Origin of the sequence: Streptomyces sp. NPDC056479 (assembly GCF_042795335.1) — a bacterium.
Classification (GTDB): domain Bacteria; phylum Actinomycetota; class Actinomycetes; order Streptomycetales; family Streptomycetaceae; genus Streptomyces.
The window spans coordinates 1,150,618-1,205,962 of sequence record NZ_JBHTRZ010000001.1 but is presented as its reverse complement, the minus strand read 5'-3'; the positions used below and the strand labels follow the sequence as shown (position 1 = coordinate 1,205,962).

The 55,345-nt window shown below is 71.3% G+C and carries 40 protein-coding genes; 25 read left to right on the top strand and 15 right to left on the bottom strand.

Annotation, left to right across the window (positions count from 1 at the left end):
• Window positions 1–247: 247 nt before the first annotated feature.
• Window positions 248–5,383, bottom strand: coding sequence for an SDR family NAD(P)-dependent oxidoreductase (locus tag ACFQ6S_RS05285; protein ID WP_383403764.1), 5,136 nt, complete (start codon window positions 5,381–5,383; stop codon window positions 248–250).
• 131 nt (window positions 5,384–5,514) lie between these two features.
• Entirely contained in the window at window positions 5,515–6,825 is a 1,311-nt protein-coding gene (locus ACFQ6S_RS05280) for a phenylacetate--CoA ligase family protein (protein WP_383403761.1), read from the bottom strand.
• A 585-nt stretch (window positions 6,826–7,410) separates the two neighbouring features.
• On the opposite strand from ACFQ6S_RS05280, the gene ACFQ6S_RS05275 reads away from it, so the two are divergent.
• The 14 genes from ACFQ6S_RS05275 to ACFQ6S_RS05210 all read left to right on the top strand — a co-directional run bounded on the left by ACFQ6S_RS05275 (window position 7,411) and on the right by ACFQ6S_RS05210 (window position 28,593).
• Complete coding sequence (locus tag ACFQ6S_RS05275; protein ID WP_383403758.1) at window positions 7,411–8,508, top strand: ketoacyl-ACP synthase III family protein; 1,098 nt, start codon at window positions 7,411–7,413, stop codon at window positions 8,506–8,508.
• A 10-nt stretch (window positions 8,509–8,518) separates the two neighbouring features.
• Window positions 8,519–10,138, top strand: a complete 1,620-nt coding sequence (locus ACFQ6S_RS05270) for a (2,3-dihydroxybenzoyl)adenylate synthase (protein WP_383403755.1) — start codon at window positions 8,519–8,521, stop codon at window positions 10,136–10,138.
• A 1-nt stretch (window position 10,139) separates the two neighbouring features.
• Window positions 10,140–10,409 carry a phosphopantetheine-binding protein gene (locus ACFQ6S_RS05265; protein ID WP_383403751.1) on the top strand — a complete coding sequence of 90 codons (270 nt, stop codon included), beginning with the start codon at window positions 10,140–10,142 and terminating at the stop codon, window positions 10,407–10,409.
• Window positions 10,409–11,893 carry an amidohydrolase family protein gene (locus ACFQ6S_RS05260; RefSeq protein ID WP_383403748.1) on the top strand — a complete coding sequence of 495 codons (1,485 nt, stop codon included), beginning with the start codon at window positions 10,409–10,411 and terminating at the stop codon, window positions 11,891–11,893. Before ACFQ6S_RS05265 ends, ACFQ6S_RS05260 begins: the two co-directional genes overlap by 1 nt.
• The gene (locus tag ACFQ6S_RS05255) at window positions 11,890–12,696 is read left to right on the top strand and encodes a 2,3-dihydro-2,3-dihydroxybenzoate dehydrogenase (RefSeq protein WP_383403745.1); all 807 of its coding nucleotides are present in this window, start codon (window positions 11,890–11,892) and stop codon (window positions 12,694–12,696) included. Before ACFQ6S_RS05260 ends, ACFQ6S_RS05255 begins: the two co-directional genes overlap by 4 nt.
• 228 nt (window positions 12,697–12,924) lie before the next feature.
• Entirely contained in the window at window positions 12,925–13,593 is a 669-nt protein-coding gene (locus tag ACFQ6S_RS05250) for an isochorismatase family protein (protein WP_383403742.1), read from the top strand.
• Complete coding sequence (locus ACFQ6S_RS05245) at window positions 13,590–15,470, top strand: anthranilate synthase family protein (protein WP_383403739.1); 1,881 nt, start codon at window positions 13,590–13,592, stop codon at window positions 15,468–15,470. Before ACFQ6S_RS05250 ends, ACFQ6S_RS05245 begins: the two co-directional genes overlap by 4 nt.
• Complete coding sequence (locus ACFQ6S_RS05240; protein ID WP_383403736.1) at window positions 15,467–16,849, top strand: 3-deoxy-7-phosphoheptulonate synthase class II; 1,383 nt, start codon at window positions 15,467–15,469, stop codon at window positions 16,847–16,849. Before ACFQ6S_RS05245 ends, ACFQ6S_RS05240 begins: the two co-directional genes overlap by 4 nt.
• Complete coding sequence (locus ACFQ6S_RS05235; protein WP_383403733.1) at window positions 16,846–17,574, top strand: 4'-phosphopantetheinyl transferase family protein; 729 nt, start codon at window positions 16,846–16,848, stop codon at window positions 17,572–17,574. The genes ACFQ6S_RS05240 and ACFQ6S_RS05235 overlap by 4 nt, the downstream gene beginning before the upstream one ends.
• 19 nt (window positions 17,575–17,593) lie before the next feature.
• Window positions 17,594–19,006: an acyltransferase domain-containing protein gene (locus ACFQ6S_RS05230; protein WP_383403730.1), complete on the top strand. Its 1,413-nt coding sequence runs from the start codon at window positions 17,594–17,596 to the stop codon at window positions 19,004–19,006.
• Window positions 19,007–19,020: 14 nt separating this feature from the next.
• Window positions 19,021–22,050 carry an SDR family oxidoreductase gene (locus ACFQ6S_RS05225; RefSeq protein ID WP_383403727.1) on the top strand — a complete coding sequence of 1,010 codons (3,030 nt, stop codon included), beginning with the start codon at window positions 19,021–19,023 and terminating at the stop codon, window positions 22,048–22,050.
• Window positions 22,047–24,767, top strand: coding sequence for an SDR family NAD(P)-dependent oxidoreductase (locus tag ACFQ6S_RS05220; RefSeq protein ID WP_383403724.1), 2,721 nt, complete (start codon window positions 22,047–22,049; stop codon window positions 24,765–24,767). Before ACFQ6S_RS05225 ends, ACFQ6S_RS05220 begins: the two co-directional genes overlap by 4 nt.
• Complete coding sequence (locus ACFQ6S_RS05215; protein WP_383403721.1) at window positions 24,764–26,185, top strand: cytochrome P450; 1,422 nt, start codon at window positions 24,764–24,766, stop codon at window positions 26,183–26,185. The genes ACFQ6S_RS05220 and ACFQ6S_RS05215 overlap by 4 nt, the downstream gene beginning before the upstream one ends.
• Window positions 26,182–28,593 carry an SDR family NAD(P)-dependent oxidoreductase gene (locus ACFQ6S_RS05210; protein ID WP_383403718.1) on the top strand — a complete coding sequence of 804 codons (2,412 nt, stop codon included), beginning with the start codon at window positions 26,182–26,184 and terminating at the stop codon, window positions 28,591–28,593. The genes ACFQ6S_RS05215 and ACFQ6S_RS05210 overlap by 4 nt, the downstream gene beginning before the upstream one ends.
• Window positions 28,594–28,668: 75 nt before the next feature.
• Here the strand turns inward: ACFQ6S_RS05210 and ACFQ6S_RS05205 are convergent, their stop codons facing one another.
• Entirely contained in the window at window positions 28,669–29,265 is a 597-nt protein-coding gene (locus ACFQ6S_RS05205; RefSeq protein ID WP_383403715.1) for a TetR/AcrR family transcriptional regulator, read from the bottom strand.
• Window positions 29,266–29,528: 263 nt separating this feature from the next.
• On the opposite strand from ACFQ6S_RS05205, the gene ACFQ6S_RS05200 reads away from it, so the two are divergent.
• From ACFQ6S_RS05200 to ACFQ6S_RS05185, 4 genes are all read left to right on the top strand, one after another.
• Window positions 29,529–31,697 carry an MMPL family transporter gene (locus ACFQ6S_RS05200; RefSeq protein WP_383403713.1) on the top strand — a complete coding sequence of 723 codons (2,169 nt, stop codon included), beginning with the start codon at window positions 29,529–29,531 and terminating at the stop codon, window positions 31,695–31,697.
• 171 nt (window positions 31,698–31,868) lie between these two features.
• Window positions 31,869–33,653 carry an ABC transporter ATP-binding protein gene (locus tag ACFQ6S_RS05195; RefSeq protein WP_383403709.1) on the top strand — a complete coding sequence of 595 codons (1,785 nt, stop codon included), beginning with the start codon at window positions 31,869–31,871 and terminating at the stop codon, window positions 33,651–33,653.
• A complete protein-coding gene (locus ACFQ6S_RS05190) occupies window positions 33,653–35,389 on the top strand; it encodes an ABC transporter ATP-binding protein (protein ID WP_383403706.1) in 1,737 nt (578 codons plus the stop codon). Before ACFQ6S_RS05195 ends, ACFQ6S_RS05190 begins: the two co-directional genes overlap by 1 nt.
• Window positions 35,390–37,030: 1,641 nt before the next feature.
• Window positions 37,031–38,680, top strand: coding sequence for a LuxR C-terminal-related transcriptional regulator (locus tag ACFQ6S_RS05185; RefSeq protein ID WP_383404334.1), 1,650 nt, complete (start codon window positions 37,031–37,033; stop codon window positions 38,678–38,680).
• Between the two features lie 83 nt (window positions 38,681–38,763).
• Here ACFQ6S_RS05185 and ACFQ6S_RS05180 read toward each other — a convergent pair whose 3' ends face one another.
• The 4 genes from ACFQ6S_RS05180 to ACFQ6S_RS05165 form a co-directional block, all read right to left on the bottom strand.
• Window positions 38,764–39,939, bottom strand: coding sequence for a thioester reductase domain-containing protein (locus ACFQ6S_RS05180; RefSeq protein WP_383403703.1), 1,176 nt, complete (start codon window positions 39,937–39,939; stop codon window positions 38,764–38,766).
• Between the two features lie 7 nt (window positions 39,940–39,946).
• On the bottom strand, window positions 39,947–41,230 hold the full coding sequence (locus tag ACFQ6S_RS05175) for an aspartate aminotransferase family protein (protein WP_383403700.1): 1,284 nt from the start codon (window positions 41,228–41,230) through the stop codon (window positions 39,947–39,949).
• Window positions 41,231–41,251: 21 nt separating this feature from the next.
• Window positions 41,252–41,671: a type II toxin-antitoxin system RatA family toxin gene (locus ACFQ6S_RS05170; protein ID WP_383403697.1), complete on the bottom strand. Its 420-nt coding sequence runs from the start codon at window positions 41,669–41,671 to the stop codon at window positions 41,252–41,254.
• Between the two features lie 97 nt (window positions 41,672–41,768).
• A complete protein-coding gene (locus ACFQ6S_RS05165) occupies window positions 41,769–42,731 on the bottom strand; it encodes a BTAD domain-containing putative transcriptional regulator (protein ID WP_383403694.1) in 963 nt (320 codons plus the stop codon).
• Between the two features lie 247 nt (window positions 42,732–42,978).
• Here ACFQ6S_RS05165 and solA point away from each other — a divergent pair, with 247 nt between their 5' ends.
• Window positions 42,979–44,139, top strand: coding sequence for an N-methyl-L-tryptophan oxidase (solA, locus tag ACFQ6S_RS05160; RefSeq protein ID WP_383403691.1), 1,161 nt, complete (start codon window positions 42,979–42,981; stop codon window positions 44,137–44,139).
• A 139-nt stretch (window positions 44,140–44,278) separates the two neighbouring features.
• Here solA and ACFQ6S_RS05155 read toward each other — a convergent pair whose 3' ends face one another.
• Together ACFQ6S_RS05155 and ACFQ6S_RS05150 are read right to left on the bottom strand one after the other, a co-directional pair.
• Window positions 44,279–45,121, bottom strand: coding sequence for an SDR family NAD(P)-dependent oxidoreductase (locus ACFQ6S_RS05155; RefSeq protein WP_383403688.1), 843 nt, complete (start codon window positions 45,119–45,121; stop codon window positions 44,279–44,281).
• Between the two features lie 312 nt (window positions 45,122–45,433).
• Window positions 45,434–46,333: an XRE family transcriptional regulator gene (locus ACFQ6S_RS05150; RefSeq protein ID WP_383403686.1), complete on the bottom strand. Its 900-nt coding sequence runs from the start codon at window positions 46,331–46,333 to the stop codon at window positions 45,434–45,436.
• A gap of 253 nt (window positions 46,334–46,586) precedes the next feature.
• On the opposite strand from ACFQ6S_RS05150, the gene ACFQ6S_RS05145 reads away from it, so the two are divergent.
• Both ACFQ6S_RS05145 and ACFQ6S_RS05140 read left to right on the top strand, forming a co-directional pair.
• Complete coding sequence (locus ACFQ6S_RS05145) at window positions 46,587–47,015, top strand: hypothetical protein (protein ID WP_383403683.1); 429 nt, start codon at window positions 46,587–46,589, stop codon at window positions 47,013–47,015.
• Between the two features lie 132 nt (window positions 47,016–47,147).
• Complete coding sequence (locus tag ACFQ6S_RS05140; protein WP_383403680.1) at window positions 47,148–47,450, top strand: hypothetical protein; 303 nt, start codon at window positions 47,148–47,150, stop codon at window positions 47,448–47,450.
• 322 nt (window positions 47,451–47,772) lie between these two features.
• Here the strand turns inward: ACFQ6S_RS05140 and ACFQ6S_RS05135 are convergent, their stop codons facing one another.
• Entirely contained in the window at window positions 47,773–48,168 is a 396-nt protein-coding gene (locus ACFQ6S_RS05135; protein ID WP_383404332.1) for a RidA family protein, read from the bottom strand.
• A gap of 137 nt (window positions 48,169–48,305) precedes the next feature.
• On the opposite strand from ACFQ6S_RS05135, the gene ACFQ6S_RS05130 reads away from it, so the two are divergent.
• Window positions 48,306–49,280 carry a helix-turn-helix transcriptional regulator gene (locus tag ACFQ6S_RS05130; protein ID WP_383403678.1) on the top strand — a complete coding sequence of 325 codons (975 nt, stop codon included), beginning with the start codon at window positions 48,306–48,308 and terminating at the stop codon, window positions 49,278–49,280.
• Window positions 49,281–49,338: 58 nt separating this feature from the next.
• Here ACFQ6S_RS05130 and ACFQ6S_RS05125 read toward each other — a convergent pair whose 3' ends face one another.
• The 3 genes from ACFQ6S_RS05125 to ACFQ6S_RS05115 form a co-directional block, all read right to left on the bottom strand.
• Window positions 49,339–49,914 (bottom strand): transcriptional regulator, encoded by a 576-nt coding sequence (locus ACFQ6S_RS05125; protein WP_383403675.1) that lies wholly within the window; start codon window positions 49,912–49,914, stop codon window positions 49,339–49,341.
• 190 nt (window positions 49,915–50,104) lie between these two features.
• The gene (locus ACFQ6S_RS05120) at window positions 50,105–51,655 is read right to left on the bottom strand and encodes a helix-turn-helix domain-containing protein (protein ID WP_383403673.1); all 1,551 of its coding nucleotides are present in this window, start codon (window positions 51,653–51,655) and stop codon (window positions 50,105–50,107) included.
• A complete protein-coding gene (locus tag ACFQ6S_RS05115; RefSeq protein WP_383403670.1) occupies window positions 51,652–51,963 on the bottom strand; it encodes a helix-turn-helix domain-containing protein in 312 nt (103 codons plus the stop codon). The genes ACFQ6S_RS05120 and ACFQ6S_RS05115 overlap by 4 nt, the downstream gene beginning before the upstream one ends.
• A 287-nt stretch (window positions 51,964–52,250) precedes the next feature.
• On the opposite strand from ACFQ6S_RS05115, the gene ACFQ6S_RS05110 reads away from it, so the two are divergent.
• On the top strand, window positions 52,251–52,622 hold the full coding sequence (locus ACFQ6S_RS05110) for an STAS domain-containing protein (protein WP_383403667.1): 372 nt from the start codon (window positions 52,251–52,253) through the stop codon (window positions 52,620–52,622).
• Between the two features lie 58 nt (window positions 52,623–52,680).
• Here the strand turns inward: ACFQ6S_RS05110 and ACFQ6S_RS05105 are convergent, their stop codons facing one another.
• Window positions 52,681–53,613, bottom strand: a complete 933-nt coding sequence (locus ACFQ6S_RS05105; protein ID WP_383403664.1) for an anti-sigma factor RsbA family regulatory protein — start codon at window positions 53,611–53,613, stop codon at window positions 52,681–52,683.
• Window positions 53,610–53,906, bottom strand: a complete 297-nt coding sequence (locus ACFQ6S_RS05100) for an STAS domain-containing protein (protein WP_383403661.1) — start codon at window positions 53,904–53,906, stop codon at window positions 53,610–53,612. The genes ACFQ6S_RS05105 and ACFQ6S_RS05100 overlap by 4 nt, the downstream gene beginning before the upstream one ends.
• A 244-nt stretch (window positions 53,907–54,150) precedes the next feature.
• Between ACFQ6S_RS05100 and ACFQ6S_RS05095 the strand changes: the two genes are divergently transcribed.
• Complete coding sequence (locus ACFQ6S_RS05095; RefSeq protein WP_383403658.1) at window positions 54,151–54,852, top strand: 2-phosphosulfolactate phosphatase; 702 nt, start codon at window positions 54,151–54,153, stop codon at window positions 54,850–54,852.
• 1 nt (window position 54,853) lies between these two features.
• The coding region (locus ACFQ6S_RS05090; RefSeq protein WP_383404330.1) for a PepSY-associated TM helix domain-containing protein at window positions 54,854–55,345 on the top strand (492 nt) is incomplete at its 3' end.

Genomic DNA, 55,345 nt, shown 5'->3' with positions numbered 1-55,345 from the left:
TTGCAGTAGGGACGCAGACCCGGCTACGTCCTAGGGAACACCACTCACCAGGGCGTGGTGGTTTTCCCCCACCCCTCCACCCCCCCCACCCCCCCAATCCGTTGTCGACGGTCGTGCACGACGGCCGGCGCGCGTGCGCCGCCCCCGGACACACGTCGGCCGCCGTCCTCGCCCGGACCGGCCGCACCCGGTCGACGGTGGCGAGGACGGCGGCAGCTGCGCGCCGTGCTCCGCGAGGCCCGTACGGCTATGCCGTGGGCTGCTCCTGCTCGGCGTGGTCGTCGGCGAGCGCGGAGGTCAGGTAGCCCACGATCTCGCTCACCGTGGGGTAGTTCCACAGCAGGGTCGCCGGCAGGGCGATGCCCAGGTCGCGTTCGAGCGCGACGCGCACCGCCGTGGCGAGCAGCGAGTCGACCCCGGCCTCGGTGAGGGGCCGGTGCAGACCGACGGCAGCGGGCTGGACGCCCAGTACGGAGGCGACCCGGGCCCGGACCTCATCGAGCAGGTAGGTGACCAGCTCGTCACCGGACAGGCCGACCCAGTCCGGCACTTCGGCCGGCTCCGCGGCGTCGCCGCGGGCGAGTTCGGCCAGCAGCGCGGGCCGCGGACCGGTGTGCCCGTGCCGCAGGCCGAGCACGGCCACCAGTCCGCTCGACGGGTGCGCGACCGTCTGGTCGAAGGCGCGCAGCGCGTGCTCGGGCGCGATGTCGGTGGTGCCGCGGGCGGCGAGTTCGACGTCGGTCGCCTCGGCCGAGGTCGCCATGCCGAGGCCGCGCCAGCTGGTCCAGGCGAGGGAAACCGTCTCCCGGTGCCCGGTGCTGCGCCGGTGCGCGGCCAGCACGTCGAGGAACGTGTTCGCGGCGGCGTACGCGCCCTGGCCGGGCAGTCCGAGCAGCGGCCCCGCGGACGAGAACAGCACGAAGAAGTCCGTGGAGCCTGGCGGGAACAGCTCGTGCAGGACCAGCGCGCCGTCGGCCTTGGGACGCATCACCGCACGCAGGTCGTCGGCGGCCAGCCGGTGCATCAGGGCGCTGTGCACGGTGCCGGCGGCGTGCACGACGCCCCGGACGGGCGGCAGGTCGAGCGCGTCGAGCGCCGCCCTGGTCGCCACCGGGTCGGTGATGTCGGCCGCGACGGTGCGGACGGTGACGCCGGCCGCCTCCAGACGCCGTAGCGCCTCCACCCGCGGGTCGTCGTCCGACCACTGGGCCCGCGGCGGCACGGGCGTGCGGCCCAGCAGCACGATGCGGCGCGCGCCGCGCTCGGCCAGGTGCCCGGCGAGCTCCAGTCCGAGCACACCGAGACCACCGGTGATCAGGTACGTGCCCTCGGGCCGGCAGGTGAACGGCTCGCCGTCCAGGGCGAGTTCGGCGGGCATGAGCCGCGGCACGCGGACGCCCTCCTCGGCGACGGCGACCACCGGCTCCGCGGGCCTGAGGTGCAGCAGGTTGAGCAGCAGCCGGGCGCTGCGCTCGCCGAGCGGTCCCGTCGAGAGGTCGACGACACCGCCCCAGAACTCGGGGTGTTCGCTCGCGGCGACGCGGCCCATGCCCCACAGCGGCGCCTGCGCGAGCGCGCCGGCCGAGACCGCCTCGCGCACCCCGCTCGTCAGGCACCACAACAGCGGCTTGCGGCCCGGCAGCGCTCCGACCTCGGCGACGAGCCGGGCGAACTCGACCGCCACGTCGGCCGGTTGGGCCACCTCTGCGCCGTTCGTAACGCCCGGTGCGAACAGGACGTGCTCGGCGTCGGCGAGTGACGTCCGGTCGACGCTCACGGTCGCACCGTGCGCCGCGGCCTCGGGCACCAGGGAACGGGCCAGTTCGGTCGGCCCGAGCACCAGCACCGTGCGGCCGGTCAGCGTGGTCTGCGCCTCCGCGTCCACCGGGAAGTCCTGCCAGGCCACTTCGAAGCGCCCGGCGCCCAGGTCCTCGTCCGACAGATCGCCGTCCAGCTCGCCGTAGTGCAGCCCGCGCAGGCACAGCAGCGAGCCGGCGTCGTCGCCCTCGCCGCGGATGTCGACGTGCACGGTCGTGGGACGGTCCGCGTCCAGCCGTACGGCGATGGCCGCCCGGCGCGGTGGCGCCCCGGCACGCGTGACCTGGTCGATGTGCGCGGGCATGCGCAGCATGGCAGGCCCGGGGAAGATCACCGACGCCATGGACAGCGCGGCGTCCAGGATTGCCGCCCAGCTGCGGTCGAGGGGGGCGCTCGCGACGGCGGTCAAGGTGCCCTCGCCGCGCCGGAGTTCGTCGATCGTCCAGGGGTATCCCATGTCCGCCACGCCGAGTTCGGCGAGCCGGTCGACGACGTGTCCGGTGTCGAGCACCTCGGAGCCCTCCGCGGTGACGGGCTCCACCGCTTCCGCCGCGCCGACGGCGGCCAGGGTGTGCGTGGCCCATGCCGTGTCCGGTGCGCCGAGGCGGCGCGAGACGAGCCGCAGCGCCGTGCCCTCGCGCACGATCTGCACCTCGCGCGTCTCCGTCTGCGGCACCACGACCGGCTGGCGCAGCCGTACGTCGTTCAGTTCGTCGGTGTGACCAGCGGTGAGGAAGGTGTTGATCAGCACCGCGGCCGGCACGATCTCCGTGCCGAGGACGGGGTGCCGGCGTGGATAGGGACGGGTGCGCAGGTCGAGCGTGGTCTGCCAGACACGGGTGTTCGAGCCGTGCACCGCCGTCTCGGAGCCGAGCAGCGTGTCCACCGGCGGCTGGACGCCGACGGGTGCCTCGACCCAGTGCCGGTCGTGCTGCCACCCGGTCGTCGGCAGATCGGCACGGCGGCCGACCGGCTGCAGGACCGACCACTCGACCGGGACGCCGTTGCAGTGCAGCCGCGCCAACGAGGTCAGCAGCGTGGACCGTTCGGGCCGGCGGCGGCGCAGGCTGGGGGTGACGAGGGCGCCGGGCACGTGGGAGACGACCTCGTTGATGGAGTGCCCGACCACCGGGTGCGCGGAGATCTCCAGGAACAGCCGGTGGCCGTCCTCGACGGCGGCCTGGACGGCCTGGTGGAAGCGGACCGGGTTGCGCAGGTTGGCCGCCCAGTAGCTCGCGTCCTGGCGGCGGCCGCAGCGCGGGTCGTCGACGGCGGTGAGGTAGACCGGCACGTCCGGCGTGCGCGGCTCCAGTTCGGCGACGGCGACCGCGAGGTCGGCCGCGGCCTCGTCCATGTGCGGGCTGTGGAAGGCCACGTCGGAGTCGATCCGGCGGACGGTCCAGCCCAGTTCGGCCCACTGCTCGGCGGCCTCGTCGACGGCCGGGATGTCACCGGCGACGACCGTGGACGAAGGGGCGGCGGCGATGGCCGCGCACAGCGTGTCGGTCGCGCCGATGCGGTCGCGCACCTCGTCGAACGGCCGGTCCACCATGATCATGGCGCCCTTGCCTGCGACCTTGCGCAGCAGCACGGAGCGGCGGCAGATGAGCCGCGCGCCGTCCTCCTCGCTCAGCACCCCCGCGGTGACCGCGGCGGCGATCTCGCCGACGGAGTGCCCGATGATCGCGCCCGGCCGCACGCCGTAGCGGCGCCAGACCGCGGCCAGACCGATCTGCACGGCGAAGAGCATGGACTGGATGACGTCCACCGAGTCGAGCTCGCCGCTGGTGAGCACCTGGCGCGGCGTGATGCCCATCTCCTCGGTGTAGATGGGCCCGAGCCGGTCGATCGCCGCGGCGAACACCGGCTCCTGGTCGAGCAGTTCGCGGCCCATGCCCGCCCACTGCGCGCCATGGCCGGAGAACACCCACACGGGGCCGGCGACCGGGCCCGCGGCCTCGCCGGTGACGACGTTCGGGTGCGGCTCGTCCGCGGCCAGTGCGGCGAGTCCTTCGGCGAGTTCGTGCCGGCCGGAGGCGATGACCGCGGCGCGGGCGCCGAGGTGGGCGCGACGGTGGGCGAGGGTGTGTCCGACGTCGGCGAGCGCGTGCCCCTCGAGCGTCTCGGCGAGGCGCCCGGCCTGTCCGACGATGCCGGCGCCGGTGGCCGAGGACAGAGGGTAGAGGGTCGGGCCGTCGGGCTCGGCGCTCGCGGATCCGGCGGTGTCCGGCGCGGGAGGTGCCTGCTCCAGTACGACGTGCGCGATGGTGCCGCCGTACCCGTAGCTGGCCACACCCGCGAGGCGCGGGCGGCCGGACGCGGGCCACTCGGTGGGCTCGGTGACCAGGCTCAGCCCGGACGTGTCCCAGGGGATGTCGCGGCGCGGGCCGCTGACGGACAGGGTCGGCGGGATGACACCGTGCTCCATGGCGAGCGCGGTCTTGATGAGGCCGGCGATGCCGGCGGCCGCCTCGCAGTGCCCGATGTTGGTCTTCACGGAGCCGATCAGGCACGGCCGGCCGCCCTCGGGACGGTCGCCGACGACCTCGGCGAGGGCCGTCGCCTCGATGGGGTCGCCGACCCGGGTGCCGGTGCCGTGCGCCTCGACGTAGTCGACCTCGTGCGGGGCGATGCCCGCCGCCTCGTAGGCCTTGCGCAGCAGATGGGCCTGCGCGGTGGGGCTGGGCGCCATGATGCCTTCGGTACGGCCGTCCTGGTGGACGGCGCTGCCGCGGATCAGGGCGAGGACGCGGTCCCCGTCGCGCACGGCGTCGGAGAGGCGCTTGAGTACGACGACGCCGCAGCCCTCACCGCGTCCGTAGCCGTCGGCGGCCTCGTCGAAGGCCTTGGAGCGGCCGTCGGGTGAGATCGCGCCCGCCATGTCGAGGACGGTCGTCAGGCCGGGGCCCGCCATGAGCATCACACCGCCGGCGAGCGCCACCGGCACCTCGCCGCTGCGCAGGCTCGCGCACGCCTGGTGCACGGCGACGAGCGAGGACGAGCAGGCGGTGTCGACGGCGAGGGACGGGCCGCGCAGGTCGAGGGTGTAGGAGATGCGGTTGGGCACACCGCACAGCGAGGAGCCGATCCCGGTCCACGCCTCGACGCCGGGCAGGTCCTCCAGCAGGCGGCGGCCGTAGTCGTCGGTGCCGACACCGATGAAGACACCGGTGTCGGTGCCGGCGAGGGAGGTGGGCGGGATGCCGGCGTGCTCCAGGGCCTCCCAGGCGACCTCCAGTGCGATGCGCTGCTGCGGGTCCAGCTGACGCGCCTCGGTCGCCGAGATGCCGAAGAACGCGGCGTCGAATCCGGAGATGTCGTCGAGGAACGATCCGCGCGCGGTTACGCGGGTCAGGACGGCGGCGTTCTCGCGGGACTGCGTGCGCTGCGGTGCCCACCGGTCCTCCGGTATCGGCCCGGACGCGTCCTGGGCGTCCATCAGCAGCTCCCACAGTGCCTGTGGGGAGTCGGCGCCGCCGGCGAAGCGGCAGCCGAGGCCGACGACCGCGATCGGCTCGGACGGGTCGGGGGACGAGCTGGGGGACAAGGGGGACAGCTCACTCATGGAGTCACCGCTCACGGTTCGATGCCGATCTCGGGAGACGACGTGGGGAGTTGTCTCGCGCACGGCCATCGGGCGCGAGAGGGACGAGAGGGGAAGGGAAGGTCCTGGTCTCTGGGAGTGCGCGGCGCGCGTCAGAAGTACATGACCGCCTTGTCCCAGTCCTCGCCCTCGGCGAACAGGTAGCGGGCCTTGAGGATGTCGCGCCGCGCGGTCAGCGCCTCCGTCGGGACGAGCGTGCCCAGGGGCAGGCCGGTGATCCGGTGCGGGACGCCCAGTTCGCGCTCGAGGGCGGCGCCGAGCTCCTTGGCGGCCTGCTCGCGCACCGCATCCGGCGCCTCGAACTCCAGGCGCAGTAGGTCGGAGTGCGCCATGGCCCGCCAGAACATCACCTCGTACTCCGCCGGAAGGCTGAACACCAGCTCTTCCAGCCTCTGCTGGGTCACGACGGCGGAGCCCACGGTGTGTTCCGCGCCCGCCCGGCCGAGCACCGTGACCGTCGGCAGCAGCCAGCCGCAGGAGCACGCGTCGGTGGACACCTCGACCTCGTCGGCGAGGTTGTAGCGCAGCAACGGCATGGCGTCGCGGTACAGCGGAGTGACCACCATCTGGCCGCGGCCGGAGTCCGAGAGCACACCCGTCTCGGGGTCGTACACCTCGAAGATCGCGCGGTCGGCCCACAGGTGCATCCGGCCCTCGGGACACTGCCCGGCGATGGTGCCGGTCTCCGTGGAACCGTATTCCTCGACGACCGGGATCCCGCCCCAGATCTCGCTGAGCCGCCGTCGGCGGACCTCGGTCAGCGGCTCCGCGGCGGTGAACATGGCGCGCAGGGCGGGGAAGTCCTTCTCCGGGCGCAGCCCCGCCGCCTTGGCGGCCGCCGCCAGCATGGTGATCTCGGTCGGGTTGCACCAGGTGAGCGTCACGTCGAGGGTCTTCAGGACGCGCACCATGCGCGAGAGCGGCGTGGCCAGCGAGCGGGCGTCGCCGGGCACGACGGTCGCGCCGCGCAGCCGACCCGCCGCCTGTGCGAGATGGCCGGTGATGACCAGGCCGTAGGGAGTGCGGACGAGGAAGGTGTCGGAGGGCTCGATGCCGACCCACTTGCGGGCGTACCGCTCGGCGAGGTCGGTCCAGTCCTCCTCCGTGTAGTACGAGGCGGTGGGCTCGCCGGCGGTGCCGCTGGACTCGTGGTAGGTGGCGAGTTGCTCGCGTTCGACGGCGAGCATCCCGAACGGGTACTGGTCGCGCAGGTCCTGCTTGGTGGTCAGCGCTATGCCGGCGAAGTCGTCCGCCGTGCGGGGCGGCGCGACGCCCTCGTAGCGGGCCGCGTAGAAGGGCGACCGCAGGGCCTGGGCGAGGATCCTCGGCAGCTGGGACCGCTGCAGTTCGGCCAATTCGGCGGGGGTCGACCAGTCACCGGGTTCCGGACGCGAGCGCGACATTCACATCTCCCTCGTGTGTGCCCCTGGGGCCTGTCTCATGGATCAGCCCGGAGCGGCGGGGCCGTGGCGCGCACCCCGCTCACCGGCGTTCGCCCGGTGCTGTCTTGTGGTCCGGACAGCTCCGGGAAGACAGGCCCCGGCCGCGCGGGGGACCTCACGCGGCGGCTGCACGGGCATTAGCACAGCAATTCGGCCAGGACCGCGGCGCGAGTAGTCGCCACTCAATTAGGCCATCCGGGGCGGCACTTACCCCGTCCATACCTGGTGCTCCACCGGTGCTCACCGCTGGACGCTCCCCACTTCGGGGACGGGCGGGCCGTGGGGCTTGAGTGCCGCCCACTCATGAGACCGGGTGGCCCTGGTGCTGTGCTTGCCGCCGAAGCACCGGAGCGTACGCCGCACCTCAGCACGACATGTCCCCGACACTGACGCACCCGCTCTGTCCAGGGTTGCCTCAGTCCGGATCAGCCGCCCGGACCGGCCCGGATCGCCGCGGCCCCGGGGCACTTCCCCGCACGGCCGCGCCGCCACGCGTCACGAGCACACGCACCAGGACACGCACCAGGACACGAAGGAGTCGGCTCGATGAGGACTGCGAACCTGTATCTCGCCGGGATCGGCAGCCATCTGCCGCCGTTGGTCCCGGCCGAGCGCGCGGTCGCCGAGGGACTGTACGACGAGGAGGCGCGGCAGGCCTCCGGCATGCGGTCGGCCGCCGTGAGCGAGTCGACGCCGGCCCCGCAGTTGGCGATCGACGCGGCCAGGGCCGCACTGGCCGACTCCGGGCACGGCCCGGACGACATCGGCATCCTGCTGCACAGCTACACCCACCACCAGGGCCCCGACGGCTGGTCGGCGGTGCACTACATCCTCAACAACACGGTCGACCGGCCGGTGCCCGCCGTCGAGATCAAGCAGGGCTGCCTCGGCATGCTGGCCTCGCTGGAGATCGCCGCCAACCGTCTGACCGCCAACCCGACGCATGACGCCGCGCTGATCACCACGGGCGACAACTACTCCACCCCCGGCGTGGAACGCTGGCGCGCCTCGGGCCTGTTCGTGCTGGCCGACGCGGGCTCGGCCGTGGTCCTCTCACGCCGGTCCGGCTTCGCCGAGCTGCTCGCCCTGGACTCGCTGTCCGACTCCTCCATGGAGATCCTGCACCGCGCCGGCGAGGAACTCTTCCCGCCCGGTGTCACGCGCGGCCGCGGGCTGAACTTCGCCGAACGCGCCGAGAAGGTCCGTGAGCAGTGGGCGGCCGGTCAGGCCCCGCCCATCAAGAACTTCGGCGACCGGGTCGCGGAGATCGCCGAACGCACGCTCAAGCAGGCCGATGTGACGTGGGATCAGATCGCCAAGGTGTGCCACGTCGGCTTCGGCCGGCCCGCCCTGGAGGCGATGTTCCTGCTGCCGCTCGACGTGCCCGAGCACCAGACGGTCTGGGAGTACGTCAGCACCGTCGGGCACACCGGCGCCGCCGACCTCTTCCTGGGCCTGGAGCACGTGTGGCGCACCGGTCAGGTCAAGCCCGGCGACCACGTCCTGCTGATCGGCGCGAGCACCGGCATGGAGGCCGGCGCCGCCGTGGTCCGCATCACCGAGTCCGCGTACACCACCCGGTCCTCGACCAGCACCGACTCCTCGTCCACGGCCCAGTCCTCCTCCGCCACCGAATCCGACTAGGAGCGATGACATGCTCGACGGATTCACCCCCTGGCCCGAGGACGTCGCACAGCGCTACCGCGACCAGGGCATCTGGCGCGGCGACACGCTCGGCACGATGCTGCGCGAGGCCGCGCGGCGGTACGGCGACCGGACCGCGCTGATCCACGGCGATCGCCGGATCAGCTACGTCGAACTCGACCGCTGGGCGGACCGGTTGGCGGCCGGCTTCGCCGCGCACGGCCTTCGCGCCGGCGACCGCATCGTGGTCCAGCTGCCCAACGTGCCGGAGTTCATGGCGATCGCGTTCGCACTGATGCGGCTCGGCGTGAAGCTGGTCTTCTCGCTGCCGGCGCACCGGGCCACCGAGATCACTCATCTGGTGCAACTGAGCGGAGCGGTCGGCTACTTGGTGCCGGAGACGCACCGCGGCCACGACTACCGCGAACTGGCCCGGCAGGTCAGGGCCGAGACCGGCACGCTCAGCTCCCTGTTCGTGCTGGGCGCGAAGACGGACGGGTTCGTCTCGGTCGCCGAGCTGGAGGCGGCCGCCCCGGACCCGCGCCCGCTGCCCGAACCGGACCCCGCGGACGTGGCGTTCTTCCTGCTGTCCGGCGGAACCACGGCCCTGCCCAAGCTGATCCCCCGTACCCACGACGACTACCTCTACATGTCGCAGCGCGCGGCCGCCGTGTGCGAGCTCAGCGAGGACGACGTATATCTCGCCGTCCTGCCCATCGAGTTCAACTTCGCCTTCGGCTGCCCCGGCCTGATCGGCACGTTTCTCACCGGCGGCACCGCGGTCCTCGCCGACACCCCCAATCCGCTGGACTGCTTCCCGCTGATCGAGCGGCACCGGGCCAGCGTCACAGCGATGGTGCCCTCGATCATGGCGCTGTGGCTGGAGGCCGCCGAGTGGGCCGAGGACGATCTGTCCAGCCTGCGCCTGGTGCAGGTCGGCGGGGCACGGATGACCCGCGAGTTCACCTCCCGGATCGAGCCGACACTGGGTGCGCGGCTGCAGCAGGTGTTCGGCATGGCCGAGGGTCTGCTCACCTTCAGCCGGCCGGACGATCCGGCGGAGTCGGTGCTCACCACTCAGGGCAAGCCGGTCTCGAACGCCGACGAGCTGCTGATCGTCGACGAGGACGGCAGGCCGCTGCCGCCCGGCCGGATCGGCGAGCTGATCACCCGCGGTCCGTACACCCTGCGCGGCTACTTCCGGACGCCCGAGCACAACCGGCGCGCGTTCACCGAGGACGGCTTCTACCGCAGCGGTGATCTGGCCCGGCTCACCGAGGACGGTGACCTCGTCATCGAGGGCCGGATCAAGGAGACGATCATCCGCGGCGGGGACAAGATCGCCGCGGGCGAGGTCGAGGACCTGCTGCTCGCCCACCCCGGCGTCGCCGCGGTGGCCGTGATCGGCGTGCCCGACGAGTTCCTGGGCGAGCGGATCTGCGCCTTTCTCGTCGCCGAGGGCCCCAAGGTGTCCCTCGCCGAACTCAAGCAGGCCGTGCACGCGCAGGGCGTGGCCGACTACAAGCTGCCCGACCTCGTGCGCTATGTGCCCGAACTCCCCCTGACCCCTCTCGGCAAAGTCGACAAGAAGGCGCTGGCCGCACACGCCGCGTCCGAGCAGGAAGGCTGACGTGGACACCTCTCCGATCCCGACCGAACGCGAGCTGCGCGCGATCGTCGCGCCCGTGCTGGGCATCGAGCCCGGCCGGATCGAGCCGGACGCCAACCTGGTGCTGCTCGGGCTGAGTTCGCTGGAGATCATGCGGCTGGTCAGCCGCTGGCGCAAGGCCGGCATCCCGGTGCAGTTCGACGCCCTGGTCGCCGCGCCGACGTTGAGCGGCTGGTCCGCCCACTTCGGTTCGCTGGCCGCGTCCGCCCCGACCGACCCCGGGGCCGCGTGATGAGCGCACTGCTGATCACCGGCGGCACCGTCTACACCGCCGATCCGCAGGAGTCCGTGCACGAGCGTGGCGCGGTCCTCATCGTGGACGACAAGGTCGCTGCCGTGGGCCCGGCCGCGCACGTCGAGCAGAGCGTCGCCGCGCTCGCTCCGGCCCTCCGGTCGCAGCTGCGCACCTTCGACGCCGGCCGGATGATGGTGCTGCCCGGCTTCGTGAACGCGCACTGGCACGAGATGTTCGCGATGGGCTTCACCATGCGCGGCGCACTCCGCCCGGCCTCCGACCGAGGCGACCAGGCCGCCTTCATGGCCGGCGGCGGCGACATGCACCAGATCTCCGGCACCTTCGACCGCTTCGACGGCCTGATCGAGGCGATGACGCCGGACGAGGCGCAGGCCATCGCCGAGTACTCGATGTGGATCCAGTTGCGCGGCGGGGTGACGACCCTCGGCGACATGGGCTCGCTCAACCGGCCGCTGTCCATGGTCGCCGCCGCCCGCCGCATCGGTCTCCGTTTCTCCGCGAGCACCTGGGCGAGCGACGCCGTCTGCCCGCCGGACCGCTCCCGTTACGTGCGCACCCGTGACGCCGACACGGTCCTGGCCGGCTTCGAGTCGCTGCTGGGCGCGGTCGCCACGGACACCACGGGCCGGATCCGGTGCCGCCCGAACATCTCCTACGTCACCAACATGACCGACGAGCTGGCGCGCGGCATGGCCGATCTGGTCGTACGGCACGACCTGCCGTTCGCCACGCACGTGGGTGCGTTGCGCAACGAGGTCGAAGCGATGCGCACGTACTACGGCGAGACCGGGCTGCGCCGGCTGGAGGAGGTCGGCCTGGTGGGCGACCGGCTGATGGCCGGGCACGCCGCCTTCCTGGACGAGCACGAGCAGAAGCTGATGCTCGCCACACGGGCGCACATCAGCCACTCCCCCGGCAAGTACGGCCCCTCCGGCGAGTCCTCGCTGACCGAGACCGGTGTGGTGCCGGCACTGCGCCGGGCAGGTCTGGATGTGTCGCTGTCCACCGACGCGGCCGCGCTGCCGGGTGCCGGCATGGCCGAGACGATGCGCGCGGCGTGGCAGATGTACAACGAGATGAGCGCCGACCCGACCGAGGTGCTGCCCACCGACGCGCTCGCCATGTCCACCAGGATCGCGGCCAAGGGGCTGTGCTGGGAGGACGCCGTCGGCAGCCTGGAGCCCGGCATGCAGGCCGATCTGCTGCTGGTCCGCACCGACGACTGGCGCTATGTGCTCAATCCGCGGCCGCTGGAGAGCTTCCTGTGGCTGGGCGGCTCCGCCGACGTGGACACGGTGATCGTCGGCGGCCGCACCCTGGTGGCGAACGGCAGGGGCGTCGAGGTGGACGAGGCGGCCCTGCGGGACCGCTATCTGGAGGCACTGCGCGGCTTCACCACGCGCGCCCTGCGCGTACCCGCCGAGGCGGTCGACGCCGTACTGGGGAGGGTGGGCCGATGACCGCTTCCGACACGGCGGACAAGGCGCCCGGCACGGAATGGTCCGGGGCCGCCGTGGTGACCGGGGCGGCCGGCGGCATCGGCGCCGCGGTGGCCACCGCCCTGGTGGCCGCCGGAGTCCCCGTCGCGCTGCTGGACCGGGAGCCCGTGCCGCTGTGGGAGCTGGCGGACGATCTCGGCGGATCCCACGGGGGCGTGCTGGCACTCCCGGTGGACGTCACGGACAGCGTCGACGTGGACACCGCGATCGCCAAGGTCGAGGCCGAACTGGGCCCGATCGCCTACCTGGTCAACGGCGCCGGAATACTGCGCAGCGGCCCGGCGCCCGAGCTGAGCGACGAGGAGTGGGACGCCACGCTGGCGGTCAACGCGGGCGGAGTGTTCCGCGTCAGCCGGGCGGTGGCCCGGCTCATGATCCCGCGCGGGCGGGGGTCCATCGTCACGATCGCCTCCAACGCGGCCCTCACCCCCCGGACTTCGATGGCGGCGTACGCCGCCTCCAAGGCGGCCTCGCTGATGTTCACCAAGTGCCTCGGCCTGGAGCTGGCCCGGCACGGGATCCGCTGCAACACCGTCGCCCCGGGATCGACTCGCACCCCGATGCTGACCGCGCTGCAGGGCGACGCCGCCGAACGGGCCTCGGTGAACGGAGTGCCGGAGGCCTACCGGGTCGGCATCCCCCTGGGCCGGATCGCCGAACCCGCCCACATCGCCGACGCGGTCCTGTTCCTGCTCTCCGAGCGGTCCGACCACATCACCCTGCAGGACCTGACCGTGGACGGCGGCGCGGCGCTGGGCGTCTGACAGCGGATCCCGTGGACCGGGCGCCGGCCCACCTCACCAGACCAACTCCCCTCCAGGACCGGCCCTTCGTCGGGCCGCCCGACCGGACCCCTCCTCCAGGTCCGGGCCGGAGGGTGCCCGGGACCGACACTCCCCCACGGTCCCGGGCGCCCTCACCGGCGCGCGGTCGGTGTTCCCGAGCCCCGGGGACCGTTGCCGTCCGTCATCCGACCAGGAAAGGAACCCGACGTGGCGATCGCACCGATCGACCCGTATCCGATGCCCCGGCCCGCCGAGCTGCCGTCCAACACCGTGTCCTGGAGCGTCGACCCCGACCGGGCGGCGCTGCTGGTGCACGACATGCAGCACTACTTCCTCGCTCCCTTCCGATCCGGCGCGCAGCCGCACGCGGATCTGGTCGCCCACGTCCAGGTGCTGCGCGAGCGCTGCACCGGCCTCGGCGTGCCCGTCCTCTACTCGGCACAGCCCGGCGACATGACGCCCCCGCAGCGCGGTCTGCTGGCCGACTTCTGGGGTCCCGGCATGTCGTCGGCCCCGGAGGACAGCGGCATCCCCGACGCCCTCGCGCCCGGTGAGCGCGACACGGTCCTCACCAAGTGGCGGGCCAGCGCCTTCCATCACACCCCGCTGCTCGAACTGCTCCGTGAGCAGGGCCGCGACCAGCTGATCATCTGCGGGGTGTACGCCCACGTCGGCATCCTGCTCACCGCCTGCGACGCCTTCGCGCACGGCGTCCAGCCGTTCGTGGTGTCCGACGCGGTCGCCGACTTCACGCCCGCGTACCACCGGATGGCGCTGGAGTACGCCGCGTCCCGGTGCGCCGTGGTCCTGCCGACCGCGGCGGTGCTCCAGGCCCTTCCGGCGGCGGCCCCCGCAGCGGTGGGAGACCGGTCATGACGTCCCTGGAGGAACTGGCCGCGGGCGGGCAGCCGTTCGCGCTGCTGCACCGGCCCGAGAGCGGCGTGAGAGGCCATGTCGACCTGTTGCTGGGCGAGTTCTCCGAAGTCGGGGGGATCGAGCAGCTGCCGGTGCCCGACTTCGGGGATCCCGGTACCCACGAGGTCCTCGCCGTGCTGCCGTACCGGGTGATCGGCGAACGCGGCTACGACCACCACGACGACGGCGAGCCGGTGCTCGCGATGCCGGTGCGCGAACAAGCGCTGCTGCCCGTCGACGAGGTGCTCGACACCGTCCTGGCCTGGCCCGTCGCCACCGACGAGGGCCGTTTCGACCTCGACGACGAGGCGTACGGGGAGCTGGTGCGCCGCGTCCTCGCCGATGAGATCGGGCACGGCTCCGGCGCCAACTTCGTCCTCAAGCGCACCTACGTCACCGAGATCCCCGGCTGGTCGGCGCGTACAGCACTGGCGTTCTGGGGCCGGCTGCTGCGCGGCGAGCCCGGCGCGTACTGGACGTTCCTGATCCACACCGGCAGTCGCACCTTCATCGGGGCCAGCCCGGAGCGGCATGTCAGCCTCGACGACGGCGTCGCCGTGATGACCCCGATCAGCGGCACCTACCGCTATCCGGACGGCGGGCCGACCGTCACCTCCGTGCTGGACTTCCTCGCCGACGGCAAGGAGACCAACGAGCTGTACATGGTCCTCGACGAGGAGCTGAAGATGATGAGCCGCGTGTGCGACGACGCGCACGTGGCGGGGCCGCAGCTCACGGAGATGGCCCACCTCGCCCACACCGAGTACCGCATCACCGGCCACAGCGGCCGGGACGTGCGCGAGATCCTGCGGGAGACACTGCTCGCCCCGACGGTGACCGGCAGCCCGGTGCAGAGCGCCTGCCGGGTCATCGCCAAGTTCGAGCCCAGCGGCCGGAGTTACTACTCCGGTGTCGCGGCCCTGATCGGCCGGGACGACCGGGGGCGGCGGCGCATGGACTCGGCGATCATGATCAGGACGGCGGACGTCGACGCGGCGGGCCGGGTGCGGATCGGCGTCGGCGCGACGCTGGTGCGCGACTCCGACCCCGTCCAGGAGGCCGCCGAGACGCGGGCGAAGGCGGCGGGTCTGCTGGCCGCCCTGGACCGGGTCGCCGAGCGGCGCCGCCCGGCCGGCCTGGGAGAGCACCCGCGGGTGCGGGCCGCGCTCGCCGCGCGCAACGCACCGCTGTCCGAGTTCTGGCTCGCCCCGGCGCCGGTCCGGCCGGCCACCCGGGACAAGGTGCTCATCATCGACGCGGAGGACACGTTCACCGCGATGGGCGCGCTGCAACTGCGCAGCCTCGGCCACGATGTGACGATCCGCCGCTACGACGAGCCGTACCGCCTGACCGGGTACGACCTGGTGCTGCTCGGCCCTGGCCCCGGCGACCCGTGCGATACGGACCACCCCAAGATCGCGCATCTGCGGGCGGTCACCGGCAGCCTGCTCAACCTGCGGATCCCGTTCGTGTCGGTGTGCCTGAGCCACCAGGTGCTGTGCTCGCTGCTCGGGCTCGAGGTGCGCAGGCTGGACGTCCCGAACCAGGGAGTGCGGCGCACGGTCGATCTGTTCGGCACCGCCGAGCCGGTCTACTTCTACAACACGTTCGCCGCGTACAGCGGCGGCGCGCTGCTGGACAGCCCGCTCGCCCGGGACCTGGTCGAGGTCGCCCGCGACCCGGCGACCGGCGAGGTGCACGCGCTGCGCGGCCCCGGTTTCACCTCCGTGCAGTTCCATCCCGAGTCGGTGATGACGCTGCGCGGCGCTTCCATCCTGGACGACCTGGTCGCCGGCGCCCTGACGCCGGCACCTCACCGAGCGGAGCTGACGGCGTGACCCCCCTGCTCGAACTGCCCGCCGAACAGCACCCGGTGCACACCGCCTGGCGCTCGCTCCCGGCCGGTCAGCAGCCGGCCTGGCCGGACGCCGCCGCGCTGGACGCCGCGGTCGCCACGCTCTCGGCGAGCCTGCCGCTGGTGATGCCCCGTGAGTGCGACACGCTCAAGAGCCGGCTGGCCGCGGTGGCGCGCGGCGAGGCGTTCCTGGTGCAGGGCGGTGACTGCGCCGAGGCCCTGGACACCGTCAACGCCTCCTCCATCAACCGGACGGTGGGCACGCTGCAGCAGCTGGCCACCGTCTTCGGGTATGTGATGTCGCTGCCCGTGGTGACGCTGGCCCGCATGGCCGGGCAGTACGCCAAGCCGCGCTCGAAGGACACCGAGACGCGAGACGGCGTGGAACTGCCGGTGTACCGGGGCGACGCGGTCAACGGGCACCCCTTCACGGCGTCCGCCCGCACCCCGGACCCGCACCGGCTGGTCCGCGTCTACCACACCTCTGCCGCCACCCTGAATCTGGTACGGGCGTATGGCGCCGGTGAGCACGCCCGGCCCGAGCAAGTACGGATCGCCCTAAGGCAGTTCACCGTCACCTCACCGGGCTGCGAGCGGCACGAGGCGCTCACCGAGGAGATCGAGCGGGTCAGCGGCTTCACCGGCACCGGCGACGGCTGGCACACGCCGGGCGAGCTGTTCATGTCCCACGAGGGGCTGCTGCTGGACTACGAGTCGGCGCTGACCCGCGTCGACGCGGCCACCGGACGGCCGTACGCCACCTCCGGGCATCTGCTGTGGATCGGTGAGCGCACCCGCCGGCTCGACGGCGCGCACGTGGAGTTCTTCTCCCGGATCAGCAACCCGATCGCCGTCAAGGTCGGCCCGGGCACCGGCGTCGACGACGTGCTCGGCCTGATCGAGCGGCTCTCGCCCGAGGGCGAGCCGGGCCGGCTGACCCTGGTGGCCCGGATGGGCGCCGGGAAGGTGCGGGAGGTGCTGCCCGGCCTGGTCGAGAAGGTCACGGCCGAGGGGCTGCCGGTGGCCTGGGTGTGCGACCCCATGCACGGCAACACCATCGGCGCGCCGAGCGGTCACAAAACCCGCCGCTTCGACGACGTCCTCGACGAACTGACCGGGTTCTTCGAGGTGCTGCGCGGCCTCGGCGCCCACCCCGGCGGGGTGCATCTGGAGCTGACCGGCGACGACGTGACCGAGTGCGTCGGCGGCGGCGCCGGCCTCGGCTACGCCGACCTGCCCAAGCGCTACCGCTCGTTGTGCGATCCGCGGCTGAACCGGGACCAGTCGCTCGACCTTGCGTTCCGGGTCGCCGAACTCCTCGACGTCGCGGGCGCACCGGGCGCCGAGGAGGCGCTGCGATGACGGACCTGTGGCTGCTGCCCGAACCGGCGGCGGTCGCTTTCGTCGAGGGCATGGGCGGCGAGCGGCTGCTCGACGAGGAGGAACGGGCCCGGATGGCACGGATGCTGATGCCGCGCCGGCGTCGGCAGTTCCTCGCCGGACGGCTGCTGTGCCGGCACGCGCTGAGCATGCGGACGGGGCATCCCCGCGACGGCTGGCGGTTCCCGGTGGACGAGTTCGGGCGGCCCGAGCCCCGACCCGACCGGTACGGCGTGCGGTTCAACGTGTCGCACACGGACGGCCTCGTCGTCTGCGCCGTGACCGACGGCGCGGCCTGCGGCGTGGACGTGGAGGGCCCGCTGCCCGAGGAGTCCGCCGCCCATGTCGCCCGCTTCTTCTCCCCCACCGAACGCGCCGAACTGGCGGCCCTGCCCCCGGACGAGCGCGCCGACCGCACCCGGGAGCTGTGGGTGCTCAAGGAGGCGTACCTCAAGGGCCTGGGCATCGGGGGGCGGCGCGACTTCGACAGTTTCGCCTTCGCCCCGCGCACCGCCCCGCACATCACCGTGCACGACCCGCAGCAGCCGCGCGGCAGCCGCCCCGGCTGGTGGTTCGAGCTGCTGCGACCGGTCTCCGGGCACACCCTCGCCCTGGCCGTCGAGGGCGGCCGGGCCGACGACGTACGCCTGATGGACCTGACGGATCCGACCAGCCTGAACGAACCGATCGCCGTATCGGGCGTCTGACGACGACGGGAGTCTCCCCATGAACCGAGACCTGGATCTGACTGTCGCGCTCTTCCCCGGACAGGGCGCCTACCGTGCCGGTGCCCTCGCGGCGCTGTGGGAGCGCGGCGCGGACGCCGTGCGGGACACCTTCGAGGTGGTGGACGAGGTCGCCAAGGAGCGACTCGGCCATGAAGTGTCCTCGGTGCTGTTCCAACCCTCCCCGCCCAGTCCCGCCATGCTCCTCCAACAGGCCCCGGACACCCTGCAGTTGGCGATTTTCGCCACCTCGGTGGCCACCCACCGGCTGCTGACCGGGAGCGGCGCGCGCCCCTCGGTCCACATGGGGCACAGCCTGGGCGAGGTGGCCGCGCTGACCTGCGCGGGCGCCTACGAGCTGGCCGACGCCACCGCGGTGCTGTGCGAGCGGATCTCCGTCGTACGCGCCCACGACCGCAGGGGCGGCTCCATGCTCGCGCTGCGCTGCAACCGTGAGCGGGCCGAGCGCCTTGTGGCCCTGATCGACCACGCCAGTCTGGTGGTGGCCGTCGACAACGCCACGGACCAGACCGTCCTGTCGGGCCCCGCCGATGCCATCGGCACCGCCGAGGCGATCGCCCGGCAGCTCGGCATCACCGCGACGCCCCTGCGCTCCCCGCATCCCTTCCACAACCCGCTGCTGGCGGGCGCCCGGCGTGAACTGGCCGCCCGCCTGGCCGCGTTCGAGCGCCGGGACACGACCGTGCCGGTGTACTCACCGATCCTCGGCCGCTTCTACCGCGACGGCGACGACCTCGCCGAGCTGCTCGCCCTGCACCTGGTGACGCCGGTGGACTTCCGCACCGCCCTCACCGCACTGCACGGTGCCGGAGCGCGGACCTTCGTCGAGGCGGGTGCCGGACGGGTGCTGACCAGCCTGGCCGAGGCGGCCCTGCCGGGCGTGCACACCGTGGCGCCGCTCGCGGGCCGCGACGACGAGGCAGGTCTCGCGGCGGGCGTGGACGCACTGCGGGACCCGTTGAGCCGGGCCACAGCCATCCTTCCGGTCAGGGCCCCGGCAGTTGCGGACGCCCCGGTCACCGCGGTGGCGGCGACCGTCGCCGAGGGGGACCCGGTGGCGGAGAACGTCGTCCGGGCCGGCCAGGCCGCGCAGAGCGCCGCGTCCGCCCCGGCCGACCGCGACGAACTCGCGGACCGCGTGCGGGCCTTGTACGCCGAGGCGATGGAGTATCCCCAGGAGGTCTTCACCGATGACGTGCTGCTGGAGGCGGACCTCGGCGTCGACTCCGTGAAGCAGACCGAGCTGCTGAGCCGGCTCGGCGACCGCTTCGGCCTCGGAGCGCCTCCGAGCGGACTGCGCGTGGCGGACTACGACACCTTCGGCAAGGTCGTCGACTTCGTGGCCTCCGGCGTCACGAGCGGCGCCCGCACCCAGGGTCCGGCTGCCCGATGAGCACCCGGCCGCCCGTGTCCCACGGGGAATTCGCCGGGCGCGTCGCCCTCGTCACCGGGGGCGCCGGAAGCGTCGGCCGCGTGATCGTGGAACGGCTCGCCGAGCAGGGCGCCACCGTGCTGCTCAACTGCTTCCACTCCTACGACGCCGCCAAGGACCAGGCGCAGTCCCTCACCGAACGGGGCCTGGACGTACGGGTGGTCCGGGCCTCGGTCGCCCGGCCGGCTCAGGTCGAGCGGATGTTCCACGAGATAGGTGAGACGCACGGCCGTCTCGACATCCTTGTCAACAACGCCGCGGCGGGCTCCTTCGTACCGTTCGAGGAGATCACCGAGGAGCTGCTCGACCGGACCTACGCCACCAACGTCAAGGGCCCGCTGTGGTGCGCCCGCTACGCCCGCCCACTGCTCGCCCGGGCCGCCGGCCGGGGCGGCGCCGTGGTCAACCTCTCCTCCCTCGGATCCGTCACGGCGCCGGCCAACTACCTGCCGGTGGGTATCTCCAAGGCCGCGCTGGAGTCGCTGACCCGCTACCTCGCCGCGGAGCTCGCCGAGGACCGCATCCGTGTGAACGCGGCGTCCTGCGGGCTGATCGACAACCCGGTCGGCCAGATGTTCCCGGCCTTCGAGGACGTCAGCGCCAACACGGTCGCGGCCACCCCGCTCGCCCGTCTGGGCAGCCCAGAGGACCTGGCCGACGTCGTCCTCTTCCTCGCCTCGGAGCGCTCGGGCTGGGTCACCGGGCAGACGCTGCTGGCGGACGGCGGCCTGACGCTGCTGCGCTCGGCGATGTCTCCGAGCCCTGAACAGCCGCCGCAGGTACAGCAGGCGCCCGCGGAGGTACCCGAGCCGGCCGTGGCCGCCGTCCGGGAGCCGGCACCGGAGGTCCCGGCCGACGAGCATGACCCCATCGCCGTCGTCGGCATGGGCCTCGCCGTCCCCGGCGCGTCCTCCCCGGAGGAGTTCTGGCGGCTGCTGCTCGAAGGCCGCGAACTGTTCGTGGAGGCCCCCGCCGACCGGTGGGACATCGCACGCTTTCACGACCAGGACCGCGGCGCGCCGGACAAGACCTATCAGCGTCGCTCCGGATTCATCACTTCCTTCCGGCCGCACGAGCGGCTGGCGGCGGAAGGCCCGGCCGCGGCCGGTCTCGACCACACCACCCTGTGGCTGCGGCACAGCCTGCACCAGGCGCTGGAGGGCGTGCACCGCCGCCCCGCCGACCGGTTCTCCTTCTGCGTCGGCTACACCCCGGACGGCAGCCAGCACCTGGAAGAGGCCTTCGTGCTGGGCGCCGCGCTGGACACGCTGGCCGAGGACGGAGACGACGCGGTCCAGGGGCCGCTCGGCGACGCGCTGCGCAGCCGCTTCCACCGCGGCGACGACCCGTCGGCCGGGTATCTCCCGCACCGGGTCGGCGAGGACGCGATGGCCGGCATCCTGCCCGCCGGTACCCGGCTGCACATGGTCGACACCGCGTGCTCCTCCTCGCTCTACGCGATGGATCTCGGGGTGCGCGACCTGCTGTCCGGGCACAGCGACGTCGCCGTCTGCGGCGGTTCGTTCGCCCTGGCACCGAGCGGCTCGGTGCTGTTCGCCAAGCTCAACGGGCTGTCGGCGGGTGGCGCGGTGCGTGCGCTGGACGCCGGGGCGGACGGTGCGCTGTTCTCCGACGGCGCCGGTCTCGTCGTACTCAAGCGGCTGTCGCGGGCCCGTGCGGACGGGGACCGGGTCCTGGGTCTGCTGTCGGCGATCGGGCTGTCGGCCGACGGACGGGGCAAGGCGATCTACGCGCCGGCGCCGGCCGGTCAGGAACTCGCCGTCGAACGCGCCCTGGAGCGCGGCGGGCTGGACGCCCAGGACGTGGACTGGATCGTCGCGCACGCCACCGGCACACCGGCCGGCGACGAGGCGGAGTTCACCGGCCTGCACGCGCGCTATGCGGGTGTGCGGCCGACGTACATCACCTCCAACAAGTCCCTTGTGGGACACAGTGGTTGGGCGGCCGGCGTGGTCTCCGTGATCCATGCGCTGCTGGCGCTGCGGCACGACACGATCCCGGCGCAGTACCGCTTCGAGCGGCTGCCCGAGGCGCTCACCGAACTGTCCGGGGCGCTGCGTGTGCCGCAGGAGCCGGTGCCGTGGCCGGCCCGGCAGGACCGCCCCCGCCGCGTGGCCGTCTCGGGCTTCGGCTTCGGTGGAACCAACGCCCATCTGATCCTCACCGAGGACCACGCGTCCGCGGCACGGTCCGGCAGTCCGATCGCCGTTCCCGCCCCCGTGGACGAGGAGCTGGTGGTGGTCGGCTGGTCGTCCCGGCTGCCCGGCGCCCCGGACACCGCCGCGGTCACCGCGTGGGCCGCGGGCGAAGGGCCCGCTCCCGAGGCGTCGTTCGGGCCCGTGTACCCGGTGCCGCCGTTCCAGGAGCTGCGGATGCCGCCCCCGACGGCCCGCACCACGGACCGCACACAGCTGATGCTGGTCCGCTGCATGCAGCAACTCGACGAGTCCGTACGGGAGTTCTGCCTGAGCCGACGGCTGAAGACGGGCGTCGTGGTCGGGCACACCGGCGCGACCCGCAACGCGCTGATGTACAAGACCCGCGCCTACCTCGACGAGATCACCCATGCCGTGGCGGGCGCCGAGGAGCCCGCCGTGACGGCGAAGTTCCTGCAGCGGCTGGAGGAGCGGGCCACCGGTCTGATCGCCGAGCCCACCGAGGACTCCTTCCCGGGCGAGATGCCCAATGTCATCGCCGCCCGGCTGTGCAACTACTTCGATCTGCGCGGGCTCAGCCTGACCGTCGACGCCGGCGAGGCCTCGCTCCTGAAGGCCTTCGACGTGGCCGGGCTCTACCTCGGCTTCAAGGAGATCGACGTGGCACTGGTCGCCGGGGTCAACGGCGCGGCGCTGCCCGGCTGGAACGACGCGGGCGAACGCCCCGCCGCCGAGGGCGCGTTCCTGTTCGCGGTGACGCGCCGCTCCCTCGCCGAGGAGGCCGGCCTGCCCGTGCTTGCCGTCATGGAAAGGAGCGCGGCCGCATGAGCGCCGCCCGTCAGGACACCACCCTCCTGGGCGCCGAGGGCGCCCGCGAACTGATCGCCTTCCTGACCCGGTCGGACGGGGCGACCGCCACGACCGTGCTGGAACGGCCGGTGCGCCAAGGCGGCCCGGTGCACCGGCTGACGCTGCGCCGTCCCGGCCGCCGGGCGGCCGCGCCCGAGGACGGCCAGGCCGGCCCGGCCCAGCCCCACCTCCTCGACCGGCACGTCCTGCGCCTGGCCCCGGCCTCGGCTCACGTCGACACCCCGCCACCGGATCTGTTCCCGGCCGGCGCCGCCCTCCTGACGAACACCGGCTACCGCGTCCCCGGTGTGGAGCCGCTCCCCCTCGACGAGTCGCTGGAGAACACGATCGCGCGAGCACGGCCCCGGCACATCCGTGTCCTGGTCGATCTGCACGCCGAACAGGCGGCCCCCTCCGAGGCCTTGCTGGACCTGCACGACGCGATGTTCCGCACGGCCAAGGCCTGTATGGAACGCGCGCAACGGCCGCAATCGTTCGCCGTGGTCGTGCTCGGCGGGGTCGACGCCGCCCGGGTCCCGCACGCCTGCACGGGCCTGTTCACCGGGTTCGCGAAGAGTCTGGCGCTGGAGTGGCCGGACACCTCGGTCGTGGCAGTGGTGCACGAGGCCCGCGACCTGATCGCGGCCGAGCCGGACGCGGCTCGCGAGATGGTGACCGAGCAGTTCCTGCCGGTCGTCTACCACGCGGGCGGCACGCGGCTGTTGTGGCAGGCGGTCGCCGAACCGGGCGAGCACGTCGAGGCACGTCCGAGTGCCCGTGGTTACACGGTGGTCGCGGCCGGCGGCGCCCGCGGCATCGGCGCCGAGCTGCTGCTCGCCCTGGCCCGCCGGGACCGGCCCCGGCTGCACCTGATCGGCTCGACCGACCCCGACGGCGACGCGGCCGACGCGCAGGTGGAGCGCAAGGACTTCATCCGCACCCGGACCACGGGTCCGCAGCCGATGACCGTGCGCGAGGCGAACATGGCCTACGACCGGCTGGGCTCCGCCCGCGAGGTCCGTGCCACACTCGCGGCGCTGCGGGAGGTGTGCGGCGCGGACCGGGTCAGCTACCACCGGTGCGATCTGCGCGACGCGGACGACGTGCACACCACCGTCCGCCGGATCACGGACGCGGAGGGCACCGTCGACCTGCTGCTCAACATCGCCGGCACGAACCGGGCGGCGTCGGTGGAGCAGAAGCGGTTGCAGGACTTCCGCACCGTGCGCGACCTGAAGGTGCGTTCCTACGCCCACCTCAAGGCGGCGTTCGGCAGCCGGCAGCCGCGCCTGTGGTGCAACTTCGGTTCCTTCGTCGGCTTCACCGGCCAGACGGGCGAGACCGACTACGGCGCCGCGAACGACTACTTCAACACGGCCGCCCTGCACCACTCCGCCCACGAGACAAGGGAGTTCACGCTCGGCTGGACGCTGTGGCGCGACGTCGGTCTCGGCGCCACGCCGCTGATGCGGACCTTCCTCGCCAAGAGCGCCCAGTTCACCGCCATGCCCACGGCCGAGGGCGTCGATCACTTCCTGCACGAACTGGACCAGGCGATCCATGGCCAGCACACGCCCGTGACGGTGTTCTTCGGGGACGCCGAACGCACCGCCATCGAAGCGGCCGCACCGGGCTACCTGGACTTCTGCCGCAAGGCGTCCGGCTCGCACAGGACTCCGGCCGCCTCACTCGGCCCCCGACCGCCCGAGTTCTACGTCGACGACATCGTGGACCGCGCCCCCGGCCGGCTGACCGTCGTGCGCCGCTTCGGCCTCGACCGCGACGCCTACCTGCGCGAGCACGTCGTCGCGGGGCACCCCACGCTGCCCGGCACGTTCGTGCCCGAACTCGCCGCGGAGGCCGCCATGCACCTCGTGCCCGGCCGGGTGCCGGTGGTGATCGAGGACGTACGCCTGGAGTCGTTCCTGCGCGTCTACAAGGCAGACCGCGACGAGGTCAAAAGGATCAAGGCGCGGCTGCTGTCCGACGGGCCGCGGGAGTCGGTCGTCGCCGTCGAGGTCACCGGTGACGTCCTCGCGCCGGACGGCCGGCTGCTGGTGAAGGACCGCCGGCACTTCACCGCACGCGTCCGGCTGCGCGACGAACCGGTGGCCGCGCCGCGCTGGGAGCACTGGGACGACCACGGAGCCGAGCCGCTGGCCGATCCCTACCATGTGCCGAATCCCGCGGTGCTGCTCAGCGGTGTCTTCGTCTCCACGGCCGGCACCCGCACCCACCCGAGCGGCCGGCGCGCCCACTACGCGCCCGACCGGAGCGGCATCGACCGCTGGTTCTCCGGCCTCGTCGTGCCGTCCGTGCTGCTGGACGGTCTGGCCCGGGTGTGCGTCCTGGACCGTGCCGAACTGCCGGGCCACGGCGGCGACTGGACCCCGCTCGCCGTACCGCGCACGATCCGCCGCATCGACCTGTACGGCGGCCACACGGACGCCTCGCTCGCGGCGGCCGGAACCCGCGTGGAGCTGTACTCGCTGCCCGCGCGCCTCGACCTGGAGAGCGGCGCGGCCAACCGGGCGGTGGCGGTCACGGCGGCCGGGGACGTGGTGCTCCAGATCAAGGACATGACCGGCGTGGTGCTCGGCCATGTCCACCAGACCACCGGCGCCTACCGCGAGCGTCCGCGCGGCGCCGCACCCGCCCGCACGGCGACACCGCAGGCCCAGGAGGCCACATCATGACGCGTCAGAGCACACCGCGGGGCAGCGACACCGACACCGCCCCGCGGTGCCCGGTGACCGGAGCCCTTGCGGGTGAGGCCCCGCCGCCGGAGCCCGACGGCCCGACCGGGCTCCCGCTGGCCTGGCCCGTGGTCGGCTCCACGATCCTTTACGCCGCCGACCCTCCGGGCTTCGCGGTGCGCGCGCAGCGGGCCCACGGCACCGTGGTGAAGCTGCCGATGATCCCGCACAACCCCACCGTGCAGGTGACCGATCCGGAAGCCGTCCGGCACATCCTGCAGGGCAACGCGGACAACTACTGCCGCGGTGCCTACTACGAGGCGTTCCGGCTGTTCATGGGCCACGGCCTGCTGACGCTCGACGACGGCGACTGGAGGGAGCACCGCAAGGTCGTCAACCCCGCCTTCGCCCCGATCGCGATCGCCGCGCGGGCCGCCGAGACGGACGCGGCCCTGGCTGACCTGACGGACCGCTGGGCCGAACACGCCCGCACGGGGCGCCCCTTCGACCTGTACGCCGAGTCGATGCGGCTCACCTGCCGGGTCATCGGATACGCCCTGGTGGGCCGCGATCTCTCCAAGGAGGGCGGCGAGTTCGCCCGCGCGCTGAGCGTCGCGCTGGAGGCCATCTTCAAGGAGGTCGGCTCCCTGGAGAAGATGGCCCCTTCGTTCATCCCCACGCCCTACCGGCGCCGGGTGCGGCGGGCCCGTCGGACGCTGGAGCGGGTCGTGGCGCAGGCCGCCTGGGACGCCGATCAGGGCTCCGGCGGCGAGGTCGCCGCCCTCATCCGTGCGTCCGATCTGCCCGCGGACGCCTTCTGGTCGAACCTCGTGACCCTGATGCTCGCCGGTGTGGAGACGACCGCCCTCGCGCTGGCGTGGACGCTGTACGAGGTCGCCCGCCACCCGGAGGTCCGCGACCGGGTGGAGGAGGAGACGGACCGGGTGTGTGGGGTGCGCCGACCCGCCTCGGCGGATCTCGACCCGCTGACGTACGTGGGCCGAACCGTCGACGAGGCACTGCGCCTGCACCCGCCGGTGTGGCAGTTCCCGCGGCAGGCGATCGAGGACGACGTCCTCGCCGGCCGCCGCATCGCCGCGGGCACACCGGTCCTGATCTCCGTGTACGCCGCCCACCGCAATCCCGAACAGTGGGACGACCCGGACACGTTCGACCCGGACCGGTTCGCGCCGGAGATCTCCGCCGAGCGCGACCGGTCCGCGTACGTGCCCTTCGGCGGCGGACGCCGTCAGTGCATCGGCAAGCGGATGGGGCTGGGGCTGCTGCGGCAGGCGGTGGCCACGGTGCACGGCCGCTTCCGGCTCAGCCTGGTCGACGAGGCGCCCCGCAGTGGCGCGTTCATCACCCTCTTCCCCAAGGGCGGCATCCGGGTGACGGCGAAGGAGCGCCGAGGATGACGTCAACCGCCGTACCGGATGCGGCTGTTCGGGACTGGCCGGCGCTGCGTCCGCATCTGTCCGCCTTCGACCCCGAGGCCTTCGTACGCCCGGTGACCCGGTTCGTGTGGGAGCCGGTCGAGGTGCCGCGCCCGGCCCCGGCCACGGACACACCGCTGGCCGGGAGGAATCTGCTGCTGGTGGGCGAGGAGCGGGACCTGGTCGACGCGGTCGGTGCGGCGCTCGAGCGGCGCGGTGCCCGCATCATGACCCACACCCCCGGCACCCGGCTTCCGGCGGACGGCTGGGACGGCATCGTCGACCTCAACGTGGGCGGCCGGGCCTATGAGTTGGGGGACACGTCGTGGCGGCAGGCGCTCGGTCGCACCTCCGAGGCCGTACGCTCCGCGTATCCGCGCTGGGCCGCCGAGCACCGCTACGGCCACCACGTCTATGTGGCCGTCACGCATCTCGGCGGGCTCGGCGGACACGGCGACGGCACGGTGCCGCAGCCGCTCGGCGGCATCTGGGCGGGGCTGGCCAAGTGCCTGCCCCGTGAACTGCCCGCCGCCGGGCTCGTCGTGGTGGACGTCGACCGTGCCGAACCCGAGGTGATCGCCGAGGCGGTCGCCCGCGAGTACGTGCGCCCCGAGGACTTCGAGGTCTGCTACCGCGCGGGGCGGCGCCATGTACTCGCCGGGCGGCCCGCCGCGGCCGCGCCGCCCGGCGAGGCCGCCGCACCCGGTCCGGGCGACACGGTCCTCGTCACGGGCGGTGCCCGGGGCGTCGGCTTCGCGGCGGCCCGAGCGTTCGCCGAGACGTTCGGCTGCCGGGTCGTGGTCACCGGACGGGGCGAGCGCCCGCGGCCGGAGGGGATCTTCGCCCTGGACGACGAGGAGTTCGCCCGGTGGCGTCGCGAGCGGCTCGCCACCGGACGGACCCCCGCACAGCTGGCCGAAGTCCGTGGCGAAGTGCGTCGGGCCGAAGAGAACCGTGCCGTGCACCGCAACCTCGCGGGCGCGGCGGCCGACGGGCTGCGCATCGACTACCGTCGCTGCGACTGCACGGACCCCGATCAGGTCGAGCGCGTGTTCGCCGCGCTGGGCGAGGGGCCGACCCATGTCGTGCACAACGCCGGTATCGACGAGCCGGCCCGCTTCGACCGCAAGTCGGCCGACGACGTCGTCCGTACCGTCGACGTCAAGGTCACCGGCTTCGCCAACCTGGTCCGTGCCGTCCTCGCACGGCCCGAACGCCGTGCGCGGCTGCGGCTGTTGAGCAACGTCGGCTCGCTGGCCGGCCGCATGGGCGGCATGGTGGGACAGATCGACTACGCGGCGGGCAACGAGGCGCTGGCCAGGCTGGGCTTCTGGGCGCGGGACAATCTGGGGCTGCCGGTGCAGACCCTGTGCTGGCCGACCTGGGAACGGCTCGGCGTCATCGCCAACTACGCCGCGGCCGTACGCTACGTCTCCACCCTCGACCCCGTCGAAGGGGCCCGGCTGTGGGCCGCCGAGCTGGCATCGGGCCACACCGGGGAGGCGGTCTTCCTCGGCCGGATCGGCGCCGTCCTCTCCCCCGGCCAGCTGCGCGGCTTCGGCACGCTCACGGGACACCCCGACCTTCCCCGGCTGCATGCGCTGGACCACTACCTCGGTGAGGTCGAGGAGTACGAGATCTTCCGGATGCTGCGCACCTCGCTGACCCTGAGGGCGCGTCACCATCCCTGTCTGGCCGAGTTCCGGGTCGGGTCGGACCTCGCCGTTCCCGTCAGCGTCGTCCTCGAGTACGCGGTGGCCGCGGGCGACTGGGTGGTTCCGGAAGGGTGGCCCCTGCTGCACCTGCGCGAGCTGCGCGCCCTGCGGGTCCGGCTCGCGGGGCTGCGGTTCACCGGCGATGCGCTCACCCTGCGCCGCGAGGCGCGGGGGGTGCGGCGCGACGGCGAGTGGTGCGTGGACGTCACGGTCCGCGACGCCACCGGAGGGGAGGTCGCGTCGCTGACGCTGGTCTACGGCGAGCAGCCGGTGACGGGGCTGCCTGCGAGCGGTGCGGGCGACTCCAACGGCCTCGCGGCGCACGCAGGTCGGCGGCGGCACGGCGGCCCGCTCGACTGGGCGGGCGTGGTCTTCCCTGACGTTCCCGAGGGGGAGGACACAGTGCCCACGGTGTTTCCCGCCGACCTTTGGACGGTGCCCTTCCCGCCCTCCCCCACGGTCGATCCCGCGGCCGTGGAGGCATTGGTCCGTGCGACCGACCGAAGCTGCTCCCCCAGAGCCACCCCGGGCACCCTGTCCGTCCACCGCCTCGTCCTGGCTCCCGGCGCCCAGCGTGTTCAACGCCTGCGCCCTGAGGGCGAGTCGGGCCGATGGACGGGCAGCCGTGAGGGCGTCACGGTCCTGGTCGCGGACGGCGCGATGATCTCGAACTGAAACCGCCGCCGTCACTCGACAGGCCCGGAATCCTCTTCCGGGCCTGTCTCGCATTCGCAAACGATCCGTCCGCCCTCAGTCGGCCCGCCACCCGGTCACCACGGCGCTCAGCATCCGCTCGTAGGAGTCGGCGATCGCCAGCCCCGGTGGCTCGTTGCCTGACAGTTCCAGGGACACCAGCCCGTGGGCCGTGCCCCAGCAGGTCAACGCCACGACCTCGGGGTCGAGTTCGGTGGTGAACTGCTTGTCCCGCTGTCCGCGGCGTACGGCGTCGACGAGCGGCTGGTACATCTCCACCATCTCGCGCTGCCCCTCCTCCGCGGGCTCGAACTGGCCCAGGCTGTCCGAGAAGAGGATCGCGTAGAGGTGCGGATTCGCGAGCGCATAGTCGCGATAGGCGATGCCGAGGCGGATCACGTCGTACGCAGGATCGTCGGTGGGCTGGACGGTGGCCAGCCGCACGACGAAGAGCCGCGCGGCCTCCTCGTAGAGGCTGGCGAGCAGTCCTGCCTTGTTCCCGAACAGCGAGTAGACGGCCGTCGTGGAGGTCTTCGCCTCTGCTGCGAGCTGCCGGAGACTCAGCGCGGCGACACCCCGGTCGAAGACCGTGGCGGCCGCGCGGTTGATGAGCCGCAGCCGGAGCGCTTCGTCATGTGTCTTGAGCCTGGCCATTCCCCAACAGTATGACAACACCGTTGTGAAGAGCCCCTGAGGTCGCGTCAGGCCGATGTCAGATCATGCGCCCCTTCCGAACGCAAGCCTTCGGGAGAGATTTTTTCGAGACAAAGCCGCAGGTCATGTGGGGTAACCGCGAGTTCGCCCAGTTAGACAGTGTGCAATAGACCTGGAGCGAGCAATAAAAACACTGTTACGGTTGCCGCGGCGCCGTCCTCCGGCCGGCGCGCGGCGCTCGCCAACTACCCCTAGGGAGAACCATGTTCGAGGCGCTGGGGCGATTCCTACACCGCAGGCGCAAAGCGCTCCTGGTCCTGACATTGCTGTTCGCCGTCCTGTCCGGTCTCTACGGCGTCGGCGTCTTCGGCGACATGAAGCCCGGCGGGTTCGAGAACCCGGGGTCCGACAGTCGCAAGGCGGCGCAGCTGGCCGAGCGAGCCTTCCCGCAGCGGGCACCCGATGCCGTGATCGTCTACCGCGACCGCCGGCGCACGGTCGACGACCCGGCCTTCCAGAAGTCGGTCACCGACACCGTGCAGGCCCTGCCGAAGTCGTCGGTCACCGGGTTCTCGACCTTCTGGATGACCAAGATGCCGGCACAGGTCAGCCATGACCGGCACGCCACCTATGTGGCCATCAACCTCCGCGGCGGCGACGACAACGCCAAGGAGAAGTCGTACAAGGCCATAGCGGACAAGCTCGCGGCGCCGGGGCTGGAGACCCAGCGCGGCGGTCCGGTGCCCACCGGACACCAGGCCGGTGACGAGATCGGCAAGGACCTCGGCGCCGCCGAGGGCCTGTCCTTCCCGGTGCTGTTCATCCTGCTGGTCGTCGTCTTCGGCGGACTGGCCGCGGCCAGCCTCCCGCTGCTCGTCGGCGGTCTGTCCATCCTCGGTTCGATGGCGGTGCTGCGGGTCATCGCGCAGTTCACCGATGTATCGGTGTTCGCGATGAGCCTCGTGTCGATCCTCGGCCTCGCCGTGGCCATCGACTACGGCCTGCTGATCGTGAGCCGCTACCGCGAGGAGCTGGAGCGCGGGCACCAGGGCGAGGAGGCAGTGGCGCGCACGGTCGCCACCGCCGGCCGCACGGTCGTGATCTCCGGCATCACCGTCGCGGTCGCGCTGGCCGGGATGACCTTCTTCCCCTTCGGTTTCCTGAAGTCCATGGCGTACGGCGGCGTGGCCGCGGTCGTGCTGTCGGTCTTCTTCTCGATCATCGCCCTGCCGGCGGCGCTGGCTCTGCTTGGCTCGAAGGTCAACGCCCTGTCGCTGCGCCGCCGGACGAAGGCGCCGCGCCAGGACGGTCAGGGCGCGTGGTACCGCCTCGCGCAGGGCCTCATGCGCCGCCCGGTGCTGGTGGCGCTGGGCACGCTCGCCGTCCTGCTCGCGCTCGCCACGCCGTTCCGCAACGTCGAGTTCGGGATCAGCGACGCCCGCCAGCTGCCCAACAGCTCCGAGGGCCGGCAGGTCCAGAACGCCCTGGACCGCGACTTCGACAGCGACGCGATCAAGTCCATCGACTCCCTGCTGGTGCTGAAGTCGGACGCCACGTCACGGGAGCAGGGCGCCGCGCTGCAGGCGTACGCCGAGCGGCTGGGTGACACGAAGGGCGCGACCGGCGCGAAGATCACCGGTGCCACGGGCACGACCGCGCGTGTCGCCGTCACCTTCGACGGCCCCGAGGTCTCCGGCCCTGCACGTGACCTGGTCAACCGGCTCAAGGACGTGTCGCCCCCGCCGGGCGCCAAGGCCTACTTCGGTGGCCAGACGGCCGTGTTCGACGACAGCCTGGACGCGCTCGGCGAGACGCTGCCGTGGATGCTGCTCTACATGGCGGTCGCCACGTACATCCTGCTGTTCCTCTCCTTCGGTTCGGTGCTGCTGCCGCTCAAGGCGATTCTGATGAATCTGCTGTCGCTGTCCGCCACCTTCGGCGTCCTGGTGTGGATCTTCCAGGAGGGTCACCTCGAGGGGCTCATCGGCTTCGACTCGACGGGCAACATCGAGCCCAACATGCCGATCATGTTGTTCGCCCTGATCTTCGGACTCTCCATGGACTACGAGGTGTTCCTCGTCTCCCGGATCCGCGAGCAGTACGACGCCCTCGGCGACAGCACGGCCGCGGTGGCCTCCGGGCTGCAGAAGATCGGCCATCTGATCGTGAGTGCCGCGCTGCTGATGTGCGTGCCGCTCGCGGCCATGGCGACCAGCGGCGTGCTCATGATGAAGCTGTTCGGCGTCGGCATGGTGTTCGCGATCCTGGCGGACGTCGCCATCGTGCGCATCCTGCTGGTGCCCGCCGTACTGAAGCTCATGGGCACATCCGCCTGGTGGGCTCCGGGTCCCTTGGCCCGGTTCTACGGCAAGTTCGGCATCAAGGAGTCCGACGAGGTTCCTGAGCGGAAGCCCGTTCCCGTCGCCGGCTGACCACACGAGCGCCGAAGTGCCGTACCCGGCACGGCACTTCGGCGCTCATTGTTCGTCTGCTCTTCATCTGCGCCCGCCCCGTTGAGCTTGACCTGAATCAATGGTCGGGTACCGTCACCCATCGTTAGACAACGTCTAACACCCGTCCAACCGAAGCGCTTGGAGGCCCGCATGTCCGCGGGAAAGACCGCACTCGGCGCGATCCTCTCTCCGATCAGGGGAACGCTGCGCTGGGCGATCGCAGCCCAGGCGGTGGCCGCTGCCATCGGCGTGGTGCCGTTCGTCGCCGTCGCGGAACTCGGCCGGATCCTGCTCGGTGACGGCGACGACCGCACGTCACGCGCCTGGACGGTCACCGCGATCGGCGCGGGCGCGCTGCTGATCAGGCTGATCGTCGCGCTGGTGGCGGGCGGGATCTCCCATCTCGCCGACAACGCCCTGCAGTTCCACATCCGCCGCTCGCTCGTCGACCGCCTCGGCAGGGTGCCGCTGGGCTGGTTCTCGTCCCGCAACTCCGGTCAGGTCAAGCAGGCCGTACAGGACGACGTCGACGCGATGCACCATCTCATCGCCCACTCGATCCTCGACATCACGACCGCCACGGTCGTTCCCGCCACGTCCCTGGCGTATCTGTTCTGGGTGGACTGGCGGATGACCCTGGTGGTGATCTCGCCCCTGCTCATCGGGCTGACGCTGTACAGCGCCACGATGGCCGGACTGGCCAAGAACCTGCCCCGCTACGAACAGGCGATGGGCCGCATCAACGGCAGCGCCGTCGAGTTCGTGCAGGGCATCGCCGTCGTCAAGACCTTCGGCCAGGCGCGCCGGGCGCACCGTGAATTCGCCGAGGCGGCCGACGACTTCTCGGCGTTCTTCCTCGACTGGGTGCGCTCCACCCGCTTCTCCAAGGCGGCGGCCGAGATCGTGCTGTCGCCGATCGCGGTTCTGGTCACCACGCTGGCCGGCGGTGCGCTGTTCGTGACGCGCGGCTGGCTCGACGGGGTGGACCTGCTCCCGTTCGCCCTGCTCGGGATCGGCCTGACGGCCCCGATCCTGTCGCTGTTCTACGCGGGTTACGAGCTGCGGATCGCCCGTGGCGCCGCCGAGCGCGTGGCCGGGATCCTGGACACGGAGGAACTGCCCGTGCCCGCCGAGCCGCAGACCCCGGCGGACCACCGGGTCGTCTATCGAGGGGTGCGCTTCTCCTACGACGGCGAGCAGGAGGCCGTGGCCGGCGTCGACCTGGAGCTCGCGCCCGGCACTGTCACCGCGCTGGTCGGCCCGTCCGGTTCCGGCAAGAGCACGCTGGCCGCGCTGCTGCCCAGGTTCTGGGACGTCACCGGCGGTTCGATCAGCGTCGGCGGTGTCGACACCCGCGACATGGCGCTCGAGGACCTCTACGGCCGGGTGGCCTTCGTCTTCCAGGACGTGCGGCTGGCCCAGGACACGATCGCCAACAACATCCGCATGGCACGTCCGGACGCCGGCCTGGACGAGATCCGCGCCGCGGCCCGCGCGGCCTGCGTCGACGACGTGATCGAGGCGCTGCCGCGCGGATACGACTCCGTGGTCGGGGAGGACGCGCTGCTCTCCGGCGGCCAGGCGCAACGCGTGTCCGTCGCACGGGCCTTGCTCGCCGACACCCCGGTGATCGTCCTCGACGAGGCCGCCGCCTACGCCGACCCGCACTCCGAGGCCGCCGTGCAGGACGCGCTTTCGGAGCTGACCCGGGGCCGCATCGTGCTGATGATCGCCCACCGGCTCTCCACCGTCGTCGGCGCCGACCAGATCGTCGTGCTGGAGGAGGGGCGGATCGTCGAGCGGGGCCGGCACACCGAGCTGGTCGCGGCGGGCGGCCGGTACGCCCGCATGTGGCAGGCCCACGAACGCACACCCCAGTGGCAGCCGGACAGCCCCGCATCCGTGTCGGCCACCACGGCCGGAGGAGTCAGCTGATGATCCGTCAACTCATCGATGTGGTGGGCCCTGAGCAGGCCCGGCCGGTGCGCCGGATGCTCGTCGCCCTGGTGGTGGGCGCGGTGCTGCAGGGCGTCGCCTTCGCCCTGCTGGTCCCGGTGCTCGAAGCGCTGCTCGGGGACCACCCGGACGACGTCTGGCCGTGGCTGTGGGCCCTGCTCGCGGTGTCCGCGCTGTACTGCGCGGCGTATTTCTGGAGTCTGCTCATCGGATTCGAGGCCGGGGCCACCCTGGCCAGGAGCCTGCGTCACCGCATCGGCGACCGGGTGGCCGAGCTGCCGCTGGGCTGGTTCGCGCCGGAGCGGGTGGGCCAGCTCGGCCATCTGGCCACGAAGAGCGTGATGGACATCATGGGGGTGCCGGCGCATCTGCTGCGGCCGCTGGTGACGAGCTTCGTGACTCCCGTGACCGTGGTCGTGCTGATGTATCTCTTCGACTGGCGGCTGGCCCTCGCGGCCACGCTGACCGTTCCGGTGATCGTCCTCGTCTACCGGTGGAGCACCACGCTGACCCGCCAGGCCGACGAGGCCCGCACGGCCGCCCGCACCGTGACCGGCGGCCGGGTCGTGGAGTTCGCCCAACTGCAGCCGGTGCTGCGGGTGTTCGGCCGCGGCGAGGCCCGCTCCGGCGCCCGGCTCGACGACGCGCTGCGCACCCAGACCGAGGCGTCCCGGCGGGTGCTGGTCACCGGCGTCCCCGGCCTGGTCGGCTTCGCGCTGGTGATCCAGGCGGCGTTCACCGCCGTCCTGCTGACCGGCACCTATCTGGCGCTGGACGGCGGCCTGGACGCGGCCAAGCTGCTGGCCCTCCTGGTCCTGGCGGTACGGTTCACCGAGCCGATCTCGGAGACCGCGGTGCTCGGCTCGACCCTCAACACGGCGCGCTCCGCCCTGGCCCAGGTGGCCGACCTGCTGGCGCAGCCCACGCTGCCGCAGCCGGGCGCCCCGCGGGTTCCCGAGGGCAACGGCGTCGAGTTCGAGAGCGTGGACTTCGGCTACGACGGCAAGCAGGTGCTCTCGGATGTGTCCCTGACCCTGGCAGAGGGCACGATGACGGCGCTGGTCGGCCCGTCCGGTTCCGGCAAGACCACGGTGAGCAAGCTCATCCCACGCTTCTGGGACGTGGACGGCGGCGTGGTGCGGGTGGGCGGGGTGGACGTGCGGGACATCGATCCAGAGGTCCTCATGTCCCGTGTCTCCGTGGTGTTCCAGGACGTCTACCTCTTCGAGGGCACGGTCCTGGACAACATCCGGGTCGGGCGTCCCACCGCCACCGACTCCGAGGTCCGTGAGGCCGCCCGCCTGGCCCGGGTCGACGAGATCGTGCACCGGCTGACGGACGGCTGGGACGCCCGGGTCGGCGAGGGCGGCGCGCGCCTGTCCGGCGGCGAACGCCAGCGGGTCTCGATCGCCCGGGCGATCCTCAAGGACGCCCCGATCGTGCTGCTCGACGAGGCGACCGCGTCCCTCGACCCGGAGAACGAGAGGGCGGTGCAGGAAGCGCTCAACAACCTGACCGCCGGCCGCACACTCCTGGTCATCGCCCACCGGCTGCAGACCGTCGCCGCCGCCGACCAGATCCTTTTCCTTGACGAGGGCCGGATCGCCGAGCGCGGCACGCATGACGGTCTCCTCGCCGCACAGGGCCGTTATGCATCGTTCTGGGCCCAGCGCAGCCGCGCTCTCGAGTGGAACCTGTCTGGACAACATTCCTGACCAAGTTTCAAACGGCAAGGAAAAGCGGCCTCCCCGGGCAATCCGAGGGGGCCGCCTGACCGCGTTCGAAACATGAACTGGGTCACGCCGGTAACCTGCGGCGAATCACGCCAGACGGGCTTGATACCCCGCCGCGGCGGTGATGCCAGAATTGCCCGGTTCCGGCTTCTGATTACCCGTGGGTTTCCTTGGAAAACCCACTATGACCAGGGAATTCAACTGTTCAACTCGGCGTTGCGAGATTCCCACTACTCCAGCGATCCACCGGTCTATACTCGCCATCGCCCGATGAAAACCGGACTCGAACACCTGGAGTGGGCGAGATATCAATCGACTTCGACGGGACCCGGAAAGTTGAAGTTGGCTCATCTTCCACTCTCGGCCAATTCACTCTTCCGAAGGTCCAACATTGAAGCAAGTCGGCGGCTCCAGAGAAACATCGCATGATGGACGAATTAATTCCACCGCGGGGGCGGGAAACAGATGTCAACGAGCGATACCTTCGACTGGCCGATATCAGGGCGGGACAACGAGCTCCACGCCCTCGGGAATGCCGTCGAACAGCGCGGTGGCGCGCTGCTGGTAGGCGCCCAGGGCGTGGGCAAGAGCGTTCTTCTCTCCGCCGCTCTGCGACAGGCGGGAGATGAGGGCCGGACCGTGTTGTGCGTCGGCGGCGCCAGCTGGAGCAGCGGCCCCCGCACACGGGGATTCGGCTCTCTGGCCGAGTGCCTGGAGGCCGTACAGCCCCCCTCCTCGGAGGGCAGGGCCGGCGAACGGCCCCTGATCGGCATAGACGACGTCCACCTGCTCGACACCGCCTCCAGCGTCCGGCTGCACCAGCTCGTCGCCGCGGGGCATCTGACCCTCCTTGCCACAGCCCGTCAGGACGCGCCGACACCGGCCGGCGTGGACAAACTCTGGGTGGAGCGGCTGGTCGAGCATGTCGAGGTGATCCCGTTCGACCGGACCGCCATGGACAGCGTGCTGCGCGCCCGGCTGGGCGGTCACACCGACACCACCACGCTGGAGCGGCTGTGGGCCGCCACGCACGGCAACGCCCTGATGCTGCGTGAACTCGTCGAGCACGCCCTGGATGACGGTTCGCTGCAGTGCGTCGACGGCACCTGGCGCTGGCCCGGACTGACCGAACCTCCCGGCAAGCGGCTCTCGGACGTCATCCGGCTCGGGCTGCGCGACCTCAGCCACGACGAACACGAACTCGTCCATATGCTCGCCGTCGCCGAACCGCTGGAGTCCGAGATCGTCGCCGCGGCCGGGCTGTCCAAGGCGGCCGAGTCACTCCACCTGCGCCGCATCGTGAGCGTCGAGCGCAGCCGCTCACGCGTCCGGCTGCGGCTCGCCCTGCCGCTCAACCGGGTGGTGGTGGCGTCCCGCATGTCCGACCTCACCGCCGCGCGGCTGCGCCGTGAAGTGGCCGACGCCCTCGAACGCATGGGTGCGCGCCGGGAGGAGGACGTTCTGCGGATCGTGTCGCTGCGCATGGACGCGGGGCTCGCCCCCGAGCGGGAGCAGCTGCTCGGTGCCGCTCCGATCGCGCTGCGGCGCCGGGAGTTCCCGCTCGCCGAGCGGATGTGTCTGCTCGCCCTGGAGGAGGCACCCTGCGAACTGGAAACGCCGCCGATGCCCGGTCCCGTCCCGGACTCCGCCGACTACGGCAAGGAGCTGCGCCGGCTGGTCACACGCGTGCCGCGCAGCCCGGAGCACGCCCAGCAGCGGGTCCGCGCGGCCCTGTTGCTCGGCCGGGTGCTCGTCGGCAGGAGCCGGCCCGCCGAGGCGGAGACCGTCCTGGCGGCCGCGCTGGATTCGGGTGTGGCGGTCCCGCTCACCGAGCACATCAGCGCCGTGCACACCCGCGTGACCAACATGGCCTGGAGCCTGCGGCGCATCGAGGAGGCGAGCGATCTGCTCGACCGCACGATCGCGGCGGTCGGCGCGGAGCGCGCCGGAGTGCTCCACGGCACTCGCGTGATGATCGCCGTCACGCTGGACCGGCTCCACGAGGCCGTCGCCCTCGGCGACCGGGCGCTCGACATGGACTCCCCCGACATCGGTCTGGCCCAGGCGGTGGTGCCCACGGTGGCTTTCGCCCGTGCCGAACTCGGCGATCCCGCAGGCGGGCTGGAGCTCCTCGACCGCTACCAGGAGGCGTCCGACGACTGGGACACCGAAGCCCTGCTGCTGGCAAACTCCGTCTCCGCGCGCTGCACCTCCCTGCTCGGCCACCTCAGGCCCGCCGCCGCGGCCCTGGACTCGGTGCACCGCTACGACCCCGGTCACGGTCGACCCGTACTGCTCCAGGCACTCCTGGACCGCTGCCGGTTGCTGCGGATGCTGGGCCAGCCCCAGCAGGCCGTCGCCCTGCTGCGCGGGGCGATCGCCTCCGAGACGGCCCACGCGTACCCGGTGGCCAGCGCCTGGCCGCTGGCACAACTGGCCGGTGCGCTGGCCGAGTCGGGCAACCACGCGGAAGCGTTGCGCACCCTGGTCGAGGTCCGCTCGATGCGCGGCGAGGTCGTGGCGTCCCCGATCACCGAGGACGAGATCGACTACGAGAACGCCCTTCTCATCGCCCACACCGGCGACCACTCCGCCGCCGCGGCGCAGGCCGTGACGCTGGCCGAGCGGGCCGCGGCGGCCGGACGCACCGTCCGGGCGGCCACCGCGCTGCTGCTTGCCGCTCGCCTCACCGAAGGCGCCGCGGTGCGCTACCAGCACCAGGCCCTGCTGCGCGCGGCGCGCGCCACCGGCGGCCTGATCGCAGTGTTCGCCGACTACACGGAAGCCCTCACCGACGGAGACGGTGCCACGCTGACGGAGGCGTCCCGGCGACTGGCCGACATGGGCGCGCTGCCGCTGGCGAGCGAGGCCGCGGCCCAGGCCGCGCGGGCCTACCGGGCCTCGGGCCAGTTCGGCAAGAGCCGCAAGTCCCTGGCGGCCTGCCAGGAACTGCTGCGCGGCTGCAGCACCATGCTGCCGCCGTGGCTGGAGGAGGACGGGCGGCACGAACGCGACTCCGCCTCGCTCACGCCACGGGAGCAGGAGGTCGCCGCACTCGCGGCGGCGGGGATGTCCAACCGCGACATAGCGGGCCGGCTGGTGGTCTCCGTACGCACCGTCGAGAACCATCTGCACCGGATCTACCACAAGCTCGGCATCACGGCCCGCGACGAGCTCAAGCGCGGACTTGAGAAGCTGATCGGGCGGCCGCGTGACGGTGAGCGTATGCCCTCACTGCGGCTCCTCGGTGCGACATCGGAGCACGTGGCCTAGTACGGCGGTGCCCCGCGAGGAGCTTTCCTCGCGGGGCACCCGCATCTCACCGCCCGCCCATGGGCGGGCTCGGACTCCGCGCCCTACGCCCGCGGGTCCGGCAGGACCCCGTGCCGCACGAAGTACTCGACATAGGTGCCGAACACCGTCTCGTCGATGACGGGGCAGGAGACCCCGCTGCCCTTGAGCAGATCGCGCGTGAGGTCGTCGGAGAACTCTGCGACCTCGACCTTCTCCGACTCCACGAGGATGCTCAGCAAGGGGGCCATGGAGTTGGTGACATCGGCCGCGACGGCCTTCATCCACTTCAGGATGCTGACCTCCTGCACCTCGTAGCCGGCACCGCGCAGCAGCTTGAGGATCCGCTCGGAGTCCAGCGTGCCGGGAGAGACCTGGTGGTAGATCCCGCCGAGGCCGTCCGGATGCCGGGAGGCGGTGACGATGACGGCGCTGACGTAGTCCACCGGCGCCATGTTCATCTCGAGCCGGAACCTGCGCGGATACAGGCCGACTTGGAGGGATCCCTTGATGAACCGCCAAACGAAGTCGTTGGGCTGGCAGGCTCCCGTCCGTGAGTCGCCCCAGACCTGACCGGGGCGGTGGATCGTCACGGGCACCCCGCGCCGGGAGGCCTCGAGCACCAACTGCTCGGCGACCCACTTGCTCTTGGTGTAGCCCAGCGACAGGTCCTCGGCCGGCCCGGTCGGGTCGAGCTCGCCGCGCGGCGTGCGGTCGGTGCCGGCGTGGAACACACCGGTGGTCGAGACATGGTGGAGCGGGGCGCCGGCGGCGCAGGCGAACCGCAGGATCTCGTGCGTCGCCTCCACCGTCGCCTTGCGCAGCCATTTGTAGATGGTCAGGAAGTTCACCTTGGCCGCGGAGTGGTAGACGGCACCGACCCGCCCCGCCAGTTCGGTGTACGCCTCCTGCGTCAGGCCGAGCCGCGGCCTGGTCACGTCCCCGGTGTGGACGCGGACGCGGTCGAGGTCGAGGCCGTCGAACAGTTCGTAGGTGCGCAGGTTGTCCTCGAGGCGGGCGCGGGCGGCGGCTTCGTCCGCGCCCCGGACCAGGCAGTGCACCACGAGTCCCTGCCCCAGCAGGTCCCTGAGCAGGAACGCCCCGAGAAAGCCCGTCGCCCCGGTGAGGAACACCTCGGACACCGTCTGCGGGTCCGGTGCCGGGAAGCCGGTGATGTCGTCGGCCAGGACGACATCGGCGGCGAACTCCTCGGCGATGTCCGTGAGTTTCGTCGAAGTCATGGGTTGTCTACGTTCCTTCCGGTGGCGTTCCGTTTCCGGAGTCGGCTCCGGCGGTGGCATCGGTGAGCATCGTCATCGCCTCTTTGACGTCGGCATCGGTGGCGACGATCGGCGGGAGCAGGCGAATCGTGGTGGGGCGGCTCAGGCACGGCGAGACGACCATGCCGCGCTGCGCCAGTCCGGTCAGTACGTCGCCGGCCATCTCGGGCGAGCGGTAGTCGACGCCCCACAGCAGCCCGCGTCCGCGGGTCTCCACCACGGCGTCGGGGAACTGCTCGCGCAGCTCCGCCAGGCCCTGTGCCATCGCGTCGGCGATCCGCTCGCCGTCGTGGGCATGCTGCTCGATGAGGTCCAGGGCCACGGGGATCACCGCGGTGGACAGGGGGTGGCCGCTGAAGGTGGCGGTGTGCACCATCGGATCGGCCAGCAGCGGCGCGAACAGCCGGTCATTGCACACCGCGGCCGAGACCGGCATGGCACCGCCGCCCAGCGGCTTGCCCAGCAGCACACCGTCCACGTCCAGCCCGGCGGCCAGCGCCACGGAGCGGGGGCCGCAGCGCCGCAACCCGACCTGGATCTCGTCGGAGACGACGAACGCGCCGTGGTCGTGGGCGTCGCGGCACCACCGGGCGAGGATCTCCTCGTCGAGGATCCGCACCCCGTTCTCGGCCTGGACGGGCTCGAACACCACGGCCGCGATGTCGTGTTCGCGCACGACCTTCGCGACCGCCTCGGGGTCGTCCGGGCTGACCCGTACGACTCCCTGGAGCAGCGGCTCCAACCCGTTCCTGAAGCGCGGGTTGTCGGTCAGGGCGAGGGCACCGAGACTCTTGCCGTGGAAGGCGCCGTCGACCGCGACGACGGTCGTGCGACCGGTGGCCATACGGGCGAGCTTGACGGACACCTCGACGGCGTCGGCGCCGCCGCACCCGAAGTAGACCCGGTCGAGGCCACCGCCGATGTACTCGGCCAGGCGCTCCGCGGCCAGCGGGGCGACCGACGTCTGCACCGAGCGGGTCGAGGCAGGCATACGGTCCAGCTGGTGACGGACCGCGTCGGTGATCCTCGGGTTGCCGTGCCCCAGCAGGGCGACCGCGTAGGAGCCGAAGTCCAGAAGGCTGCGGCCGTCCGAGAGGATCACCCGGGACCCCTCGGCCGCGACCTCCACCGCTCCCTGGCCGGTGAACTTGCCGGCCGTCGCGAGCGCGGGCGAGAAGTGGCGCTTCACCCGCCGGAAGGTCTTCTTGGCGTCGACGACATCGGTGGCATCGACTGTGGGCAGCACTGTCATGATCGTTGTCTCCTACGTGTCCTATCGGCTTCGGTCGACTATTTGGCGCTGATAGCTCTCCAGGGCCTTGGCCACGGCCGGGTGGATCATGTCGGCGAGCATGGGCAGCCCGACGTCGAACTCCACCTTGAGTTCGAGGCCGACGCCCCCGGCCTCCTCGACGACCTGCCAGTAGCCCTCGTAGTGGGCGAGGTCGCCGTCTGTCTGACGGAACGTCCAGCGCCGCTCGGCGTGATCGAGAAGGTCCTCCTGCTCCCACTCCATCTCCGAGCCCTTGAGCTCGACGACCCAGTCCGCGGTGCGGCGGTCCCCGTCCTCACCCGTGATCGTCACCTCGTGGACGCCGTCCAGGAAGCCGGAGAACGACTCGCAGTCCACGAGCACCTTCCACACCGTGTCCGGCGTGCCGGAGCCCATGGCCGTGTTGTGCATCACATGCATGATCAAGTCCTCTTGGAGGGGGCGGTAACAGGGAGTTGACGGTCGAATGCCCCGTGGCCGGCCGGCCACGGGGAAGCCTGTGCGACAGGGAGCGCGGTCACGCCGAGTCCTTGCGGCGGGCCGGGAACCTCTCCGCGACCAGCGCCGTGAGCCGCTCCATCTCCGAGTGGAGGGCATGCTGCGCCTGTGTCAGCTCCTCCACACGGAGACGCAGTCGCGCGATCTCGTGGCCCTGCGTACCGGGACCGTCGACGAGATGCGCGGAATCGGGCCACTCGGCGGTGTGTCCCGCGCCCGCCGCCGCGACGGCCTCCGGCCGGACGCCGCCCGTCTCGCGCAGCACCCGGACGTTGCCGGGCCGGCCCGGCAGATCCGCAATGAGCCGCCGCGCCGTCTCGCGCACCACGCGCGCCTCGCCGTGCCGTCCGCAGCGTTCCAACGCGACGGCCAGCTGGTCCTTGAAGCGCACATGGAGCGGATGGGCGACGGCCAGCTCCTCGAGCTGCTGGACGAGTTGCTGGTGCTGCCCGATCCGCAGCGAGGCCTCGCACAGGTCCTCGAGGGCCAGCAGCCGCTCCTCCTCGAGCCGGGCAGCGGCAGCCGAGCAGAGCGGTCCGCGCGATCCGCCGTCCAGGGCCCGGCCGCGCCACAGACCGAGGGCCTTGCGCAGCAGCAGCACCGCGGCATGCGGGTCGGAGTCCACCAGACGCTTGGCACGCGCAAGCTGGAGCCGGAACTGCACGCTGTCCAGCGTGTCGGGCCGGGCCTGCAGCACATAGCCCGAACCACGAGCCACCAGCCGCGGGCTGTTCGCCCGGGAGGGCTCCAGCTCGATCAGCTGCTGCCGCAGGCGGGACACATGGGCCTGCAACGCGTTGCCGGCCTTGTCCGGTGCGCTGCTCCCCCACAGTTCGTAGATCAGCTCGTCGGTCGGTACCGCAGACCCCGAACGAACCAGCAGCGCCCCGAACAGTGCCCGCTGTTTCGGACTGGTCAGCTGAACGCTCCGCTGTTTGACATCGTCGTAGATCGCAGGGGGTCCCAGTACCCGGAACTGCATCGAAACCTCCACCAGTCGTCGCGGCACGCACCACGCCGCAGACCGAGGTGATCACGCGGGGAGGACCGGACGCATGAGTACTCAGGTACTCCAAACCGGCGCCGTACCGCGCGTCCGACGGCCCCGGCCGCCGCTTCCCGTCTGCCGGTCGCGGCCGCGAGGTGAGTGACGGTTACTCATGTGTGCGCCGCGCGGGAGTGGTCGGCTGGCGGCATACACGGTGGCGAGTGGCAGAGAGCAGGCTGGCATGACGCGTTGGGATGCCGAGAGCGCGGTGGTGGGACTGGGAGCGTGGGGAGCCGCCGCCCTGTGGCGACTGGCCTCCCGCGGCGTCGACGTCATCGGGTTCGAACGCTTCACCCCCGCCCATGCGCTCGGCTCCTCCCACGGCGGCTCCCGCATGATCCGCCTCGCCCGCCCCGAACACCCCGGACTGGTGCCGCTGGCGCGCAGGTCGAGGGAGCTGTGGGAGGAACTCGCGGACACCGGGCGGGAGCACGGCCCCGGACGGGAGAGCCTGTTCACGGCCTGCGGTGGTCTCGTGATCGGGCCCGAGAACGGACGGGTGGCCGGCGGGACTCTCGGCGCGGCGCACGAACATGGCATCCCGGTCCGCACGTTCACGGCGTCCGCGCTGCGCTTCCGCTATCCGCGTCACACCGGAATACCCAGCCATCACATAGGAGTGTGGGAGCCGTCCGCGGGCCTCGTCCGGCCCGAACACGCCTTGCGGGCCATGCTCACCCTGGCGGAGCAGGCGGGCGCCCGGGTGCGATCGGACTCGCGGATCACCCGGCTCGAGCCGATCCCCGGCGGGATTCGGCTGCACACGGCCCAGGGTTCGACGACGGCCCGTCAAGTGGTGCTGACCGCAGGCGCATGGCTGCCCGCACTGCTTCCCGGTCTTGCGCTGCAGACCTTCCGCATGCCCCTCACCTGGTACCGCCCACTGGAGGCGGACGGCGACTTCGACCTGGAGTACTTCCCGCTGTTCCAGCGGGAACTGGACGACGGCCTCGTCCTGTGGGGCAGTGGCGTCACCGCCGGAAACGACGTCTGCGTCAGCCTGTACGACGGCGCAGGTGCCGGCAAGCAGTTCGACCCCGAGGACACCGACCGCTCGGTGGGCGCCGAGGACTGGTCGCACCTGGAACGACTGCTGCCGGCCAAGGTACCGGGCCTCGAGACGCAGCCGGCCCGGGTGGCGGTGAGCACGCGGACCCGCACTCCGGACGGGTTGTACACGCTCGGTCGCCCCGGCGGCGACCCCCACGTGATCATTGCGGGTGGCGCGGGCGCCCATGGTCTCGCTCAGGCGCCCGGCATCGGCGAGGCACTCGCCGATCTGGTCCAGGGCGAGCCGATGTCGATGCCGCTGGACTTCCTGTCGCCGGACCGCTTCAACTGACCGCTCTTGGACCTGCCGCGGGACATCCGCGTCCAGCAGGCCGCCGATGCCGAGTTCGTCGGGGATGACGCGATGGAGCCGGGTCCACAATCGGTCCCGGCTCCACTGAGCGAAGCGCAGATAGAGGGGGAAACGTGGCCTAGCTCGCGGCGCCGTTGGCGGTGCGGGCGTCGGCGTCCTGCTCGGGCCGCAGGGCCTTGCGGCAGATCAGCTCGCCGACCCGGGCCACGAGGGTGCGCGGTCGCCGCGGATTCAGGTGCGCCGCGATCGCATTGGCGAAGCCGGGCGTCACATAGGCACGGTCCCGGTCCAGGGCCTTCAGCGCTGTCCGCACCACCGGTTCGGCCGTGGTGAAGCTGCCGGCGACGGCCGCGTTGCGCGTGCCGATCACCTTGAAGAAGTTCGTCTCGACCGGCCCCGGGCACAGGGCGGTGACCCGAACACCCCGGCGCCGGTACTCCTGACGCAGCGCGAGCGAGAAGTTGAGCACGAAGGTCTTGGAGGCGCTGTAGACCGTGAGGTAGGGGCTGGGCTGGTAGCCGGCCGTGGAACCCACATTGAGTACCGCGCCTCGACCGCGCTCAAGCATGCCGGGCAGCAACTCGTGGGTGAGATCGACGAGCGCGACGACGTTCACCATCAGCATGTCGTGATCGCGCTCGGGGGCGATCTCCTCGAACCGACCGACCGTGCCGAATCCCGCGTTGTTCACCAGCAGGTCGACATGGAGCGACCGGTCGGCGAGCTCCCGCGTGACTCGCCGGCCCGCGTCGGGCCGCGCGAGATCCTGCACCACGACATGGGTCTTGACGCCGTGGACCTTCGTCAGCTCGGCGGCGATCTCCTCGAGCCGGTCCCGGGAGCGAGCCACGAGAACCAAGTCATACCCCCGCCCGGCGAGTTGGGAGGCGAACTCGGTACCCAGCCCGGAGGACGCACCGGTGACGAGGGCGGTGGTCGGGTCGGTCGGGGCAGTGCTCATGGCTGTTCCCTTTCGGCAGGACGGCTGAGACCTCGCGCGCATCGGCGAGGCGTGGCCGACGCGTCCCACCTCGTGCCGGTCGGTCCGCCGCCTGCTGCCGCCCCCTCCAGCCGAGAGGTCCGGAGTCACGCCACATTCCACGGCGAACAGAACCCAGACGCATCGGCCACGCCCGCGCGGCCACGCTAGTGAAGCGACTCACGCCCCGGCCCGCGCCCTGACAAGGCCTGACACGTCGGCCTGGCGAGGAGGTCCCGGCGTATGGGGAGAGGCGGACATCACGCGACCGGCGTCAGGTGTACGGGAGCGCCGTCAGTCCGCCCGAACAAGGAACCGCTGATCTGCCGCGCCGGAGCAGCGTTCCTCGATCGCCTCGGCGCCCACGGTGGTGTCGTTGTCGACGATGCCGATGCACCCGCTGCCGCCGGCCGGACGCAGCCGGAAGGCCCCGGCACTTGGCTCCAGGCGGAAGAGCGTGCCCTGTGCGCAATTCTGGCGGGGTTCGAGCATGCCCTTGATCTGGTCGTCCCCCATGACCGTCAGACACCCCTTTCCCATCTGGGGATGGTGCCACTGGATGCGATAGAGCCCCTCACCGGTCGGTTCGAGGTAAGTGCGCGGCACGGGCGCCTGGGCACAGGGGAGTTGGACGGCTACGGCACTGTCGTAGACGCCGTCACGGTCGCGTCCGTCGGTCAGACAGAGATCAGCCGTGCGGGCTGGACGAATGGTCACCCAGCCGTCGGCAGGAGACCCCGGTGTCCCTTGTTCGGCGGAGTCGCCGGAGAGCAGCCCCCAGGTGACCAGGGCCAGCATCGGGACCACCAGCGTGGTCGCGCCGAGAAGTGCGGAGCTCTTGGGTCGGCGAGACCGCGCGACCACAGACGCCTCGTTCTGCGGCCGATCGTCGGTCTCAAAGTCGCGCTCCGCAACGGGTGCCGCAATTGCGCCTGTGGCGGCGAGCCGGTCTCTGGCGGCCAGCCAGGCGTCGATCCGCTCACCGTCCCCGCAGGCGCGGACGAATGCGCCCAAGACCTCGGGGCGCGGCAGGCTAGTCCGGCGCAGTACGTCGGCGAGCGTGCTGCGCGCCAGGACGTCACCACTACGGGCGGCTCGCTCCTCCAGTTCGCGATACGTCAGCCCCGAGCGCTCCTTGAGCCGCTTCATCGACGCGATGAAGCCGGCGGCGTCCCGGACTTCGTTCGGCAACACGTCTTCGTGCAGTGGTAACTCCCCCGGGTTCCCCATGAGCGTCATCTTTCTGCGTCCCCGCCAACGGGACAACGGCGTATTCCGTCATGTCCGGCTGTCCGGGACAAGGTTCGGGCAAGGCTGTGACCAGCCCGGACATCCCGCGCCTGTCCGGGACACGCGATCACACTGTCCTGCCGCTCCGGGCATCCGCAAGCCTGTCCCCCGTCCAAGCGTTCACATCACAGCGCACAGCTGACACAAGGGAGCATCAGTGGAGAAGTCGGGTTTGGCGTCGCGGATCGGCAAGGCTGGTATCGGCATGACCCTGGCCGCCGTGGCCACCGTCGCCTTCTCGGGCACGGCGCAGGCGGCCAGTGTCTACGGCGAGAGCACCAATGGCTGCGCGGACGCCGGGGGCAACTACAGCTACTCCTGGACCGGCACCGCTCAGGGGCGTGACACCTACAACGCCTACTTCAGCATCACAGTGCGGGACAAGTGCCCGGGCGACGGCTGGGCAGGCGGCCTCTACCTGAGCTACTGGAAGTACCAGAACGGCCAGTGGAGCTGGACCTCCCAGAAGCGGGTCAAGGTCAACGGAACGTACAGCACGCCGCTGTCCAACGTGGACGGCGTACAGATCAACGTGTGCAACTACTACCCGGAGAGGGCCCCCTCGGGCTGCAGCCGCGTCAGGTGACCCGTCCGCCATCGGGGTGTGCGAGTTGTGCACCCCGATGGCGGCAGACCCTCGCGGCACTCGAGGAAGCCAGGACCAATCAACAACCACACGCTGGACGCCCAGTCGTGTGTCTCAAAGACGGAGTGAAACATGCGTACTCGCCACGCGCTGGTCGGCACCCTCGCCGGAACCGCTCTCGCACTCGGTTCCATGGCCGTCCCAGCCCAAGCGGCCCCCGCGGCGGGCGGAACCGCACCCAAGTGCATCAAACGCGATGTGTGGTACACGGACCAAGGTTTCTGGGTGGCCCTGGAGAACACCTGCACCCGAGCCATGTCCATTCAGGTCATCGTGAAGGACGGGCCCAGCGGCCCCTGTTTCACCCTGGGGAAGGGCTACACCGCAGCACCGTTCTTCTACGAGGGCACTTACGCGCGCACGGCCGTCTGCTGACAGGCCCCCGGCGCGGCATCACCCGAATCCTTGGCGGAGAGGGAAGCACCGTAGCCGGGGCTCATGAGGAGTCCCACCGCGACGAGCAGTGCTGCCGCCAGCTTCCAAAGTGGTCTCCACATCCCGTCGCCCATCCGATCTCTTTGGGTCACGGCACCGAATGATGCCCGTTGAGTACGGGTACTTCCCTCAGACGTCCTCACAGGCATCGGATCTTAAGAAGGGCGATGCGCGCTCGGGAACAGTCATGCACCGATCAACTCCGGAGATGCCGTTCCCTGGCGCGCACGCTGCCGCATCGTTCGGAGGCGGCGAGGCCGCATCACGCGACGGCGGTCCCCTCGAGCTCGACCATCTGGCCGGGGATCGCCAACCGTGTCACCCCGAGCATCGTGGTGGTCGGCGCAACTCCGGAGGCACCCAACCGCGATGCCAGCACGCCGTAGTGCTGGAGGAGCAGATCGACGTCGGTGGTGTAGACGTTGAGCCGGACGAGGTTCATGACGGACATGCCGGCCTCACCGAGCACGGCCTCCAGGTTGTCGAGGCTCAGCGCCAACTGCGCCGCCATGTCACCGTCATGCTGGGGCTTTCCGTCGCTGCTCATCGCGGTCTGTCCGGAGCAGTACAGGGTGCGGGTGTGCCCAGAGACGAGCTCACCCTGGTTGAATCCCATCCCCACCGACCACGTCACCGGGTTGACTGCCGTTCGTTCCAATGCCACATCGGCTCCATTCGATTTCTTGGGCGTAGGCATGTCCATCGGTTCGGTGGCCGCCCGCCTTTGACTTCGTGTGGAAAGCCTCCCAACGAACCACGACACCCTGTGTCATGTATTCAAGTAGGGTTTTCCGTATGCGCGCCGATCGCTTGGTCTCGCTGGTGTTGTTGCTTCGCCAGCGCGGTCGAATGTCCGCGGCCACGCTGGCCGGCGAGCTGGAGGTGTCCACCCGCACCGTGCTGCGTGACATCGAGGCGCTGTCCGCAGCCGGCGTCCCGGTCTACGCCGAACGCGGCCGGCACGGCGGTTTCGCGTTGCTGCCCGGTTTCCAAACAGAGCTCACCGGACTGAACCACGACGAGGCGCTCGCCCTGCTGGTCGCCGGGTCACGTCGCGGCGCGCAGGTATTCGGCCTCGGCTCAGCGCTGGCTTCGGCGATGCTCAAGGTGGTGGACGCGCTGCCCGAGGGTCATCGGGACACGGCGGCCGACGCCGCGCAGAGACTGCTCATCGACCCGGAGACGGATCTCCTCTCGCGTCGCGTGGTCGCTGAGGACGTGCCCGACACCGTGGTGGCCGAGGTACGGCGCGCGGTGTTCGCGGGACACAAGCTGCGCATCCGCTACGCGGCTGTGGGCCAGACCCCGAAGTGGCGCACCGTGGACCCGATCGGCCTGGTCACGGTGCGCGGCCAGGGCTACCTGCTGGCCACGAGGTCTGGCGCCGACCGTACCTACCGGCTGGCCCGGGTGTCGGCCGCCGAGGAACTCGACGAGCCCGCACAGCGACCGGACCGGGTCGATCTGGACCGCGCCTGGCAGGAACGCAGCACGCGGTTTCGGACCGGCGGCGACCAAGTCGCTGTACTGGTACGGGTGAACCCGGCACGGCGCAAGGACCTGGTGGGCACAGCGCTGGCCGTCCGCGCCGAGGAAACCGACGCAGACGGCTGGCTGCGGCTCGAGGTGACCTTCCAAGATTCGAGGCACGCCGAATGGGCGCTATGGCAACTCACCACGGACGCGGAAGCCCTCGCCCCACAGTGGTTGCGCACCTCCCTGCGCAACCGCGCCACGGCGATGGCCAACTGCTACGGAGCGTCGTCCTGAGGCGTGTTGCCTGCTGCGAGCCACCACCGGGGCGATGGGGGCTCCACCTCGCAAGCGGTCAGGCTGCGAACCCGATGTTCGTGACGTACTCGTACTGGCCCCACTCGGACCCGAGGTCCACCGTCGCGTCGCTGACCCATGCGTCGTCGAGGGCCTCGTCGTCATCCTTGGCCCACGCCTCGACGATCCGGTCCCAGTGGCGCACGTTGAGCGTGCGGAACGACAGGGCACGCTGGTGCGGGCGGTCGACCTGGGACTGGTTGAGCGGGTGGAACTCGACGCGGGTACCGCGTCCTTGGCGGTTGAGGCGGGCGAGCAGGTAGCGAACTACGTTATGGCGACGCACCGTGTAGTACGCGGTCTCGATCGCCTGAAGGTTCTTCCTCGACGGGTTGCGATTGCCTTCAAGCCAGGCCCTGAGGGTGCGGTCGGTGACGGTGAGGCCGGCCTCGCGGGCCGCTGAGCGGGAATGGTCGGTGCGGGTGAGGTAATGCAACCGTGCCAGGAGTCCGCGTCGCTGCGTGATCGGGGTGGAGATGAAGTTGGCGAGCGTGTCGAGTTGGCGAGCCACGGCTTGATGTCCCTTGATACCGCGTGCCCCGAATTTGCCGAAATCGATATTCCGCTCCGGCACTTTCGACTCCTCACCATTCGAGTAATTGACGGATGCTCGCGAGCATCATTCCAACACAAGGCAATACTACAGGAATTCGGCTGCTGGGGATGCCACTTCCGCGGGTTCTGCACGAGTTCAGCAGCGTGTCACTGATGACGCCATAAACGCTTTCATCAGCCTCCGTCGAAGATGATTCGCCATCCTCGGCTCAGTCCGCTCCTTCATCGTGCAGGTCGGGAGTACCGACGGTGTAGACGTCCTTGATCTTGACCTCGGTGACCGCGCGGCCCTCGTCGAAAACGGCGCGCCAGTCGCCGATGACGTGCAGTTCGTCGGTGCCCATCGCGCGGACGACCATCAGGCCCTCGTCGTAGGCCCGGTGGGCCTTCCACCACAGGTTCGCGAAGGCCTGGGAGCGGATGAGATGCATCCAGTCGGTGCGGTACAGCTCCCGGTTGTAGTTCGACTCCCCCAGCGTGGAGACGAACTTCGAGTACATCGCCTTGACGTACTCCAGCGTCACCTCGTCGTCCTCGGTGATCGCACGGTCCCGGGCGTCCTTCAGAGTGACGCGGAACTTCTCCAGCAGGCCCTCGGTGGCCCCGGAGGTCCAAGACTCGTGGATCTCCGGTGGGTCGCACAACCCGTACTTCGGTCCCGAGACCCGCAGCAGCAGGCGCAGGGTGGGTTCGGTCACCCACAGTGGGCCCGGCTCGTCACGACTGCCGATCGGGTTGGGCAGGTATGCGTCGTGGTCCCAGTCGGGCGGGGTGATCAGATGGACGCCTGCGCGACGGCGGTCGTGGTGGTCGCCGGTGGCGTGCTCCAACTGCCCGAGCGGCAGATGGGTCTTCAGTGCGCTCAGATAGGCGCCGTTGACGTCGAGCGCGGTGACCTCATGCTCTCCGTGCGGCAGTTCGGGGCGCGCCCACTTGGGGCGGGCCTCCCAGATCTGGTCCGCGCCGCGGGCGGACTGCTTGCGCAGGACGTCGGGCAGCCACGGGTGGGCGACCACGTCGTAGCGGCCGCCCTTGCGGCTGTGATCCAGCAACGCCATCGCGTCCGGGATCGCCCGCCTCACCAGCGCCTTGGTCGCCGCCTCGACGTCACCGGCGTGCTCGACGAGCGTGGCGGCGACCGCGGAGCCGATCAGGTCCGGGGCGTCGGCGGTCTTCAGACGACGGCCGACGGGCACGACCTTGACGCCGCGTCCCGGCGGTCCCTGTCGGCCGGAAGGTCCGTCCCGTCGGGGGGCGGTGCGAGCAGCGGGCTCCTGCGCCGCCGCAGGCTCGCGCGTCTGTGCGGGCTCGGCGGTACCGCACTCGGCGGGGTCCAGGTGCTGGGCAAATCCCGCGACCTGGTAGCGGGCGGGTTGCCCGCACAGCACGCACGATTGAGGTGTGGCGAGCACGTCGACGTCGAGGTCCTGGTCGACCGCCTCAACGGCGCCGGCGCGGACCTCGTCCCCCGGCTCTTCAGCCAAGGCCTCCTCGGCCTCCTCCGTTACTTCTGCCTCGACCGCCAGTTTGGTCTTCGCTCCCTCGAGGAAGTACGCGTACTTCTCCCTTACCTCGCCGCCAGGGTCCCGTCCGGATTCCCAGCCCCCGATCGTGGACGGGCTGACGCCCAGAGCCTGCGCGAGCTGGGCGCGCGAGACGTTCAGCTCTTCGCGGAGCGTGCGCCGCTCTTCGGCGGGCGGCAGCGGGACTTCTTTCTTGGCTCCGGCGATCAGCGCGTCGATCGCGCCGAAGTCCGTCATCGCACGCCTCCCTCGACGGCTGCAGGACGGTGGGTGCCGACCTGACGGCCGAGGGGGCGGCGGCGCGAGGCGGGCAGCGCCTCCGTGGCCCGGGTGGGTCCTGCCAGGAGCTCGAGGACGTCGATGCCGTAGTGCGCGGCGACCACCTCGCAGTCGGTCAGACTCCAGGCCGCGGCGCCGGACTGACGGCGGCTCACCTGGGCCTGGCTCACTCCCAGGACGGCGGCGAGATCCGTCTGCGATTCAGCGGACGCGTGCAGGAGCGCGGCCACTGCGGATCGCACACGCTCTTCGAGACTCATGGCCATGCTGCAGACTCTAGCACTCAATTCCCATATTCTATACGCATATCGCATCCCCGTTGCTCTTGAGGCGCACTCAATCGGAGGAATCGGGGGGTGCGCAGAACCTCGCTGCGGCCCGGGCGGGTGTAAACAGACGCGGAACCGACCCAAGAGGTACTTGTTGTGCATGCCCGGCAGTGGTGTGATTTGGCACGGTGCCTGTCCTACTGCATGGCGCCCCCAGGTGGTGGGGCAGAATCGTCCGTGTCCGCCCAGGCCTGGGGCAAGTTCAAAAACGCAGTCGAGGAGACGTGGCCGACATCGAGAACGCGGACAGTCCCGATCAGCTGGCCATCGAGCACCGTGTCGTCGACGGCGTGCGCGTCGTGACGGTGCGCGGCGAGATCGACCAGACCGTGCAGGAAGCCTTCGGCAAGGCGCTACTGGAGGACGACGGTGGGGTGCCGCCGCGGATCGTGCTGGACCTGGGCGGTGTGACCTTCATGGACTCCAGCGGCATCAACGTTCTTCTCTCCGCTCACCGGCGGGCGAGCGCCGCGGACGGCTGGCTGCGCCTCGCCGGCGCCCGAGATGCTGTGCTGCGCGTCCTGCAGCTGGTCGGCGTCGACACGGTCATCGGCTGCTACCCCACCGTGGAACAGGCCCAGCGGCCTCATGCATGAGGCCGGTGCCCATGGCGGCAGCCCGCTCTAGCGGGCGTGCGACGGTCCCCGGCCGACTTTAGCGGCTGATGTAGAAGCGGATAGCCGTACCGTCGCCACGGGTGTGGACACGTACGAGGTCGGCGACGGTGTGCACGAGGAGCAGGCCGCGGCCGCCATGCTGGTCGCGGGCCGCTGGGCGGCGGCCGGCGAGCGGATCCGTGAGCTGGCCGCGGTCGCGGACCTCGCACACCAGCAGTGTGTCCTCGGCCCACACACGCAGGCTGCCCGAGCCGCCGCCGTGCACCACGCTGTTGGTGGTCAACTCGGCCACCGCCAAGGTGAAGTCGTCCAAGCGGACGCCGGACAGGCCGAGCCGGGTGGCGTGCTCGACCGCGGCATGCCGCACGGCGGAAAGACCGTCGATGCCGAAGACCCGCGACTCGGCCGATGCGGGCGCCGGTGCCAGTCGCTGGTTGTAGCGGTCCACGATCTGGCCGGGCGCGTAGGAGGGGCTGGGCTGGCGGCGCCCGCCGGAGACGACCACTGGGTGGGTGGCATAGGCGTCGGTCAATACGCGCTCGTCCAGGCGGTCGGCGTCGTACGGGCACAGGATGGTCACCTCCCGGCCCTGGAAGGCCGGGTTGATCAACGCTTCGTGCTGGGCGCAGGCCGGGTACTCCAGGCTGCTGCGGCCGGGCCAGATCGGCTCGCCGATGATCCGCACCCGGGTCGTGGGGTGGGCGTCGGCGAAGGCCCGCAGCACGGTCGGGATGATCCGGCCGGGGTTGCGGCCCACCTCGGTCATGTCGAGGAAGCGCACCGACGCCGCGTCCAGGCCCAGGCTCTCCTTGAGGACGGTCAGGTTCGGGCCCGGCACGGCGACGGCCACCGGCTCCCCGACCTTGAGGCCCTCACGGATGAAGGGGACCGTGCCGTCCACGTACTCCTGCTCATCCCGGTAGAACAGGGCGGGATGCACGAACGGCTCCGTGGCAGTTGGACCATTCATCGCGCCACCACCTCGATCGCCCGCAGATCCGGCCAGAACATCTCCAACAGCCGCTCCATACTGGCAGGCGGTCGTTCGACGACGACGCGCCGCCCTGCAGGAAGCCCTTGGATGGCCACCGCCAGGACCGAGACACCGGCGACGTCGGCGAACGTCACGGCGGACAGCTCCAAGTGGCACACGCCTGTGCCGCTGCCGGCCAGCCCGTCCATCGTCTGCTGCCATGCCGGACGCGTCGCCAGAGTGATCTCGCCGATCGCCCGCCAGCCCATGAGGTCCGCCAGCGGGTACACCCGCAGCACGCCTGCGGGCGGGAGAGGTGAGGATGCCGACGCGTCAGCCCCATGCGCATCGTCCACTCCATCACCCCCGGTGGGTTGCGGTGCCTGCTCCCGTGTCCCGCACGCTACCCCGCGAGCGGAGGCCGGACACGGCAAACAGCCACGCCTGCCACGACACGGCTGAGCTGCTCCTGACCCTCACGGCCAGAAGCTCCACCTGGCGGCGCACACCGCCCCCACTCGGCAGACTGGTGCGATGGACCATCACTTCGTCGGCATCCCAGAGTTGACCGGCGTTCCCCGTGTTGCGGTCGTCATCGACGTCATGCGCGCCTTCACCGTGGCTGCCTGGGCCTTCTCGCGTGGAGTCGAGAGGATCGTCCTGGCCTCGACGGAGAGCGAGGCAATCGCCTTGAAGGAGAGCCACTCGGGTTGGCTGGCTCTGAAGGACGGAGCTCCAGCTGCGGGCTTCGACGCGGTGAACTCACCTGGTCTGCTGAGGTCATGCGATTTCGCCGGACGCACGCTGGTGCAGAAGACGACGGCAGGAACCGTGGGCGCGCTGGCCGTCGCGAACGCGCCGCTTGTCCTGTGCGCAAGCTTCGTGGTGGCCGGGCCGACCGCGCGGTTCCTGCAGACCAAGGATTCCGGTCCGGTGACGTTCGTTGTCACCGGTGAGGGAGGCCAGGCCGACGAAGACCGGGCCTGCGCCGAATACATTGGCCGATGCATGACCGGAGACGATGTCGAGGCGGCCCCGTATCTCCTCCGCGCCAGGACTTCTCAGGCCGCGGCAGACCTCGCCGGTGGACTGCGGAGCGGATACCACCCGGACGATGTCGATCTCTGCTTGGAAATCGACAGGTTCTCCTTTGCGATGATGGCTCGCCAGGAAGAGTCTCTAACGGTGCTCCGTCCCGTTACGGTGCCTGACATCCCGTCCATTACCCACTCCTGATGTGGTTCGGACGCCGCCGCACCTACGCGGGCGGATCGAAGGGCAACACCCTGCTGCCGGACGCGGGGCACGGGGCGTGCGCCGCAGCCGCAGTCTCCACGCGATCACCGGCGTATGGATCTCGCTCGGTCTCCTCGTCCTCAGCGCCACCGGTCTGACCTGGTCGGCCCACGCCGGTGAACGCTTCACGGAGCTGCGCACCTCGCTGAGCGCGTATGCGCCCGAGCTGGACACCTCCGCGTCCTCCGCGGAAGGCTCCTCCGGGCATGACCACTCCGGCGGGGTGCTGCCGCGAGCGGTCTGCCGAAGGGGCTCACCATCGACCAGATCCTTGAGAAGGCCCGTGCCTGACCCTCGCAGCGGGCCCTCAGCCGTCCGGTCCGTGCGGCGGGCCCCCCTCTCAACGGAGAAATGGGGGAGCACGGGCATGGAGCGGTGGGTTAGCAATGGGGGGAAGCCGCCCGCCGCTTGTCTAAGAAAGCAAACGCCCCTA

Bases quoted from the DNA above. Each gene is read 5' to 3' on its own strand.
- ACFQ6S_RS05245 (WP_383403739.1), top strand. From the start codon at position 13,590: ATGACGTCCCTGGAGGAACTGGCCGCGGGCGGGCAGCCGTTCGCGCTG.
- ACFQ6S_RS05285 (WP_383403764.1), bottom strand. From the start codon at position 5,383: ATGAGTGAGCTGTCCCCCTTGTCCCCCAGCTCGTCCCCCGACCCGTCC.
- ACFQ6S_RS05130 (WP_383403678.1), top strand. From the start codon at position 48,306: ATGCGCGCCGATCGCTTGGTCTCGCTGGTGTTGTTGCTTCGCCAGCGC.
- ACFQ6S_RS05195 (WP_383403709.1), top strand. From the start codon at position 31,869: ATGTCCGCGGGAAAGACCGCACTCGGCGCGATCCTCTCTCCGATCAGG.
- ACFQ6S_RS05205 (WP_383403715.1), bottom strand. From the start codon at position 29,265: ATGGCCAGGCTCAAGACACATGACGAAGCGCTCCGGCTGCGGCTCATC.
- ACFQ6S_RS05095 (WP_383403658.1), top strand. From the start codon at position 54,151: ATGGACCATCACTTCGTCGGCATCCCAGAGTTGACCGGCGTTCCCCGT.
- ACFQ6S_RS05215 (WP_383403721.1), top strand. From the start codon at position 24,764: ATGACGCGTCAGAGCACACCGCGGGGCAGCGACACCGACACCGCCCCG.
- ACFQ6S_RS05200 (WP_383403713.1), top strand. From the start codon at position 29,529: ATGTTCGAGGCGCTGGGGCGATTCCTACACCGCAGGCGCAAAGCGCTC.
- ACFQ6S_RS05120 (WP_383403673.1), bottom strand. From the start codon at position 51,655: ATGACGGACTTCGGCGCGATCGACGCGCTGATCGCCGGAGCCAAGAAA.
- ACFQ6S_RS05260 (WP_383403748.1), top strand. From the start codon at position 10,409: ATGAGCGCACTGCTGATCACCGGCGGCACCGTCTACACCGCCGATCCG.
- ACFQ6S_RS05165 (WP_383403694.1), bottom strand. From the start codon at position 42,731: ATGCAGTTCCGGGTACTGGGACCCCCTGCGATCTACGACGATGTCAAA.
- ACFQ6S_RS05280 (WP_383403761.1), bottom strand. From the start codon at position 6,825: ATGTCGCGCTCGCGTCCGGAACCCGGTGACTGGTCGACCCCCGCCGAA.
- ACFQ6S_RS05255 (WP_383403745.1), top strand. From the start codon at position 11,890: ATGACCGCTTCCGACACGGCGGACAAGGCGCCCGGCACGGAATGGTCC.
- ACFQ6S_RS05275 (WP_383403758.1), top strand. From the start codon at position 7,411: ATGAGGACTGCGAACCTGTATCTCGCCGGGATCGGCAGCCATCTGCCG.
- ACFQ6S_RS05190 (WP_383403706.1), top strand. From the start codon at position 33,653: ATGATCCGTCAACTCATCGATGTGGTGGGCCCTGAGCAGGCCCGGCCG.
- ACFQ6S_RS05170 (WP_383403697.1), bottom strand. From the start codon at position 41,671: ATGCATGTGATGCACAACACGGCCATGGGCTCCGGCACGCCGGACACG.
- solA (WP_383403691.1), top strand. From the start codon at position 42,979: ATGACGCGTTGGGATGCCGAGAGCGCGGTGGTGGGACTGGGAGCGTGG.
- ACFQ6S_RS05210 (WP_383403718.1), top strand. From the start codon at position 26,182: ATGACGTCAACCGCCGTACCGGATGCGGCTGTTCGGGACTGGCCGGCG.
- ACFQ6S_RS05175 (WP_383403700.1), bottom strand. From the start codon at position 41,230: ATGACAGTGCTGCCCACAGTCGATGCCACCGATGTCGTCGACGCCAAG.
- ACFQ6S_RS05220 (WP_383403724.1), top strand. From the start codon at position 22,047: ATGAGCGCCGCCCGTCAGGACACCACCCTCCTGGGCGCCGAGGGCGCC.
- ACFQ6S_RS05230 (WP_383403730.1), top strand. From the start codon at position 17,594: ATGAACCGAGACCTGGATCTGACTGTCGCGCTCTTCCCCGGACAGGGC.
- ACFQ6S_RS05155 (WP_383403688.1), bottom strand. From the start codon at position 45,121: ATGAGCACTGCCCCGACCGACCCGACCACCGCCCTCGTCACCGGTGCG.
- ACFQ6S_RS05270 (WP_383403755.1), top strand. From the start codon at position 8,519: ATGCTCGACGGATTCACCCCCTGGCCCGAGGACGTCGCACAGCGCTAC.
- ACFQ6S_RS05105 (WP_383403664.1), bottom strand. From the start codon at position 53,613: ATGAATGGTCCAACTGCCACGGAGCCGTTCGTGCATCCCGCCCTGTTC.
- ACFQ6S_RS05185 (WP_383404334.1), top strand. From the start codon at position 37,031: ATGCCCGGTCCCGTCCCGGACTCCGCCGACTACGGCAAGGAGCTGCGC.
- ACFQ6S_RS05140 (WP_383403680.1), top strand. From the start codon at position 47,148: ATGCGTACTCGCCACGCGCTGGTCGGCACCCTCGCCGGAACCGCTCTC.
- ACFQ6S_RS05115 (WP_383403670.1), bottom strand. From the start codon at position 51,963: ATGGCCATGAGTCTCGAAGAGCGTGTGCGATCCGCAGTGGCCGCGCTC.
- ACFQ6S_RS05180 (WP_383403703.1), bottom strand. From the start codon at position 39,939: ATGACTTCGACGAAACTCACGGACATCGCCGAGGAGTTCGCCGCCGAT.
- ACFQ6S_RS05235 (WP_383403733.1), top strand. From the start codon at position 16,846: ATGACGGACCTGTGGCTGCTGCCCGAACCGGCGGCGGTCGCTTTCGTC.